The sequence below is a fragment of the Apilactobacillus ozensis DSM 23829 = JCM 17196 genome (assembly GCF_001435995.1).
Classification (GTDB): domain Bacteria; phylum Bacillota; class Bacilli; order Lactobacillales; family Lactobacillaceae; genus Apilactobacillus; species Apilactobacillus ozensis.
This window is the reverse complement of the sequence record NZ_AYYQ01000031.1, coordinates 57,672-115,342: the sequence shown is the minus strand read 5'-3', so window position 1 is coordinate 115,342 and position 57,671 is coordinate 57,672. Positions and strand designations below refer to the sequence as shown.

Genomic DNA, 57,671 nt, shown 5'->3' with positions numbered 1-57,671 from the left:
GAAGGTAAATATGACGTAGAAACTGAGGGGACTGCTCCAGGTAAACATACGCATATTATTTTTCATTTAAACGACGATAGAGAATTGAGATATAATGATAGTCGAAAATTTGGCCGTATGTATTTAATTCACAATGGAGAAGAACATACATTGTCAGGATTAGGAACACTCGGGCCAGAACCGACTGAACAAGATTTAACCTTTGAATATCTTAAAAAGATAATGAATAAATCTAGAGGCAAGATTAAGCCGTTCTTATTAAATCAAAGCCACTTAGCTGGGTTAGGTAATATTTATGTTGATGAAGTACTTTGGATGAGCAAAATACATCCAGAAACAACTACTTCACTAATTAGTGATGATGAAATAAAATCGCTGAGAAATAATATTATTGAAGAAATGAAAAATGCAATCAAAGGACATGGAACCACGGTCCATTCTTATTCCAATGCTTATGGAGAAGCTGGTCAATTTCAAGATAAGCTCAAGGTTTATGGAAGAAAAGGGCAACCATGTTTTAGATGTGGCAGTAAAATTGAAAAAACTGTAGTTGCACAACGTGGAACTCATTTTTGCCCGAAATGTCAAATTAAGGTAATAAAATAATGACTAAGATTATAGGAATAACAGGTGGTATTGCTACTGGTAAATCTACTGTTTCTAGCTATCTAGCAGAATTAGGCTATCAAATTATTGATGCTGATAAAATTACACATACAGTTCAATCAAAAGGTAGTAAGGGGCTGCAAGCCATTATTGATTTCTTTGGAAATGACTATCTATTATCTAATGGTGAATTAAATCGTAAAAAGCTTTCCCGAACAGTGTTTAGCAATAAAAATAAATTGAAACGATTGACCAGAATAGTTGATCCTTTTATAAGAAAACAAATTAGTGAAGAAATTAGGAGAGCTGAAAGTCAAGAAATAAATCTTTTATTTCTGGATGCACCTACATTATTTGAAAATGGGTATCAGTTATTTTGTGATAAGATAATTACAGTTTATTGTTCACCAGAAGAACAGCTAAAGCGTTTAACAAATAGAAATAAGATATCAATTAGCGTAGCCATTAAAATTATTAAAAATCAGTGGCCAATTGAATATAAAGAAAGTCTATCTGATTTTTCCATTAATACTGATGGCTTAATATCAGATACTAGATCTAAATTTTTAAATATTTTAAATAAATTATAAAAATATTGAGGTGAAATAAATGCAATGTCCTCATTGTCATAAAAAATCTTCAAAAGTTATTGATAGTAGGCCAACTGAAAATGGTAGAGTGATTAGAAGAAGAAGAGAGTGCGAAAGTTGTGGTTATCGATACACCACTTTTGAAAAGATTGAAGAAACTCCGCTACTAGTTATCAAAAGTAATGGCAATCGTGAAGAGTTTAATCGTGAAAAAATTCTTCGCGGAATTATTAGATCGGCAGAAAAAAGACCTGTTCCGATGAGTGAAATGACCAACATTGTAGACCATGTAGAGAATAAAATTCGTTCGACTGGCGATAATGAAGTTTCAAGCCAAATCATTGGAAGTTATGTTATGAACGAATTAGCTGATATTGACGAAATTTCATACATTAGATTTGCTAGTGTTTATCGTCAATTTAAAGACATGACAGTCTTTTATAATGAACTTAAAGGTGTTATGGAAAAAGACAAGAAGAAACGTGATAAATAATGGTTGACGGTGAATGGAGAAAGATAAGTCCCAACGCTAGTTTTATTGTTACTGCTACTGACTATATTTCAGACTTACAACGAAAGACCTTAGACTTGTTATATCAACCAATAATTGGTCAGACCGCTTATGCTTTGGTTAATATACTTTGGCGAATGGAATCTGATAATGAAAAATTTCAAATTAAAAACAATTTTGAATTATTGTCTTTATTGAATATTGATTTATCAGAATTCTATGATGCCAGAGTAAAATTAGAAGGTGCAGGTTTATTAAAAACATACGTTCAAGCAACTGATTCTTTGAATAACATATATGTTTATAAATTATTTAGTCCATTAGATGTTAAGGAATTCTTCAAAGATGATTTATTAAGCATTACGCTGCTTCAAATGATTGGTGAGAAACAATACTATGATTTAGGCACTAAGTTGATTAAAAAGGTTTATAGCAGTAATGATTTAAAAGACATTTCTAAAAACTTTTTAGACGTTTTTGTCGTTAAAAAAGATGACCTTGCTAATACTCCTGATGTTACTAAAAAAATAAGATCTAGTCTTTCAGATGATAATAATACTAAACACAAGATAGTGAATGATGTAAAAGACTTTGACTTTAATTTATTATTAGATATCTTAAGCCAATCTTATGTAAATCTCGATAGTGTGAAAAAAAGTCATGATTTAATTTTGTCAGAACATTTATTATATGGAATTGATGAAATTAGCACTTCTAAATTCGTCGAAAAAGCAACTAATATCAATACTAACAATCTTGATGTGAATAAATTTAAACTGTTAGTTTCGAGGCAATTTGACAACGTTAAACTTAATAAAGTGCCTAAAAAGGCTTCAAAAGACGAGACAGTTAAACTAAGTTCAGTCGAAAGAGGCTTAGTTAAGTCAGCCGATTTTTATGCACCGATTGACTTTTTGTATCAGTTGAAAAAACTAAATAAAGGCTATGTTTCTTCAAACGAAGAAAGAATTTTGCGTGAATTAGTTCATCGGATGATTTTACCTAAAGAAGTTATCAATATGATTACTTATCATATTTTAATAGACCAAGGTAATGCTAGCTTAAATAAAAATTTAGTTGATACAATTGCTAACGATTGGGCCAAAAATAATATCAGTAGTGCTGCTGGTGCAATTGAATATATCCGAAATCGTAAATCAACTCAAACAAAATCTTATAAGAAATCTTTTAGTACTCATAAAAATAGCAATATAAAGCAAATTAAAGAGTCGTTGCCAGAATGGGCTAGGGATGATTATAATCCGCGTAAAAATAATAAGCCGATTGATAAAAATAAAAAGCGTCAACTAGAGTTAGAATTGGAAGAATTAGATAATAATAAATGATTGGTGGTGTTAATTTGGAAAGTGTTAGTCAAAGTATGAAAAATATGATGGGCAAGCTAAATGCTTCGGATCGTTATCGAAAACTTGTACATCATGCTTTAGATGATAGTGATGTTCAATCTTTTTTAGAACAAAATAAACAATCATTAGACAAAGATGCCATCGTTAAATCACTATCAAATCTTTATGAGTTCGTTACTGAAAAAAGTAAAATAAAAAATGGTCAAAATAGTACCATTCCAGGATATGAACCAAAACTTGTGTTAAATAATCATTTAATAGATGTATCTTATCGTCCAACTAAAGAAACCATTAATTCTAGAAAGCAAAAACAATTACAAAATCGAATTAAAATGTTAATGATGCCTAAAGATGTTAAACATGCTAGTTTGCATGATTTTGATATGGATGAAAATTCTTCTAGACTTAATGTTTTGGAACAAGCACTTAACTTTGTCAAAAATTATCATAAAACTAATCAATGGATACCGGGTCTATATTTGTATGGTAGTTTTGGAATTGGAAAAACTTATTTATTGGGTGCAATTGCTAATAAGTTGGCCGAAAACGGAGTGGATGTTACTATGTTGCATTTCCCTAGTTTTGCAGTTGAAATGAAGAATTCTATTGGCAATAATAATGTAGCTGATAAAGTTGACGCAATTAAGAAATCTTCAATTCTAATGCTTGATGACATTGGTGCTGATTCAATGTCTTCTTGGGTGAGAGATGACATTTTAGGAGTCATATTGGAATGGCGGATGCAAAATCATTTACCAACTTTTTTTAGTTCTAATTTTTCAATGGAAAAATTAGAAAAAGAACATTTAAGTGTTAACAATCGTGGTGATGATGAACCTTTGAAGGCTAAAAGAATTATGCAAAGAATTCGTTTTCTATCTAAAGAATGCTTGATGACAGGTGATAATAGAAGACCACAATAAATTTTTTATTAAGCCTTGACATTTTATTAAAAAATGATGATAATGTTAGTTAAAGAAGACATGACTTAATCTTCACAATTAAAGGGAGAGAAAACACTAACTGTAAGTTTTCTTAATTGTTGATTTTAAGCTACCACTTCTCAAAAAAATTATATATGCCTTAATTGGCTTTACATGAGGCTTACATTTATTGTGTAAGTAAATATGGGTGGAACCACGTTAATAACGTCCCTAGTACTTTAATAGTGCTAGGGCTTTTTTTATTTAATTTAGGAGGTATTTTATATGTCTAAACTTTCTTTTGAATTTCCAGATGGTAGTGTAAAAGAATTTGAACAAGGTGTAACGGTTGAAGATGTTGCTAAAAGCATAGCTGTTAGTTTGGCTAAAAAAGCTGTTGCGGGAAAAATTGATGGTCAAATGTATGGTATCAATGAACCATTAGCTAACGGTGGTAAAATTGAAATTATCACAAAAGATTCTGATGATGGTCTAAAAGTATTGAGACAAACTGCTTCACAATTATTGAAAGCTGCTTTGGCAGATCAATTTGTAGGTATTGAATTTGGTGAAAGTACTTCTGATGAAGATGGATTCTTTGTTGATACTGATAAAAAAGATACTCAAGTAAGTGCTGATGAATTAAAACCCTTAGAAGATAAAATGCGTAAAATGGTTAAAAATAATGTTTCTATTGAACGCAAAGTTTTAAGCAAAGAAGATGCTTTAAAACAAGTTGATGGGGATCCTTACCAAGCTAAGTTAGTTAATAAATTAGCTAATGGTGATGAAGTCGTTTTCTATCAAATTGGTGATTACTTAAGTTTAGGTGAAGGAGTTGTTCTTCCATCTGCTAAAGATGTTAAAGAATTTAAGCTATTATCTGTTGCTGGAGCTTACTGGGAAGGTAAATCTTCTAATCCTATGCTTCAAAGAATTTTTGCTACAGCCTTTTATAAAAAAGCTGATTTAGAAGCTGATTTAAAACGTCGTCAAGAAGCTAAAGAAAGAGACCATCGAGTAATCGGTAACAAATTAGACTTATTCTTTGTTGATCCTAAAGTAGGTGCTGGTTTAGCGTACTGGATGCCTAATGGTGCTACAGTTAGAAGAGTTATTGAAAGATATATTGTTGACAAGGAATTAGCTAATGGTTACCAACACGTAATTACACCAGTTCTAATGAATTTAGATGCATATAAAACATCTGGTCATTGGGCACATTACCGTGAAGACATGTTTCCTCCAATGGACATGGGTGATGGTGAACAATTAGAACTTCGTCCAATGAATTGTCCTAGTCACATTCAAATTTTTAAACATCATATTCGTTCATATCGTGAATTACCTATGCGAATAGCTGAATTAGGTATGATGCATAGATATGAAAAATCAGGAGCCCTTTCCGGTTTACAAAGAGTTCGTGAAATGACTCTAAATGATGGACATACTTTCTTAGCAATTGAACAAATTAAAGAAGAATTTAAACGAATTCTTCATCTTATGGTTGAAGTTTACAAAGACTTTGATATTGAAAACTACCACTTTAGATTAAGTTATCGTGATCCTAAAAATACTGAAAAGTACTTTGATGATGATGAAATGTGGAATAAATCACAATCCATGCTAAAAGGTGCCATGGATGAATTAGGTTTAGACTATGTAGAAGCTGAAGGAGAAGCAGCCTTTTATGGTCCTAAGTTAGATGTTCAAACATACACTGCTATGGGAAATGAAGAAACATTGTCTACTATTCAATTAGACTTCATGCTACCAGAAAGGTTTGACCTTCATTATGTTGGTGAAGACGGTAAAGAACATCGTCCAGTTATGGTTCACCGTGGATTAGTTTCTACAATGGAAAGATTTGTTGCTTACCTAATCGAAGTTTACAAGGGTGCTTTTCCAACTTGGTTAGCTCCACACCAAGTTAAAGTTATTCCTGTAAGTATGGATAAACATGGTGAATATGCTAAAAAAGTTAATAATAAGTTAACTGCTTTAGGTATTAGATCTAGCGTAGATAGCCGAAATGAAAAAATGGGTTACTTAATTAGAGATGCTCAAACTAATAAAGTTCCTTACACTTTAGTTGTAGGTGATGATGAAGCATCATCAGATAAAGTATCTGTACGTCGTTACGGTGAAGATAACAGTACAGAATTGTCTATTAATGATTTTGTTAAGAACATTCAAGAAGATATTAGTAACTATTCAAGAAAAAATAAATAATTTATTGACAATCATCCATTGAATTGTTATCATATAGTTAACATAAAAGCAGAAGCATCCCGCTTCTCGCCTAAGTGATTAAGATTGCTAGGCTAATTTTCGGATGAAAACCACTTTTTGTGGGATTGAGAGCGGGTATATTTATATATCCGCTCTTTTTCTGCTTTTAATTACTTGGAGGTGAATTGCCATAGCAAACGATATGATGGTCAATGATGGAATTAGAGCTAGAGAGGTTCGTTTAATCGGTGCAAACGGTGATCAATTAGGAGTTAAGTCAAAATCTGAGGCTTTAAAAATGGCTGAAGATGCAAGCTTAGATCTTGTAGTGGTAGCTCCTAAGGCAAAACCACCCGTAGCTAAGATATTAGACTATGGGAAATACCGTTTTGAACAACAAAAGAAAGCTCGTATGTCTAGAAAGAAGCAAAAAGTTGTTAGTGTGAAAGAAATTAGATTAAGCCCTACAATTGATACCAATGACTTTAACACTAAGCTTAAAAACGCTAAGAAGTTTTTGAGCAAAGGTGAAAAAGTTAGAGTATCTATTCGCTTCAAAGGACGTGCCATCACACATAAAGAAATTGGTCGTGATGTTTTAAACAAAATGGCAGATTCTACATCAGATGTTGCTAATGTTACCCAACGAGCAAAAATGGACGGTAGAAGTATGTTCTTGATGCTCGCACCTAATTCAAGCGATAAAAAATAATTTTTTTACTATAAAAAGGGAGGATATTTTCTAATGCCTAAGATTAAAACAAACCGTGCTATAGCAAAACGTTTCAAAAAAACTGCTAAAGGTGGTTTAAAGAGCGCAAACGCTTTTACTAGTCACCGTTTTCATGGTAAAACCAAGAAACAACGTCGTCAATTACGTGGTACAAGCATGACTGGTGCTACTATGACTAAAAAATACACACATTTATTACACAAATAATATTTTTTAATATCGGGAGGAATTTAATATGCCACGAGTAAAAGGTGGAACAGTCACTCACGCACGTCGTAAACGTGTTTTAAAACAAGCTAAGGGTTACCGTGAAGGTAAACACAGTCTTTTCAAAACTGCTAAAGACCAAGTAATGAAATCACGCGAATATGCTTTCCGTGACCGTCGTGCAAACAAGAGCAACTTCAGAAGATTATGGATTGCTCGTATTAACGCAGCTGCACGTATGAATGGTTTAAGCTACAGCAAATTAATGCACGGTTTAAAACTTGCTAACATTGAAGTTAACCGTAAAATGTTAGCTGATTTAGCAGTTAACGATGAAAAAGCATTTGCTTCATTAGCTGAAGAAGCTAAAAAAGCTGTAAAATAATTTTTTGAACTTTCACCACTTAGTTTAAGTAGGTGGGAGTTTTTTTATTAATATATGCCGATTTATTTCGGCTGTACATAATATTTTATAATAAGGAGAAATTAAAATGTTATCTAAATTTAAACCAACTTGGATGATTCCAACTATATATCAAATATCACCTTCAAGGTTGAACAAAATGGGGATTAAAGCGGTATTTACGGATTTAGATAATACTTTAATTCCTTGGAATAATACTTATGGAACTAATCAGTTGAAATCTTGGATTAGTGAACTGGATAGATATGAAATTAAATTAGTTATTATATCTAATAATAGCTATAAAAGAGTAGGTAAAGCGGTTCAAAACTTTAGAGTTGATTACATTGCTAGAGCTTATAAACCACTTCCAACAGGACTTAATAAAGCTCTAAAAAAATATAATTTGAATAGTAGACAAGTTATAATGATTGGAGATCAACTTTTAACTGATGTCGTTGCTTCTAATAATGCTGGAGTTAGAAGTGTACTTGTTAAACCGGTGTTGCCTAGTGATGCTTGGAACACTAAATTGAATCGTTTTATTGAGAAAAAAATATGGAAAAAATTATTTGATAAGTATAATAATTTGACATGGCAGGAGGATATTGATGAGCGAAACTAACCAAATGGAAGATAAACTACAATGTATAGGTTGCGGTGCTTTTATTCAAACTAACAATCCAGATGAATTAGGCTATACGCCTACTTCTGCTTTAAACAAAGCACAAGAATTAGATAATGACATTTATTGTCAAAGATGTTTTAGATTGAGACATTATAATGAGATAGCTCCAGTTAGTCTAACTGACGATGATTTCTTGAAAATTTTAAATAAGATTAGAGATTCTGATGCTTTAATCGTTTATGTCGTGGATATATTTGACTTTAATGGTAGTGTCATTCCAGGATTACACCGTTTTGTTGGTGATAATGAAGTTTTATTAGTAGGTAATAAAGAAGACTTATTACCACAATCACTTAATCGTAGAAAGTTAAAAGATTGGTTACGCCAAAGAGCTAACGAACAAGGAATTAGGCCGATTGATGTTGCTTTAGTCTCAGCCAAAACTAATCAATCAGTAGATGATTTATTAGTTAAGGTTGATAAATATCGTCAGGGTAAAGATGTTTATGTAGTTGGTGTTACCAATGTTGGTAAATCTACATTGATTAACCAAATCATTCGTCAAAATACTGGAATTCAAGAACTTATAACTACTTCTAAATTTCCAGGAACAACATTAGATCAAATTAATATTAATTTGGATGATGGTAGTAAAATAGTTGATACACCAGGGATTATTCATAAAGAACAAATGGCTCATTATTTAAAAGGTAAGGACTTGAAAATAGTCGAGCCACAAAAGCAAATTAAGCCTAAGGTATATCAATTAAATCCAGAACAAACTTTGTTTTTTGCCGGTGTTGGTAGATTTGATTATGTTCAAGGAGACAAAAAATATGGATTTACAGTCTATGTTGAAAATAACTTGCTAATTCATCGTACTAAATTAATTAATGCTGATGAATTCTATGACAAACACTTTGGTGAATTACTAACACCACCGGATGAATCATATGCTAATGATTTTCCTAAATTAGTTAGATATGAATTTAAAACTACTGAAAAAAGTGATTTAGTTATTGAAGGGTTAGGTTGGATAACAGTACCTGAAAATGTCGTAGTTGCTGGGTGGGCTCCTAAAGGAGTTTCAGTTTTAATTAGAAAATCAATGATTTAACACAAAGGAGAATTTATGAAACTTAGAGGTAAACAAAAAAGATATTTAAGATCACAAGCTAATCGCATGAAACCAGTATCTTCAATTGGGAAAAATGGTTTAACTAACATTTGGTTAGAACAAATTTTGGATGTGTTGCAAAAAAGAGAATTAGTGAAAATCAATATTCAACAAAACGCTGACGTGGATACCGATGATGTAAAAAATTTCTTGGAATCTAACAGTGATATTAATGTTGTACAAACGATTGGTAAAACATTATTATTGTTCCTACCTTCTAATAATGAAGAAAATCAAATCGTTTCGGTAGAAGTAAAAAATATTTAAGGTGATATATTGACTGCTTTAAGTTCTAACAGTAAACATAAAATTGGTATATTTGGCGGTACTTTTAATCCAATTCATAATGAACACTTATTTATAGCTGACCAAGTATGTGAGTATTTAGGCTTAGAAAAAGTTTATCTCATGCCTGATTATATCCCACCACATATTGATGAAAAACATGCAATCGATGCTGATTTAAGAGTAGATATGATTAAGTTAGCTATACAAGGTAACAATAATCTGGATATAGAGTTGTCTGAGATTAACAGAAAAGGTAAGAGCTATACTTATGAAACTATGCTTGAATTGTGTCGAAAGTATCCTAATAATGAGTATTATTTTATTATTGGTGGAGATATGGTTGATTATCTACCTAAGTGGCATCGAATTGATGATTTACTAAATTTGGTAAATTTTGTTGGAGTACGAAGAGCTAATTATGTTCCAAAGACTGATTATCCAGTTACTTGGGTTGATGTTCCAGAAATTGATATCTCATCAACTATGATTAGGAATAAACTGAGTCGTAATCAATCCGTTAGATACTTGGTTCCAGAAAATGTTAATGTTTATATAAAGGAGCATTCAATTTATCGATAATAAATTAGTTTATAAAAAGAATATCGTTCCATTGAGTCGTGAAGAATTAGTTAGTCGTCTAAAAAAGGCTTTAAATCAGTCCAGATTTGAACACGTTTTAAGAGTTGAAAAAATGGCTATCAAGTTGGCTAAGCTAAATGATGTTGACGTTGAATTAGCTAGCATTGGTGGCCTAGTACACGATTATGCAAAGCAACGACCTGATGAAGACTTTATTAATGCTATCCATAAATATCATTTAGACGATAATTTGTTGAATTATGGCAATGCTATTTGGCACGGCGAAGTAGGATATTTATTTGTTCAACATGAATTAGGAATTCAAAATATAGATATTTTAAACGCTGTTAAACATCACACTGTGGGTGCTAAATATATGTCCAAATTAGAACAAATTGTTTACATGGCTGATTATATAGAAATGGGAAGGGATTTTCCTGGAGTCGATGATGCTAGAAAAATAACTTTCAATAATTTAGGCCTAGGGGTAGCTTATCAAACTAAGCATACTTTGGATTATTTGATTTCAAATAATAAAAGTGTGTATCCAAAAACAATTGACACTTACAATGAGTGGGTAGTTAACTCTAAAGTAAAATAACAAAGGAGATTTTAATTTGAATAGTAAAGATATTTTAAAAGAAGTGGTTTTAGCCGCTGATAAAAAAAGAGCAAATGACATCGTTGCACTTAATGTTAAAGAAGTAAGCTTGATGGCTGATTATTTTGTAATAATGGATGCAGCATCTAATCGTCAAGTTAAATCTATTGCAGATGAAATTGTAGATGCCGTAGAAGAAAAAAATATTTACATTAAACAGGTTGAAGGTAAAAGTACTGCTAAATGGATTTTAATTGATTTAGGAGAAGTTATTGTACACGTATTTCAATCTGATGAAAGAGCATTCTATAATTTAGAAAAGTTATGGTCTGACGCAGATTCAGTTGATTTAAGTGATTGGATAGAAGAATAGATGATTTATACTAGTTTCGCGCAACTTTATGATGAACTTTTTGATTCTGATATGTATGATAACTGGTTTGAATTTGTTGCAAAACATGTAGATAAAGATTCTAACATTCTTAATGTCGCTTGTGGAAATGGTCGACTAGACTGTTTACTCTTAGAAAATGGTTATAATGTGACAGGATTAGATTTATCTAGTGACATGTTATCAATAGCTAGTAAGCATGCTAATGAATCTAATCTATCATTACCTTTGATTGAGGGAAATATGTTAGATTTATCTGGTGTTGACGACTATGAAGTCATAACCTGTTTTGATGATTCGTTATGTTATTTGGATTCGGAAAAGTCGTTAGAGCTAGCCTTTAAAAATGTTTATAATCACTTAACTTCGGGTGGAAAATATTTATTTGATGTAATAACACCTTATAAAACAGACGTTTACTATCCTGGCTATATGTATAACTATCATGATGAAACTAGGGCTTTTATGTGGTCTAGCTACATTGGCGAATATGAGCATTCGGTAGAACATGACTTGGCATTCTTCTTTTTTAATGATGAGATTGATGCTTATGATTCATTTAACGAAATTCACTGTGAAAGAACGTATGATTTAAGTGTGTATGTTGACTTGCTTAAAAAGGTGGGCTTTAAAAACGTTGAAGTATCAGCAGAATTTGGTAAAAAAGATATAGATATTAAAACTGATCGATGGTTTTTTGTTTGCGATAAGGTGATTTAATAAAATGTTAAAAGCTGTTGGAATAATATCTGAATATAATCCTTTTCATAATGGTCATTTATATCAGTTAAGACAAGCAAAAAAGATAACTAATGCTGATTTAACTGTAGTTGTTATGAGTGGTAACTGGGTACAAAGAGGCGAACCAGCCATATTTGATAAATGGTCACGTACTAGAATGGCTATCAAAAGTGGCGTCGATTTAGTTGTTGAACTTCCATTTCAATGTGCAGTACAGCCAGCAGATTTATTTGCTAAATATGCAGTTAACATTTTAGGACACTTAAAATGTGATTATTTAAGCTTTGGGTGTGAAAATTATCATATCAATTTTAAAGAATTAGGTAATTTTAAGATACAAGATTCTATAAAAAATAATTTAAAATCTAGTATGCCATACGCATCAGCTATTCGAGAATATGTTTTTGAAAAAACCGGTCAATCTATTTCTAGCCCCAATGATATTTTGGGGATGAATTATTCAGTAGCTAATAAATCGTTAGAACATCCAATGCAAATTTTTCCAGTTAAACGCTTAGGAGCTGAGCATGACGACTTAAAGCTTAATATTCATAAAAACATTTCTAGCGCTTCGGCTATTCGTTCGTCAATCTTTCATAAAAAGAAAAACTTTAATGACTATCTACCTAGTTATTATAATGATTTTAATTTTGATGATTTTATTAACTGGGATGACTTATTTCCATACTTGAAGTATCGAATAATTACTTCTTCATTAAGTGACTTGAAACAAGTATACCAAGTTAATGAAGGCTTAGAATTTAAATTAAAAAAGGAAATTACTAGTTCTAATACTTTTGAAGAATTTATGTCAAAAATAAAGTCGAAAAGATATACCTATGCCAGATTAAGACGACTATGTTGTTATATCCTAGTAAATTATAAAGATGATGCTATTTTTGATTATGTTAGAATATTAGGATTTAATCAGACAGGTAGAACATATTTAAAGCAAATCAAAAAATCTGTTGATGTACCAATAATATCTAGAGCTAATAAAAAAAATTTAAATGATGAATTAAAATACGAATATAAAGCTGGTTTTATGATTAGTTTGATTACTCATGAAAATGAAGATTTATATCGTTTTCCGTTGATTTATAAGTGATTTTGCTATCAAGGGAAACACCTTGACAAGCATATTTGTAATATGTATAATAAACATCGTTGCATTAGGGGGACTATACATGAAATGGTCATTGAATGAACTATCTAAATATCAAGATACTCCACTTTCTGTTGATGAAAAACTTGACTTAGAGCAAGATTTATTAGCAAGATATCCTAAATATATTTTATCTGTTAATCCAGTCGATGTTAGTGCTAACGTATTTTATGATGATGGTAATGTGATTGTTAACGCCAAAGTTACTGGCAAGATGGTTGTGCCATCTTCTAGATCTTTAGATCCAGTTGATGTAGACTTGAATTTCAATATTGATGAAGTTTATGTGAAAGATCAATATAATCTTAAAAAGTATGAAGAACTTGGCGATGTAGCTTTTTTAATTGAAAATCAAAAAATTGATTTTGATAAATCAGTTGCTGACAATATTATTTTGCAAATCCCAATGCATATTCTGTCTCCTCAAGAAGAGGAGGGCAAAGAAATGCCCGAAGGAAAGTTTTGGAAAGTTATTTCCGAACAAGAATATAGTAATCCTAAGGCAGAAAATAAAACAGTTGATCCACGTCTTGCCAAATTAAAAGATTACTTTAAGTAATTTTTTGGTAAGACTATAAAATTTTTCACTAGTGGATATTTTTTAATAAAAGGAGGTTTTTATATTGGCTGTACCAGCAAGAAAGACTTCAAAAGCTAAGAAAAATATGCGTCGTGGTCATATTAAATTAGCTAACCCAGGTTTAAGTGCTTGCCCAAACTGTGGTGAGTTACGTAAATCACACGTAGTTTGTCCAAACTGTGGCTTCTACAACGGTAAACAAGTTATTAAAGTTAATAACTAATAAAAGCTAAATAAAAAATCTCAGAACACCATGGGTTCTGAGATTTTTTATTTAGCTTTTATTTTTACTTAGTAAAATCTACAACTACACGACCAACAATCTTATTTTGTTTCATTTCATCAATAACATCATTGATTTCGTCTAATTTACAAGTTCTTACAATTGGTTTAACTTTACCTTCAGCACCGAATTGGAATGTTTCAGCTAGGTCTTGTCTAGTACCTACTAGTGATCCAGCAACTTGAATTCCATCAAGTACAGTTTTATCGATATTTAGTGCCATATCACCCTTAGGAAGGGCTACTGCTACTAATTTACCATCTGGGCGAAGTGCGTTTACTGATGTAGTAAATGCATCTTTGTTTACAGCAGTAACGATTGAACTATGAACACCGCCAACTTTTTCTTGAATTTGTTCAGCAACGTCGGAATCATGACGATCGATTAATAATTCGGCACCATTTTTCTTAGCAGCTTCCAATTTTTGTTCATTACCATCTACTGCTACAACATGTGCTCCAAAAACATTATGAGCTAATTGTACAGCGACGTTACCTAAACCACCAGCACCAACAATTTCAATCCATTGTCCTGGTCGAGCATCTCCAACTTTAAGAGCCTTATAAGTTGTAACTCCAGCACAAGTTAATGATGTTGCTTCAACTGGGTCTAGTCCTTCTGGAACTTTTACAGCATAGTTAGCATCAACGATTACTTGTTCTGCCATAGCACCATCTACTGTAAAACCGGCATTTTGTACATTTCTACATAAAGTTTCACGACCAGTTAAACAGTATTCACAATGTCCACATCCCTTGAAGAACCAAGCGATAGAAACTCTGTCGCCAACTCTTAAGTTAGAAACTCCATCAGCAACTTTAGATACGCGTCCAACACCTTCGTGTCCAATGATTCTTCCAGGAACTTTACCAAAATCTCCTGATGCTACATGTAAATCTGTGTGACAAAGTCCACAATATTCAACATCAACAAGAGCTTCACCATATTTTAAAGGTCTTAAATCAACATCTTTAATGTCTACATAACCATCGGAATTATCTCTTACTACAGCAGCTTTCATACTAACAACTTCTTTCTATTAATTTATAATTTCATTATATTAGATGTTATAAGTAAAATCAAGTGAAAAGATTCACAAAAAATTAAATATGTAACCGGCATAGCTACTATTAATGCTATTTTTATGCTAAAATGTAAAATGATTTGTTAATTTGAAAAAAGAATAATATATAGAGGTGTATTTACCTAATGAGTCGTATTTTAATTATTGAAGATGAAAAAAGTTTAGCTCGTTTTGTTGAACTTGAATTAGAACATGAAGGCTATGAAGTTAAAGTTAGTCTTGATGGTCGCGATGGCTTAGATGAAGCCATGAAAAATGACTATGATGTCATTTTATTAGATTTAATGCTACCAAAATTAAATGGTATGGAAGTTGCTAGAAGACTTAGAGAAAAGAAAGCAACACCAATTATCATGATGACAGCCAGAGATTCTGTTATAGATAGAGTTTCAGGATTTGATCATGGTGCTGATGATTATATCGTTAAACCATTTGCCATTGAAGAACTATTAGCAAGAGTTAGAGCTTTATTGCGTCGTATTGAAATAGAAGGAGACGAAAAGAAAGAAAGCCAAAAAGTAGTTCATTTTAAAGATATAACAGTTGAAAAAGAAAGTCGTATTGTCAGACGTGGCGATGATATTATAAATCTTACTAAGCGTGAATATGAATTGTTATTAACTTTAATGGAAAACGTTAATGTGGTTTTAGGAAGAGACGTATTGTTGACCAAAGTTTGGGGATATAATTCTGAAGCTGAAACCAACGTTGTTGATGTGTACGTTAGATACTTAAGAAATAAGATTGATCGACCAGATCAAAAGAGCTACATTCAAACAGTTCGTGGTACAGGTTACGTGATGCGTTCATGAACTCACTAAATACTAAAAATCTTAGTAATAATATTCAAAATACTAAATTAGTTTCTTCTAAGAGAAGACTATCGCTAAAATGGAAATGGTCAGCAGGAACATCACTGATTGTTTTTGTGATGTTATCAATTTTTTCTTTTTTAATATATAACCGTTTTTCTGATGTTTTAATACATCAAGAAAGGGTTCATATCAGCGAAACTATGGGAACTATTTCCGACAAGTTAAGTGATTTTAGTCGTCCTTTGGTTGGATACAAAGTTGATGATGTTTTGACGCCAAAAACTAACGACAATAATAAAATTAAAACTAAGTCTAACGATAGTAATGTGTCTAGTGCATATTCTAATTCCGTATTTGCTAGTTTGGCCAAAAACAATAATATAATTAGCGTTTTTGATAAAGATAATAACCCGGTTTTTTATTCTAGTTATGTTCCTAAATCTTACTCTACAATCGGTAAGGTAAATAAAGAAAACATATTCATGGATAAATTTGATAATAACAACTCACTTATAGGTGAGACACCTATTTTTTCTAAGGTTAATGGTAGAAGAATTGGTACGATTAGAGTTGTAAATAAATTGGGTGATTATCATTATTACACTAAAAAATTGCTGTTCATTTTATTATTTATTTTAGTTTTAGGCGTTTTCATGTCAGCATTGCTTTCTTACTTGTTAGCCGCTTATATGCTTAGACCAATCAGCGTAATTTCTAAAACTATAAATAGAATAAATGATTCTCCTGAAAATGAAGTCAGGGTACCTAAAATGCATAGTAATGATGAGTTAACTGACTTAGCTTCATTATTCAATGATATGTTGGATACTATGCAAAGATACATTGAGCAGCAGCAACAATTCGTTGAAGATGTTTCTCATGAGCTTAGAACTCCTGTTGCAGTTATTCAAGGTCACTTAAACATGCTTTCAAGGTGGGGAAAAGATGATCCACAAATTTTGAAAGAGTCCATTGATGCATCAGTTTCAGAAATTAATCGTATGAAGAGTTTAGTTCAAGAAATGCTTGATTTATCTCGAGCAGAGCAAGTAGAAATAAATTACAATGATAAAATTACTGATGCTCAAGATTTAGTTTTTCAAGAATATAATGATTTTAAAATGATACATCCAGATTTTATGTTTACATTAGATAATGACATAAAAAAAGAGACATTTGTGCAAATTTATCGTAATCATCTGGAACAAGTCTTAATAATATTGTTAGATAATGCGGTTAAGTATTCGACCAAACGAAAAGAAGTTCATATATCCATTTCAAGAAGCACTAAAAATGTTGATATTGCAATCCAAGATTTTGGTGAGGGAATATCTCCAAAAAACATGCATAAAGTCTTTAATAGATTTTATAGAGTAGACAAGGCACGTAGTCGAAATCAAGGTGGAAATGGACTAGGGTTATCTATTGCTAAACGACTTATTGAAGCTTATAATGGCCACTTATCAGTGGAAAGTTCCGTAGGTCATGGATCAATTTTTAGGATTACTTTACCAATTTTGTCTAATGAAGATAGGGAAAAAATACAAAACAAAAAGGGGCTGTGACATAAGTCTCTAAAAAATAGGATTTACGTTTGGAACTTAACGTAAATCCTATTTTTGTATATAAATTTATAAAATTAATGACTTTCGTCATTAGTTTTCTTATATTTAATGCCATTACAGTAAAACCAATTTCTTTTTTTACCTTTTCGATTCCCCTAACAGAGAATCGATTGAAACGTAAAGAAGCCTTTAGTTTACCAAAAACTGATTCTACATCTATTTTTCTTCGTGCATAGATATCACTTGTTTTTGGTGTCAAAAGCAATTCTTTTTGTTTATTTTTAAAATATTCCCATGCATAATTAATTCTAATTCTTCTGGTATTACCAGATTTGGCTAATGCATTAGAATCTATATTTTGATTAATATCATATTTTTAAGCTTTATATTCTTTAAAATCACGAGTAAATTGATGCTTATCAGTTCTTTTACGATAACCATTAAAATTGAATCGAACACCATTAGGATCAATGAAATAATCATCTTTTGCATTATAATACCAATTCATGACCTTATGGTCATCACTTTTCCATTTACGACTTTGTTCTTTTAACATTGATCCATAGGGAATTAAAGGAATATGATTAGTTAGTTTTTCTTCTATAAAACGATAATTACTTTCAGATCAATAACCAGCATCGGCAACAATATATTTACCTAAACTATTATTCTTAATTTGTTTATTTAAGAACGGAATTAAGGTTCGAGTATCGTTAGGATTTTGATAAATATCAAAATTATTTATGAATTGTCCACTAGTAGCAATTTGTAAATTATAGGCAGGTTTCAATTGTCCGTTCAACATGTGATTTTCTTTAATACGCATGAAGGTAGCATCATGATCAGTTTTAGAATAACTATTACGATTAGCAAAAATTTTCTTCTGCCAATTCGCTAATTTGGCGACTACTAAAAATTCCTTTGGAATAGGCAAACAAGGTTAACTTTAATAGTGACCGTAGGTCATATTTTCGTGGCCTACCAAATATGCATTTTTCTTATAAACCAATCATTTCAACAATTTTATTGATAATGTTTACTGGATGATTATTTTTAGGTTGCCAATCTTTAATATTTAAAGTATAATGAGCACTCATTATTTTTAAGTTTCCTTTCAAGGAGATTTATTTAAACGATATCAGTTGGTGCGATATCGTTTTTTATTATACATAAATAACGCTCGTTGGAAAAATCAAATTCCAACGAGCGTTATTTTTTTAGAGACTTATGTCACAGCCCCTTTTGTTTATTTCTTATTTTGCTTACCAGAATTTCTTTTACGATTTTGATTAATGTCAGTTTTGTTTATTTCTTTAGGAGTTTCTTTTATTTCTTCTTTTACCTCTGTTACAACTTTTGTAGGATTTTTCTTAGCCTGTTCGATTACTTCTCTTCTTATTTTTGGTCTGTACATGTTTATTATTAAAGTTTGAATACAAATAAAAATTCCACCTATGAAGAAGTAGATTCCTAAACCGGCAGGAGATTGCAGTGTAGCTATCAATATAACGATAGGATTTAATAAAATCATAAATTTCATTTGTTTCTTTTGTTCCTCAGGTACGCCCAAGGTCATTAAATAACCTTGAAGTAAATAAGTTATTACTGATAGAATAACCAAAACAAAATTTTTATCACCTAATCTAATACCCATAAAAACAGTATGTGAAACTTCAGGTGAAAAACGAATTGCATTATATAACGCGATAAACACCGGAGTTTGAATAAGTAATGGTAAACACCCAATGCCACCCATCATGTTTACATCATTATCTCGATACAATGCCATCATTTCTTGTTGAATTTGCATTTTTTCTTCTTGTGTTTTGGCACTTTGTTGTCTTTTTTGAATGTTCTTCATCTGAGGACGAATTAAATTCATTTTTTCTTGCATTTTTGTAGATTTAGTCATTTGATTGATCATAACTGGTAATAAAATCATTCTTACAATTACTGTTAATACAATTAATGCCCAACCATAACCACCTACGAATTTAGCGATGAAGTCTAAAATATGTTCAGCTGGTAGTGCTAAATAATTATAAACAAAGCCTTCTTTGGGAGTACCGTCATTATTTACTCTTACACAACCTGATAATGTTATTGTCATAACAGCAATAGCCATTAGTAAGTACAATTTCTTTATTCTTTTCATTAAGATAAAACCCTTCCTAAAAATAATATACTTTATAATAATAACAGAAAATGTATAAATTTTTTAGTTTGCTTTTATATTATAATTTTGAAATCTGAATATTTATTGTTGTTTTGGTAATTACTTTCAATGCTAATATCGTCTACTTTGGAAAATGGAGTTGGATTATTCTTAATTAATGTTATAAATTTTTCAATTTTATTGGAATTTCCGGCAGCTACAATTTTAACGTTTCCATTTTTAAGATTTTGCACAGTTCCGACTATATTAAGCTCGTTAGCTATACGTTTTACTGTTACTCGATAGCCAACTCCTTGAACAATACCTTTAACTATTACGTTTATAGATTTATTTGACATGATTTTCCTCCTGAAAATTAAAAAGATTATGATAGAATATGAAATATGAAATTAGTTAAGCTAAAATAGGAGATAAAACCCATATGGAAAAAATCGTGTCACCTAAAAATGAACGAATTAAATCTTGGTCTAAATTAAAAACTAAAAAAAACAGAGATAAAATGAATCTTTATATTTTAGAAAATTGGCATTTAATCAAGGAAGCAATTAATTATAAGCAAAATGTAAAAACAATATTATTCACTGAAAAGCAATATGATTTGCATTTCAAAGAAATAAATAATATTGAAAAATATGAAATCATTATTATTTCTGATGAAGTATCGCTAAAATTAGGTTCTACTACTACTCCACAGGGAGCTTTTGCTATCGTACAATTACCCCACATTGATAATGATTTTACCAAAGATACAGTTAGTGGGAAATGGTTGTTACTTGATAATGTTCAGGACCCAGGAAATATTGGAACAATGATACGTACCGCTGATGCAGCTGGTATGGAGGGAGTAGTTTTTGGAGAGGGAACCTCTGACATTTTTAATGCTAAAGTATTAAGATCTATGCAGGGAAGCAACTTTCACGTTAAAATTATGAAATATGATTTAAATGATTGGGTAGATAGCTGTATTAACTTTGGAATTCCAGTTTATGGTAGCGAATTAAATCCACAAGCTATAGATTATAATACTGTAAAACCAATTAATGACTTTTCTTTGATAATGGGAAATGAGGGTAATGGTATGCAACAATCATTACTTGAGAAAACAACTGACAATTTATATATTCCAATTAAAGGACATGCTGAATCCTTAAATGTAGCAATAGCTGCTGGTATTTTAATGTTTAGTTTATGTAAGTAGAATTACTTGCATATTGCGGACTTTTGTTTATTATATAACTAATTAATTTATATATTTACTTTTAGAAGGGAAAATCTCTTTTATGAAAAAAGATGTTTGGGAGTTAGATGAACACTATATGTCTTTGGTTAAAGATATATTAGAAGATGAACGTTTTAAAAAACTAGATAACTATATTCAACACCATAACTCTACAAGAATGATACATTGTATAAGCGTTTCATATGCAAGTTATCAAATAGCCGAGAAGTTGCATCTAGATACCCGATCTATTGCCAGAGCTGGCCTATTACATGATTTATTTTATTACGACTGGCGTGAAACCAAGTTCAATCTAGGGTCACATGCTTTTATGCATCCTAGAATTGCATTGAGAAATGCTGAAAAGATTACCAGTTTAAACGAAAAGGAAAAAGATATTATCTTAAAACATATGTGGGGATTTACTTTAGCGCGTCCCAAGTATGCTGAAAGTTACATTGTTTCTTTTGTGGATGACTATGAAGCAGTAGGTGAATATTTTAAGTCTTTACTTAAAAAAACACTAGTGAAAAAGATATTAAGGAGGTAGCTTATTAATTGATATCTGAAGATTGTAAAGTTTGCCCTAAATTTGAACAAACTTTTTCTATTCTTGGTAAAAAATGGAATGGATTAATTATAGAATCGTTGCTAAACGATAGTCCACAACGTTTTAAAACCTTGTCTAAAGCTGTTGAAAAATGTAGTGACCGTATGTTAGCTGAACGTTTAAAAGAACTTGAGGGTAAACATATTGTAAAGAGAAGGGCTTTTGAAAATTCAAATTTAATTGAATATTCTTTAACTAAAAAAGGTGAAGAATTAAAACCAATTATGGATGAGGTTCATAATTGGTCAAATAAATGGTGTCATAAGTAATAATGGCCTTGACCAATTTATTAAAATATTTTATTATCAAATTAAGAGTTTTGACGAAAAATTAGTAAGCTATACTTTACAGAAAGTTCATATTGGGATGAGAATGAACATTGATATAGCTGAATTCATTTTCCGAGCTAATGTTGGGAGTCAATTTTGGCAAAAAACATTTCGGTTCGTCCACCGTTATAGGACTTTAAGTTGTATACGATTGTTGTATAAACTAGGGTGGTACCGCGATGCTTCGTCCCTTTTTGGGGCGGAGCTTTTTTATTTAACAAGGAGGAAAAAATAATGTCTTTACAAGATGAACTACAATCAGTTCTTAAAGAAGGTCTCGAAAAGATTAATCATTCTACTGACCTTAAAGAAATAACTAACGATATAAAAGTTAATTTGTTAGGTAAAAAGGGTGAAATTACTAAAGTTTTAAGAGGAATCAAAGACCTGCCTAATGAAGAAAAACCACTAGTTGGTCAATACGCCAATAAGGTTCGTGATGAAATTCAGACTGCACTGGCAAATAAGCAAGAAATTTTAGAAAATGAAGCCTTAAATGCAAAATTAAGTGCTGAAAAAATAGATGTTACGTTGCCGGGTTCTACTACCAGAGTGGGGCATCCACATGTTATACAATCAATTATTGATCAGATTTGCGATATGTTCATGGGAATGGGCTATGAAGTATTAAGTGGTCCAGAAGTAGAGGAAGATAAATACAATTTTGAAATGATGAACCTTCCTAAAGACCATCCAGCACGTGATATGCAAGATACATTTTATATTACAAAAGAAATTTTAATGCGTACTCAAACCTCTCCAATGCAAGCTAGAACTCTAGAAAAACATGATTTTTCTAAAGGACCTTTGAAGATGATTTCACCAGGTGTAGTTTATCGACGTGATACTGATGACCCTACTCATTCACATCAATTCCACCAGGTTGAAGGTATTGTGATAGATGAAAATATTACTATGGGAGATTTAAAGGGAACACTAGAATTTCTAACTCATCAACTATTTGGTGATAAATTTGACGTTAGATTAAGACCAAGCTATTTCCCATTTACTGAACCATCAGTAGAAGCTGACATTACTTGCTTTAAGTGTAATGGTAAGGGTTGTGACGTATGTAAGAATACCGGATGGATTGAAGTTTTAGGTGCCGGAATGGTTCATCCTAACGTTTTAGAGATGGCTGGAGTTGACTCGCAAAAATATGGTGGATTTGCTTTTGGTTTAGGACCAGACCGTTTTGCCATGCTTAAATATGGGGTTGATGATATTCGTGATTTTTATTTAAACGATGTACGATTCTTATCACAATTTAACTAAGGAGAGATATTAAATGAAAGTTTCTTACAAATGGCTAAAAGATTATATTAATTTAGACGTATCAGCCGATGAATTAGCCGAAAAAATTGAACGTTCTTCAGTGGAGGTTGATTCAGTTGTTAAACCTAGTGCTGGTCTTAAAAAGATAGTAGTTGGTCAAATTTTGTCATTGGAAGACCATCCTGATTCTGATCATCTTCATATTTGTCAAGTTGATGTTGGTGAAGATGAACCTTTACAAATTGTTTGTGGTGCACCTAACGTAGCTGTAAATAAGAAAGTAATTGTAGCACTGCCAGGTTCTAGAATTGCTGACAATGTTAAAATTAAAAAATCAAAGATGCGTGGCGTACCTTCTTTTGGAATGCTTTGCGCACTTGATGAAATTGGCTTTCCAAAAGATGTTGTTCCTAAAGAATGGTCTGAAGGAATTTATTTCTTACCTGAAAATGCTGAAATTGGTTCAGATGTTTATGATTACATTGGAATGAATGATGAATTAATTGACTTAGACGTAACTCCTAACCGTGGTGATATGTTGAGTATGTATGGGACCTTACGCGATTTATCAGCTATCTATAACAAACCAGTTAATTTAGACTATAAAAAGTTAAATGATTTTTCTAATGATAAATCAGCTGATCAAATTTCTAACCGTGTAGATTTAGAAGATGTAAGTAGTTATAAAAATAGAGTAATTAATAATGTAGAAGTTAAAGCGAGTCCTTTATGGTTACAAATTAGATTATGGAATGCTGGCATTAAGCCAATCAACAATATTGTTGATATTACTAACTATATGATGATTAAGTTTGGTCAACCTATGCATGCATATGACTTAGACAAAGTTAGTGGTAAACAATTTATTGTTAGAAATGCAAAAGTAGGCGAAAAGATAACCACTTTAGACGAAGATGAAGTTAACTTAGATGAAAATGATTTAGTTGTGGCTGACAGTAAAGCACCCATTGCAATGGGTGGGGTGATTGGTGGATTAAACACTTCGATTACTAATGACACTAAAAATATTGTCTTAGAATGTGCCGTTTTTGATTCAATCAAAGTACGTAAAATGGCGCGTAAGCATGTTATTCATACAGAAGCTTCACAACGCTTCGAACGTGGAGTAGATATAAATAATTTAACTAATGTTTTAGAAGAAGCTAGCTGGATGATTAATGATTTAGCTATTGGGGATGTTTGTGAAGACATTGTAACTGCTGTTGATAAACCTAAAGAGAATATAAATGTTAGAATTTCACTAGACAGAATTAATCACGTATTGGGAACTAAATTAACTGTTGACCAAGTTAAAGACATTTTTGAAAGATTAGCATTTAAAGTAGACGTTAAAAATAATGATTTTGACGTAGAAGTACCTACTCGTAGAGGTGATATTCATATAGATTCTGACTTAATTGAAGAAGTTGCTCGTATATATGGATATGACAATTTACCAAGTACCTTACCTGAAGGAAAAACTACCATTGGAATGTTAAGTCCTAAGCAACAATTGATTAGAAATAGTAGAAATAAATTACAAGCTTTAGGCTTAACACACGCGATTTCATACTCATTAACTACTCCCGAAAAAGCTAATATGTTTTTAATGCAAGATACTTATGAAACTGATTTGAGTTTTCCAATGAGTACCGACCATTTCACATTAAGAATGAACTTAGTAACTGGTTTGTTAGACGATATTGCTTACAATCAAGCTCGCAATGTTAAAGATGTTGCGTTATATGAACAAGGTCGAGTATTTTATAAGGATAATGAAGATCAAGTTCGTCCAAATGAAATTGAACATATCTCAGCTGCAATTTCCGGTGCACTAGTAAACAAAAAATGGAATAATAATCCTAAAAATGTTGATTTCTATGACATCAAGGGTATTTTAGAAAACTATTTAAGCAGTTTGCAATTAAACGGAAATATTGAATATATTGCCACTAATAAATATCCAGAAATGCATCCAGGTAGAACAGCTGATATTATGGTTCATGGACATTACATTGGATTCATTGGACAAGTTCATCCTAAAATTGCTAAGAAATTTAACATTAAAGAAACTTATGTATTTGACTTAAACCTTCAAACAATTATTGATTTGCCTAAGCAAGAACAACAATATGATTTAGTGTCTAAGTATCCTTCTATTTCTAGAGATATTGCCATGTTAGTTAATACTGAAATTACTAACAAACAAATTATGGACGTTATTTTAAAACGTGGTGGAGCTTATTTAACCAATGTAAGTTTATTTGATGTTTATAATGGTAAAAATGTACCTGAAGGCAAGAAATCTATGGCATATAGCTTGACATATCAAAATAAAAAAGATACTTTAACTGATGACGAAGTTAATAAAGCATTTGATAAAGTTGAAAGAAACTTAGTTAAAGAATTTGATGTTGAAATTAGATAGGATTAAACGGAGGAAGTTATTTTGAATACTGATTCAAATCATTCCCAAAAAAATAATAACAATATTGGTAGAAAAATATTTCTGTCAATAGTTGGTATCTTGCTGGTTTTGGGCTTGTGTATTTTTTTGGTTTTTCATAATTATTTAAAAACTTCATTGAAGCCTCTTAATTCTAATGATAAATCTTTCAAACAAATTAAAATTCCAATGGGTGCATCTGATAAGAAAATAGGTTCAATTTTGCAAGACAATGGAATTGTAAAAAGTGGAATGGTTTTCGACTATTATGTTAACTCACATAATTTATCTAAATTTGGTGCGGGATATTATCGTTTATCGCCATCGATGAGCTTAAAAAAAATAGCCGATAGTTTGCAAAAAGGTGGCTCCGCACAACCACTAGAAGGTACTTATGGTCGAGTTCTTGTTCGTGAAGGAGCTTCAATTGATCAAATTGCTTCAGCAGTTGACAAGGGTAGTAAGTATTCAGCAAAAGATTTTATTAATCTTATGAAAGATAAAAAATTTATTGATTACTTAGTAGATAAGTATCCTAAGTTGCTTAAGTCAATTAACAGAGGTAAGGATGTTAAATATCCTTTAGAAGGGTTCTTATATCCAGCTACTTATAATTCGTCCAATGATATTTCGTTAAAAAGTATTGTTGAACAAATGGTTTCCAAAACTAATTATGAGATGAGCCCATACTATAAGAAAATAAGTGATAGTAAGTTGAACGTTAGAAAAGTTTTAACGATTGCTTCTATAGTTGAGAAAGAGGATTTCTCTTATAGTAACAAGCGTAAAATAGCTGGTGTCTTATTTAATAAAATTAGAATGAATATGCCTTTAAGAAGCAGTACATCTATTTTTTATATATTAAACAAGAATCATCTAAAATTAACTAATAAAGATTTAAAAGTTAAATCTCCTTATAATTTATATAAGCACACAGGGTTTGGACCTGGTCCATTTAATAATCCAAGCATTGAATCTATCAAAGCGGTTATAAATCCTGACTATCAAGACAAAATGTACTTATATTATGTTGCTAATTCTAGTAATGGCAAGGTATACTATTATGAAGAATTAAATAATTAATTATTGAAAAAATTTTTGTTATAAGATAAAGTTACTACAGAGAGGGTAAATTAGTTATGTTGAACAAGAAAAAGCGTCCAGTAGTTATTGGAGTTACAGGTGGTTCTGGTAGTGGGAAAACTACAGTTAGTAGAGCTATTTTTAATCAATTGTTAGGTCATTCCTTAATGATTTTACAACAAGATTCTTACTACAAAGACCAATCAAATAAGACGATGGAAGAACGAGCTGAAACTAATTACGATCATCCATTGGCATTTGACTCAGATTTATTGTTAGAACATTTAAATAAATTACTTAACTATGAATCAATTGAAAAACCAGTATACGATTATAAAAAGTTAAATCGTAGTAAAGAAACTGTTCTACAAGAACCTAGAGATGTTATCATTGTTGAAGGTATTTTAATTCTTGATGATCAAAGATTGCGTGATTTAATGGATATTAAAGTATTTGTGGATACAGATGATGACATTAGAATTTTGAGAAGAATTCAACGTGATACTAAAGAAAGAGGCAAGACGCTAGATTCCGTTATTCAACAATATTTGGAAACCGTAAGACCTATGTATCATCAATTTATTGAACCAACTAAACGTTATGCTGATATAATCGTTCCCGAAGGTGGTAAAAATCAGGTTGCTATTGATTTATTAACTACGAAAATTCAATCCATTTTATTAAAACATGGTAATAATCGAATTGCTAATAACATTGATACAACAATTTAATAATAGAAATTTGAGGTGTTTTGTATATGGCTGATGAAAAAACATATCCAATGACAATGGATGGTAAAATTAAGCTAGAACATGAACTAGAGGACTTGCGTTTGAATCAACGTCCTAAAATAATTGAAAGAATTAAGATTGCTAGAAGTTATGGTGATTTATCAGAAAATTCTGAATATGAATCTGCTAAAAATGAACAAAGTATGCTAGAAAGTAGAATTGCTACAATTGAACACATGCTTCAATATGCAGAAGTTGTTGATAATGCTAACGTAGAAAGCGATGTAGTTAGTGTTGGTAAAAAAGTTACATTTAAAGAATTACCAGATGAAGAACCTGAAGAATACCAAATCGTAGGTGCTGCTGAAGCTGACCCAATGTCTGGTAAAATTTCAAATGATTCGCCAATTGCAAAAGGACTTTTAGGTCACAAATTGAACGAAGAAGTAACAATTGAAATCCCAGCTGGTAATATGAAGGTTAAAATTATAGAAATTAAATAATAAAAAAGCGATTGAATTATTTCAATCGCTTTTTTATTATGCAATAGTATATCAGTGTAATTATTAAACTAATCATACTAATTATTAAACTTAGTAGAAGTTTATTATTTTGATAGCTAAAATCGATAGTATGTTTACCCTTAGCAACTTTAGCAGCAATAAAATTATCATTCCACTTTATAGTTTTAACCGATTGACCATCTACTTTTAAGCACCAGTTTTTATCGTATGGAATAGTTGTGGCTAACAAGTTATTATTTTTAACTTTAATGTTAGCTTTTATTTGGTCATCGTTAATTATTAAATTATGAGCTTCATTGGATTTAATAGTAGACATGACTTTTTTAAACTTGTTGATATTGACACTGTATAAATTAAAATCTTGTAAAAATAAATTGTTTGATTTTTTAATGTCTATATCTATATAGCCTTTGTGGGTATTTGGAACACTAACAACTAAATTATTTTGAAGGTTATTTGGAATAATAACATTTTGGTTATTAATTTTAACTTCACAACTTTTTTGGTTCATATTTTGGCTGAAATTTAAATAATTAATGCTATTTTTAGGTAAGGTATAATATAACCTTAAATTACCATTCTTCAATAAGTTTTTCTTGGTTAGTATTGCATTACTAATGTCATTGTCAGTGTTTTTAATATTGTTAAATTTCACTTTGCTAAACGGAATCTTTTTGAATATATTAATATTATTTCCATAAATACTATTTAGCATCTGATTTTGGTATAAAATAGGATTGTTATTTTGATTTTTATTGGAAATGATTTGTTTGTTAGCGTTAAAAATTAGTGAAACAGCATATGGATTGTACAAATTTTGTAGTTTATATAAAAACTCTGACTTGTATAAGCCCAAATCATATCTCTTAGAAATCTTTTGAGCCATTTTTAAATTATTATAAGGATTATCAATAATATATCGATAGCCTAAAATTGCGTCGGTAACAACTGTTCCATTTGAATATTCCACTGAACCAGAGGTGTTAGGAATACCAATGTTATTTGCAAATTGTTGTTCTGATGGTGACATCATCGAATTAAAAGTTGATCCTCCATAGTAGTTTAATTCTAGTGGATCATCCTTAGTTCTGAAAAATGTTTTTGCTATACGATAGAATCCTTTATTGTAATTTTTTATTTCGCTTACGTTTTCATTAACCGTTTTGTTATATTGAGTGTAGTCTGTATTCGAAACATATGATATGGAATTTAATGAATTAAAAACATTTGCAGAAATATCGGAAAGCGTTATTAATATAAATAACATTTTGAAAAGATTACTATTTTTATTTAATTTGATTAGTATTATTATTGTAATTCCCACTAGTAACAATGAAATAGTATATTTTTCTAAAGATAGATATTTAAATTTTTTAATATTCACTCCGATATATACTAAAACCACTAAAATAATAATCGAAATTTTATAAAATAACTTAACAGGCAAGTTACTAGGAGTTTTCGACCAGCTGATTAACGCGATGTATATCATCCAAAAACAAAATATAAAAGAGAAACGATATGGATACCAAATTGGAAATTGCATAGCGTGCCAAACTAAATCTAGGGGCTCAAAACACATTGATAATATCAATATTAAAGTCAAAGTTAATGTTAGTACCTTATTTTTCAAGTTAATATTTTTACTGAAAAAGTATGCAATGAACATGATACAAACAACGCATCCTACAAAAATATTGGGGGTGCCACTTGGCATTTGGCTGAAATCAAAAGTACCATTAAAAAGTTTTCCAAGCATATCGAATGGAAAATACTCAAATTTCCATTTAATATTATTTATGGTATAGCTACCTTTACTGCTAGCTATCTCAAAAATAGTGGGTATTAAAATCCAAGCGGACAGCATGCCTGAAACTATAGAACTAATTATAAAATTGGCTACTGTTTTTAATTTATTTTGGATATTTCCTAGTTTTATAGCAAAATAATATATAAAATATAGTAATGAAAAAATACAAATCATATACCCAATATAGTAGTTAATTATAATCATTAATGACAATGCGATGATGTAAGTTTTACAATTATTTTTTTCTACTATTTTATTCACACCTAAGATAATTATAGGTAAAAATATCATTCCGTCTAACCACATGATATTCAATTGGTTAGCTATCATCCATCCATTTAAAGCGTACACGGAAGAAAATATTGGAACATAAGCATTGCTTAAGATGATGTTTTTATCTTTTTTAATTAAATATGCAAAGCTAGCGCCAGATAATCCATACTTTAGTAACGTAATTATTAAAATGGCGATGTTAAGATTGCTTGCTTTAAAGAAAAGTAAAACAATATTTAGTGGACTCATTAAATAATAAGACCACGTACCAAGCATCGAGTTTCCATATCCATTTGAAAAAGAGTAAATCATTTGATGCCAATTACCTAAATTTTCACGATAATATTTAAAAAAATCCACGTATTGTTGACCTAAATCGACTGTTAATAAACTGCTATTTCCGAATGGAAACATATTGCGGTATGCAAAGTAAGATGTCATAATTAATATTGGTATTAAGAAACTTAATAAAATTGGTGCTGCTTTTTTTAAGCTTCTTTGCGAAAATTTAAACACAATTTCACCTCATAAACTGTTTTTATATGCTATATTTTTATTGTACAATTTGATGTCTATTACATACAATATAAATATTGAATATAAGATACTAAGGAGACTCATTGATTTGAATAATTTTTTAAAAAAAGTTTTTAATAGCGATGGTGGTAGTAACAAATCGCGTATTCCTTTTAGATTAAATTTTATATTTATAATAGTGGGAATTTTATTTGCAGTTTTGGTTGCACAGCTAGCTATTTTACAAATTATAAACGGTAATAAATATAAAGCGGAAGTCAATCGTTCTGATAATGCTACTAAGCTAGGAAATGTGCAGAGAGGGATGATTTATGACTCAGCTGGAAGGGTTTTGGTAGGTAATAAAGCGCATCAAGCCATTCAGTATACTAAAGCTTTAAATGTTACTAGTTCTGAACTATATAATATAGCCAATAATTTAAGTAAATATTTAAGCTTGAACGATATTGTGCTAACTCCTAATCAAAAAGCTGAATACTATTTAGCTAATCCAGAAAACTTAAAAAATGTTGCTAGCAAATTAACCTTTGCTAAAGATACAACTCCGGATGAACAATATCAAAAAGAATTAGAATACGTTAAAAATGACAAAAACATTGTTTTCAATAAACGCGCTAAGAATGCAGCTGCAATTTTTCAAAAAATGAGTGGGGCCTATCAGTTATCAACTACTTACATTAAAAGCACTGGTGTAACTAGCAAAGAATTGGCTGAAGTGGGTGAACATTTATCTGAAATGCCAGGAGTTCAAGTAGGTGATAGTTGGACTAGAGATTATCCTAATGGATCTTCTATTCAAAGTATCATAGGAACAGTTTCATCAGAAAAAGCAGGATTGCCTTCTGATAAAATTAATTCCTTACTTGCTCAGGGATATTCTCGAAATGATAGTGTTGGACAAAGTTACCTAGAAGCTAAGTATGAACCAGTTTTAAGAGGTTCTAAGTCTCAAACTCAGGTAAAAATAAGTAGTGAAAATTCATCTATGTCTAATATGATTAAAAAATATGGCGGGCAAAAAGGTGATAACCTACAATTAACAGTCAATAGTCAGTTCCAAAAGAAACTTCAAGAATTAGTTACTAATGCGGATCGAGGTGCTGGATATTCAACTGGAGCATATGCTGTAGTTATGAATCCTAACACTGGAGCAATTGTGGGCTTAGCTGGTGTAGATAGAAACCCTTCTACCGGAAAAGAGACGCCTAATGCATTAGGAACTATCAACAGTGGAATTGTTATGGGATCTGTTGTTAAGGGTGCTATGGTCTCAGGAGCTTTAATGGATAAAGTAATTACACCAACTAACTCAGTTTTAGTTGATAGACCTATTTTTAATAAATCTTCTTGGTTTAACCACAGTGGATCTAATAATGTTGCTGTCGATGCTTCTACAGCCTTAGAAATATCTTCTAACTCTTATATGATGCAACTTGCTATGAAAGAAGGAGGATACAAGCCTGGTGGACCTTTAACTAGTATGAATCCAGATGTGTTTAATACTATGCGCGGTTACTTTAATCAATTTGGTTTAGGAGTTAAAACTGGTATTGATTTGCCTGGTGAAACCACTGGTTTTAAAGGCCCTAGCGGTATTAATCATTTAGGTAAGGCTCTAGATATGTCTTATGGGAACTACGATTCTTATACCATGATTCAAGTTGCTCAATACATGTCTACTATTGCTAATGGTGGATATCGAGTTCAACCACATATAGTTCAAAATATTCGTGGAACTAATAAAGATGGTAAAATGGGACCAGTAAAATATTCAGTTACTCCTAACGTGTTAAATAAGATTGACATCAAGCCTTCAGAATTAGCTGTAGTTAAAAAAGGTTTATATAATGTTGTTCATGGTACTAACCAATTTAGAACTGGTATGCAATTGAATGAAATTAAACCTGAAATTTCAGCTAAAACTGGTACTGCACAAAGTTTTTATAATGGTAAAGAAACTGTTAACTTAACTTTAGCTTCATATGCGCCTTCAGATGATCCGCAAGTAGTTGTAGCAGTTGCCATTCCTAATCTACCAGTTGATGCCGAAAGCAATAATATAACATTAGCTAAACAGATTTATCAGGCATATTGGAAATATGTTCAATCCAGTGATGATTTTAAATAAGGGTGTTAAGTAAATTTCCTTAACAATGTTTATAATAATACTGGTAAAATTGGTTAAAAAATGATAACATATTAAAAGTTGACAGTTGTTTATATCTATTAAATTAAAAAACGTAATTTGGAGGTGCAGAACATATGCGAGTACACATTACTTTAGAATGTACTGAATGTCATGAACGTAATTACTTATCTACTAAGAGTCGTCGTAATAACCCCGACCGTTTAGAATTAAATAAGTACTGCCCACGTGAAAGAAAAGTTACATTGCATCGTGAAACAAAATAAGGTTTTGGGTTTTTACCCAAACCCTTTTTTATTACTCAAAAGTTGGTGAATTCTTATGAATAAGCAAGAATTTAGAAATGAAATAATAAAAAAACTTAATAGTGCTAATATTTTTAAACAAAATTATTCATCTTTATATACCAAACTATTTGAGTTAGACGAATTTAAAAATGCTTCTACAATTGCTGTTACGTTAAATTCAAAAATAGAAATTGATACGTTTCCAATTATCGAAAAATGTTGGAAATCAGGTAAGCAAGTTGTAGTTCCCAAGACACTTTCAAATCATAAAATGCAATTTTATTTATATAATGAAAATACTAAGTTGATTAAAAGTAAATTTGGTATATTAGAGCCAGTTACAGCTCCAATTATCTATAAACAAAACATAGATTTAATCGTAGTTCCTGGACTTTGCTTTGATAAATTAAGTAATAACCGCTTAGGCTTTGGTGGTGGTTATTATGATCGTTATTTGGCTGACTATGAAGGCTTCACAGTTGCACTTGCTACAAGCTATCAATTAGTAGAGACACCTAAATGGGTAGTGAATCAATTTGATATAAAAATTAATAAAATTATTTATTAAAAAGATTGGAGATATTTTGAAAAAATATATAAATAATATTAAAAATAGACCTTTTATTAGCGAAGGGCTATTAGGTATTATGATTATCGTTTATTTGTACATGTTATTTTCTGGAAATAACAATCCTTATGGAATGATTAATTATGGTGCCAATGTACATGCTTTAGTTGCTGACGGTGAATATTGGCGATTCTTAACGGCTATATTTTTGCACTGGGATTTTATGCATATTTTATTTAATGGAATTACTCTTTATTTTATTGGGGTTCAGCTAGAAAGTTTTTTTGGCCACACAAGATTTTTACTTATATTTTTATTATCCGGAATAATGGGTAACATGGTAAGTTTTGCCTTTAGTAATAATTCTATTAGTGCTGGTGCAAGTACTTCACTATTTGGACTTTTCGGTGTTTATTTAATGTTAGGCGAAAATTTTCATAATAATATTTTTATAAGAAGTTTGGCTAAAAGTTTTTCCTTTTTAATTATTTTAAATATAGGAATTGATTTGATGATGCCTAATGTTGATATGTATGGACATATTGGCGGACTCATCGGTGGTTTTTTATATGCTTATGTTTTTAGCTTGCCTAATAATCCAAATATTAGTAAAATGAAGAGAGTTGTTGCATTTATTATGGTTTTAATAATTAGTGTATCAATGCTTAAAATAGGTTTTTCATCAAGTTATTAAAATTATTTAGTGCATTTTTCTTTAGGATGTGGGACAATGAAAACGTTGTATGATGTTCAACAGTTATTGAAAAAATTTGGAACATATGTTTATGTTGGTAAAAGACTATGGGATATTGAAGTCATGGCTTTAGAAATAGACCATTTACATGATGCTGATCTTATTTCTAAAAAGCAATTTATTCAATCGAAGTTAGTGCTTAATCATGAACATAAAATTGAAGAGAATAAGGCTAAGAATAAAAGTCACTTAGGAGGAATTTAATCATGGTAAAGAAGTTAATTGGAATTGATTTAGGAGGAACCACCACCAAACTTGCATTTTTAACTGAAAAGGGTGAAGTCTTAGAAAAGTGGGCTATACCAACAGATGTAAGCGGTAACGGTGGAAATATTGTTCCTAATATCATTAAATCAATCAACAAAAATATGGAAAATTCTAACCATGTTATCGATGATTTTATTGGTATTGGAATGGGTACTCCTGGTTCCGTTAACAGAGATGCTGGTACTGTTATTGGTGCTTATAATCTAAACTGGAAAACTACTCAACACATCAAAGACCAAATCGAAAAAGCTTTGGGAATTCCTTTCTTTATCGATAATGATGCTAACGTAGCTTCATTAGGTGAATACTGGAAAGGTGCTGGAAGCAAGGATTCTGACGTTGTTTTCGTAACTCTAGGAACTGGTGTTGGTGGTGGTGTCATTACCGACGGACAGTTAGTACATGGAATTAATGGTGGTGCCGGTGAAATTGGTCATATAACAGTTGAACCAGGTGGATTCATGTGTACATGTGGTAAGAGAGGTTGTCTAGAACAATATGCATCTGCTACTGGAGTTGTTAATGTAGCTAAACACCTATCATCAGAATTTACTGGTAAATCTAGATTAAAAGAAATTATTGATTCTGGCGAAGAAATTACTTCTAAGATTGTATTTTATCTTGCTGATAACGGCGATATTTTTGCAAACCAAGTTGTAGACCGTGTTTGTTACTTCTTAGGATTAGCATTATCTAATGTAGGTAATACATTAAACCCTGGTAACATTATTATTGGTGGTGGGGTTTCAAATGCTGGAAACACACTATTACAACCAACTACAAAATATTTCCAAGAAAACGCTTTTAGACCAGTTAGAGACTCAACTAAGATTCGTTTAGCTCAATTAGGTAATGATGCTGGTGTAATGGGAGCCGGAGCTTTAGTACTACAAAGCAAAAAATAATTTCTGATTAAAAAAGAAGGAGAAATGATTTAAATGTTTCTGATTATTTTAATTTTGATTATCATTATCCTTTGGATTTGTTGGACTATTTTTAATCGAATGCGAGTAAAGCAATTTGCTAAGTTTATTACCGAAGAAGAATTTAAAAATGGTAGTCGAAGAGCTCAAATTATAGATTTGAGAGAGAAAAAGGATTTTAATGCAGGCCACATTCTAGGTGCAAGGAATCTGCCATATTCTACAATGAAAACTTTTTACTCTAACATCAGAAAAGATTTGCCAGTTTATTTATATGATCAAGGTAGTAATATTAGTATTAGAACAGCCATTTTTCTACATAAAAATGGATTTGATAATATCAGTATTCTTAAAAATGGTTACAGAAACTGGAATGGTAAAACTAAAAAAAGTGCTACTTATTAGTAGCACTTTTTTTAGTTTTATTGTAGATGAGAAGATCTTTGTTTACGTAGGGCACGTTTTCTATTTTCTTCTATTTTTTCTTCTTGATTTTCAATTGGTTCTACGACTGTTTTTTTGAAAGAAAATAAAGCACCTACGGTTGCACCTGCAGTTGCTAGAGCACCGATTAAAAATCCTTTTCCAAACTTCTTCATAAGAAAACCTCCTAAATATCATTTACTATTACATTATGCTTTATTTATAATAAATTATCCAGTCTGATGTTTAATAATTAAGCTGATATTTATATGCTAAACTATAACTATAAACAAACTAGGTAGGGAATATATATGAAAAAATTATTATTGATTGTTGGTCCTACAGCGGTTGGAAAAACTGAGTTATCTATTAAGTTAGCTAAGAAATTTAATGGTGAGATTATATCTGGGGACTCAATGCAAATTTATAAAGGCTTAGATGTTGGAACGGCTAAAATATCAAAAAGTGAAATGCAAGGTGTAAAGCATCACCTGATTGATATTAAAAATATTAATGAAAGATATACTGTTTCAGATTTTGTTAGTGATGCTAAGAAATGTATTGACGATATTACCAAAAGACATAAATTACCAATTATTGTCGGTGGCACTGGCTTCTACTTACAATCATTACTAAGCGATTTTCATTTTGGTGGAGATGAATACAATAACGACAATTTGAGAAATGATTATCATCATTATGCATTGGAATATGGTCAACATGAACTTTGGAAAAAATTGTATAACTTAGATCCAGCTTCAGCTAAAAAAATTCCCGAGCAAAATGAACGTAGGGTGATAAGGGCGCTAGAAGTTTTTGACAAAACTGGTAAAAAATTTTCAGAGCAAAATGACGATTATAACAAAAATGAGTATGATTATTTTTCTATATGTTTAAACACTGAAAGAAATTTACTGTACAATCGTATAAATCGGCGAGTATTACTTATGATTAAAAATAATTTAGAAGAAGAAGCTCGTTGGTTATATGAACAGGGAGGCAACAATATTCCTGCTGGTAAGGGAATCGGTTATCGAGAATTTTATCCTTATTTTGATAATGATGTTACTCTAGACGAAGTTATAGAAAATATTCAAAAAGATTCTAGACACTATGCAAAACGCCAACTAACTTGGTTTAGAAATAAGATGGATGTCACATGGTATGACATTATTAAGAACCATAATAATATATATAACATTGAGAACGATGTTAATAAGTGGATTAATTATAAAAAATGATTTCTTATGTTATAAAAAGTTACATGAACTTGTTGACTTTGAAATAAAAAATGTTATTATTAGACATATTGAAGGGGCTATTAATTATGAAAGAAAAGGATTTAAGGCGCTCATTATCTGTTTTGCCAATTGGTACAGTTATGAAGCTAACTGATTTAACCGCTAGGCAAATCAGATATTATGAGGAACAAAAACTTGTAATACCTAAACGTAATGAGGGTAATCGTCGAATGTACTCTTTAAATAATATTGATGAACTTTTGGAAATAAAAGATTATTTATCAGATGGTTTGAATATTTCTGATATTAAAAAGATTTATGACGAAAGAGCTTCAAAAAAAGTTGAAGAGCAGGCAAGATTATCCAAGAGTTTGTCAGATCAAGAAGCAAGAATGTTATTGTCCGACGAAATAATAAAAGTTAGTGGTTTAGATCCGGATGATTCTTCTAATAGTAGTACCTTTTAATATCACACGTTAGTTCTATCCAAACTAATAAAAAACATTTAGGGGCGAATTTGATGGCTACAAAACATGATTATTCAAAAGAAGATATTCGAAAAATGGTTAAAGAAGAAAACGTTCGTTTTCTTCGACTAATGTTCACTGACGTTTTAGGAACTTTAAAGAACGTAGAAGTTCCAATTAGTCAGTTAGATGATTTACTAGATGATAAGCTAATGTTTGATGGTTCTTCAATTGAAGGATTCGTTAGAATTGAAGAAAGTGACATGTACTTACGCCCAGACTTATCAACATGGATGATATTCCCTTGGAGTTCAGAAAGAGGAAAAATTGCTCGAGTAATTTGTGGTGTTTACAAGACTGATGGAACTCCTTTTGAAGGAGACCCTAGAAATAACTTAATTCGAGTTCTAGACGACATGAAAAAAGCTGGTTTCACTTCATTTAACATTGGACCAGAACCAGAATTTTTCTTATTCAAAATGGACGAAAATGGTAAACCAACTTTGAATTTGAATGATCAAGGTAGCTACTTTGATATGGCACCACTTGACTTGGGTGGAAACTGTCGTCGTGATATCGTACTAACACTTGAAGAAATGGGATTTGACGTTGAAGCTGCTCATCACGAAGTAGCTCCAGGTCAACATGAAATTGACTTTAAATATGCAGATGCTTTGAATGCAGCTGACAATATTCAAACTTTTAAATTAGTTGTTAAAACAATTGCTAGAAAACATGGTCTATATGCAACCTTTATGCCTAAACCACTAAGTGGAATTAACGGTTCAGGAATGCACTTAAACATGTCATTATTCCATGAAAATGGTGATGCTTTCTACGATGAAAATGGTGAATTACAATTATCAGAAGTGGCTTACAACTTTATGGGTGGTTTAATTAAACATGCTAGAAGCTATACAGCTATTTGTGATCCATTGGTAAACTCATATAAGCGATTAGTTCCTGGATACGAAGCACCAGTATACGTTGCATGGTCTGGATCGAACCGTTCACCATTAATTCGAGTACCAAATGCTAGAGGATTGGCAACTAGATTGGAATTAAGAAGTGTTGATCCTACTGCTAACCCATATTTGGCTATTGCTGCGGTTCTAGAATCAGGTATGGATGGTCTTAGAAATAAAATTAAGGCTCCTAAGAGTATTGATAGAAACATCTATCGTATGAATGCTGAAGAACGTAAAGAAAATGATATTGTAAACTTACCAGATAATTTGCATAATGCGGTTAAAGATTTAGCTGCAGATAAGGTTCTTGAAGATGCACTTGGTACAAAATTATTTAATAGTTTCATTACTGCTAAAAATATTGAGTATAACTCATACAGAACTCAAGTTTCTGAATGGGAAACTAACCAATACATGGACAAATATTAATTTTGATTAGAAAAGACGTTATTAAACGTCTTTTTTTTATTTGCATTTTTCTATATTCGTGTTATTATTATTCATAACATAAGAAGCAACCTTTAATGTTGACCAGAGAGTCGCAAAGGCCTTAATAATTTCTTTGTAATATAAATCGAATATAACATTTAAATTAATAAGACTAAAAGACTATAAAAAGACTCTCTGGATGATAAATCTAGAGAGTCTTTTTATCTCTAACTTGAAAATGAAATGTAATTAATAATGGATACTCCAGTGAGGGTAATTTAATTAAGCAAAGCCCTCCGTGTATTCATTTACATTGAGGGCTTTTTTGTATATTAGGAGGATTCTACATGTCTATTTTGTCTGATAATTTTGTAAATTTAAGTGATTTTTATGAAAAGCAAATACTTGATTTAATTAAATTAAGTGAAAAATTCAAACAAGGCTATCAAGTTTATCTAAAAGAACCAGTTTATGTTGCTAACTTATTTTTTGAAAACAGCACTAGAACCCATACATCATTTTACATGGCTGAAAGTAGATTAGGCTTGAAAATAGTTGATATTAACACTTCTACTAGTTCAGTAAAAAAGGGTGAGTCATTATCTGACACAGTTAAAACGCTTCAAGCTTTAGGAACTTCAATTGAAGTTATTCGTCATAAGACTACAGGATGGTATTCATCGATTATTAAAGATAGTAATGTAAAAACTTCTATTGTAAATGCTGGTGATGGTGCAGGCCAACATCCTTCACAAAGTCTATTAGATTTAATGACAATTTATGAGGAATTTGGAACGTTTAAAGGATTGAACGTAGGCATTATTGGCGATTTATCACATTCCAGAGTTGCTAAATCAGATGCACAAATCTTGCATAAGTTAGGAGCTAATTTATATTTTAGTGGGCCAAGAGAATGGTATGATTCAGAATTTGATCTTTACGGAAAATACGATAGTTTTGACAATATTATCGACAAGTTAGACATTACAATGTTACTTCGTGTACAACTGGAAAGACTTAATGAAGATTCAGTTAATCAGTTTAAAGCCAATGAATATCACGAAAGATTTGGCTTGAATACTAATCGAATGAATAGGATGAAACCAAGTTCAATTATTATGCATCCGGCGCCGGTCAACCGTGGTGTTGAAATTGATTCATCATTAGTTGAATGTAGCCAATCGCGAATTTTTAAACAAATGGAAAATGGTGTTTTTGCTAGAATGGCAATTTTAGCTAACATTTTAAAAAACAAAAAATTACTATTTGAGGAGATTACTTATGAATAAAATTTTACTGAAAAATGTCAAATTAAACCGAGAAATAGTAAACATTTCTATTGAAAACGATACGATTAAGTCAATTGTAAGTAATCATTCTGAGATAGTTAATTTAGATGAATATGAAGTATTTGATGCAAAGGGAAATACCATTTTACCTGGGTTAGTTGATGTTCATGTTCATTTTAGAGATCCAGGGCTCACGTATAAAGAAACGATTGAAACGGGTAGCAAAGCGGCTGCACATGGTGGGTTTACAACCGTATTTGCAATGCCCAATGTAAAACCGGTTGTTGATAACCCGCAAGCTTTAAAAAATATGTTATTAAAAAATAAAACAGATAGTTGTATTGAAACTTATCAATACGCCTCGATTTCTAGTAACTTAGATCAACCAGATAACACAGATATAAATACGATGGCTCAGTTAGGTGCCATAGCTTTTACTAACGATGGTCATGGCGTGCAAAATACTGGTGTTATGTATAAGGCAATGTTAGCTGCTAAGCAAAACAATAAAGCTATCGTAGCACACGTGGAAGATGATTCATTAATTAATCATGGAGTAATAAATTCCGGTAAAGCTGCCCAAAAATTAGGTTTACCTGGTATGAATGGTTTAAGTGAATCTTCGCAACTAGCTAGGGATTTGGTTTTAGCCTACAAAACTGGCGTTCATTACCATGTTGCACACATTTCTACAGCAGAATCAGTGCAACTAGTAAGAATGGCTAAGGAGTTGGGAGTCAAAGTAACTGCTGAAGTTTCACCACATCATTTGCTATTAGACGATTCAATGATTAGTATGGATAATCCTATGATGAAAATGAACCCACCATTGAGAAGTCCTAAAGATCGTCAGGCCTTGATTGCTGGATTACTAGACGGAACCATTGACATGGTTGCTACTGACCATGCTCCACATAGTAAGGAAGAAAAGTCTGGCAGTATGCTAACGGCATCATTTGGAATTGTTGGCTTAGAAACAGCTTTTAGCTTGATGTATACCAAGTTTGTTAAAAATGGTTTAGTTGATTTAAAGACCTTATTAAAATGGATGTCATTCAATCCACTACGAACTTTCAATTTAAAACCAAATGAAATCAAAGTTGGTGCGAAAGCTAATTTAACGATTATGGATTTAAATGCTAAATACCAAATTGATTCACAAGAATTCTTATCCAAAGGGAAAAATTCACCATTTATTTGTGAAAAGGTATTTGGGAGAACTTTATTAACATTATCTAATGGCAAAGTTGCTTATCGTATTTAGGGAGGGCTTATTATGAAAAAATACTTAGTTTTAGAAGACGGACATGTATTTATTGGTGAAAGTTTTGGTTCACATAGAGATGTATATGCTGAAATAGTATTTAATACTGGGATGACTGGCTATCAAGAAACCATTACTGATAACAGTTATAAAGGTCAAATTGTAACATTTACTTATCCAATAATTGGAAACTACGGTATTAATTTAGAGGACTCAGAAAACGATAAACCAGCTGCGGAAGCCATTATTGTACACGAACTTGCTCGTCGAATTGGCAATAAGCGTGCTGATATGACTTTACAAGAATATGCTGTAAAAAATGATTTACCAGGAATTAGCGGAATTGATACAAGAGAACTAACTGAAATTATCCGTAATAAAGGTTCCATGAAAGCCGTTATCTTATCTGAATTTGACTGGAAAAAGGTAAATGCATTATTTAATAACGAAGAACTGGACAATACCTATCAGAACAAAAATATTCATGGAGAATCAATGGATAACAATGATGGTAGAACAGTTGCGGTAATTAATTTTGGAATTAAAGATTCAATTATAGCAGCTCTACAAAAGCGCAACATTCACGTTGTTATGTTTCCATACCATGCTAGCTATGAAGAAATTTCGGCAATTAATCCCTCTGGAATACTATTATCAAATGGCCCGGGTAACCCTGAAAATTACGCCGTAGCTATTCCAACGATTCAAAAATTAGAAGCAAAGTATCCATTGATGGGAATTTGCTTGGGTCATCAGCTTTTTGCCTTAGCTAATGGCGCTAAAACATACAAAATGAAATATGGTCATCGTGGTTTTAACCATGCAGTTAACGACTTTGAAACCAATAAATCTAATTTTACTTCACAAAATCATGGTTACGCAGTTGATGCAATTTCAATCACTCAAACTAATCTTCAAATAACACAAAAAGAAATTAATGATGGAACTGTGGAAGGGTTGAAATTAGTTAACAGACCGGCTTTTTCAGTTCAATACCATCCAGATGCATGTCCAGGGCCTCACGATGCTGAATATATGTTTGATAGATTCATTAATATGATGATTAAAAATGAAAGGAGCTTACAAAATGCCTAAACGCAAAGATTTAAATAAAATATTAGTGATTGGCTCCGGACCAATTATTATCGGTCAAGCTGCTGAATTTGATTATTCTGGTTCGCAAGCCTGTTTATCTTTAAAGGAAGAAGGATATGAAGTAGTTTTAATTAATTCGAATCCTGCTACTATCATGACCGATGATGAAATTGCAGATGAGGTATATATTGAACCCATTACAGTTGAATTTGTTAAGAAAGTAATTGAAAAAGAAAGACCGGACGCTATTCTACCTACACTTGGTGGTCAAACTGGTTTAAATATGGCGAAGCAGTTGTCAGATGACGGGATTTTGGAAAAATACAATTTAGAACTGTTAGGAACTAATCTAGACACGATTGAAAAAGCTGAAGACCGTGATAAATTCAAAAAATTAATGAACGAGTTAGGCGAGCCAGTTCCTGAATCCGATATAGCTAATACCTTGTCAGATGCTAAAAAAATTGCTAAGCAAATTGGTTATCCTTTAGTTATTAGACCAGCTTATACCTTGGGTGGTACTGGTGGCGGATTTGTATATAATGACCATGAATTAGAAGAAATTGTGACTAACGGTCTAGATCTTTCACCAGTTAATCAAGTGTTAGTTGAAAAATCCATTGCTGGATACAAGGAAATTGAGTTCGAAGTAATGCGTGACCATTATGATAATGCTTTAATTGTTGCTTCTATGGAAAATGTTGATCCAGTGGGTGTACATACAGGGGATTCGATTGTTACAGCTCCGGTTCAAACACTTTCTGACCGTGAATACCAAATGATGCGTGATTCGGCGTTAAAGATTATAAGAGCTTTGAAAATTGAAGGTGGATGTAATGTCCAAATGGCTCTAGATCCAGAAAGTTTAAAATATTATATTATCGAAGTTAATCCACGAGTATCTCGTTCTTCGGCACTAGCATCTAAAGCCACTGGTTATCCAATTGCTAAAATGGCATCTAAAATAGCAGTAGGACTATCTTTAAGTGAAATTAAAAATCCAATTACGCAAACAACATTTGCTAACTTTGAACCAACTATGGACTACGTTGTAACTAAGATACCACGATGGCCATTTGATAAATTTCCGACCGCTGATAACGCTTTAGGTACACAAATGAAAGCGACTGGAGAAGTTATGGCAATTGGACGTAATTTTGAAGAATCCATTCAAAAAGCTATGAGATCTTTAGAAATTGGTATTAACGGAATTGAAGATATTGAATACAGTGCATATGACGACCAAGCACTACTTGATGGGCTTACACCAGCTACTGATGATCGGATGTTTATGATTTTTGAACTAATCCGCAGGGGACACAGTATTGATGAAATTGCTGAAAAAACTAAAATCAATGTTTTCTTCTTAGATAAAATGTTGCACATTGTTGAAATATCTGAGCAACTGTCTTCAAATCCGATGAATTTAGATTTATTATCGGTTGCCAAGAAGAATGGTTTTACGGATGAAAGCATTGCTTATTATTGGCACGCACAAGCTTCTGATATTAGAAAATTAAGATTAGAAAATGGACTTAAGCCAGTTTATAAAATGGTAGATACTGCTGCTGCCGAATTTGAATCTAAAACTCCTTATTATTACTCTACTTACGACCATAAAAATGAATCTAAAGTTTCAGACAAGAAATCAGTTTTAGTAATTGGTTCTGGACCAATTAGAATTGGTCAAGGAGTGGAATTTGATTATGCTACTGTTCACAGTGTTCAAGCCATTCAAAAGATGGGTTATGAATCCATTATTGTAAATTCTAATCCAGAAACTGTATCGACTGATTTTTCAATTTCGGACAAACTTTACTTTGAACCACTCAGTTTGGAAGATATTTTGAATATTATTGACCTCGAAAAGCCAATTGGTGTAGTTGTACAGTTTGGTGGACAAACATCCATTAACTTAGCTAAAAAATTATCAGATTACGGAATAAAAGTTTTAGGAACAGATGTAACTGATATTAATCGCTCTGAAGATCGAGATTTATTTAATCAAGTTATAAAAAAATTACAACTAGCTCAACCATTGGGTAGTACCGCTACTAACACTAAAGATGCGCTAATCATTGCTAATAAAATAGGCTATCCAGTGTTAATTCGACCATCTTATGTTTTAGGTGGTAGAGGGATGGAAATTGTAAGGTCAGACGATGAACTAAAGGAGTACATGGATAAGGCCGTTGAAGTTTCAAATGACCATCCTGTATTAATTGATTCTTACTTAGAAGGTTCCGAAGCAGAAGTAGATGTGGTTTCAGATGGTGATACAGTTATCATTCCGGGAATATTAGAACATGTTGAAAGAGCAGGGGTACATTCCGGAGATTCAATGGCAATTTATCCACCACAGTCAATGAGTGATAATGTAAAAAAGCAGATTGTAAGTGCAGCAATTAAGTTAACTAAAGAATTGAATGTAATAGGATTAATGAATATTCAGTTTGTTATTAAAAATGATATTGCTTATGTAATTGAAGTTAATCCTCGAGCATCCAGAACGGTTCCTTTTATGTCTAAAGTTACAAAAACACCATTATCTCAACTTGCTACAATGCTAATGTTAGGTGATAAATTAAAGGATTTAGGATACCAAGAAGGTTTACTACCAACTGACGACATGATACATGTAAAAGCACCTGTGTTTAGTTTTAATAAAATTCACAACATGAACACATTGCTAGGACCAGAAATGAAATCTACTGGTGAAGTAATGGGAACAGGTCATAACTTAAAACAAGCATTGTATAAAGCATTCGTCGCATCTGGTTTAGACGCATTGAATCATGGAAATGTTATTTTATCTGTTGATAAAAACGATACTGAAGAGACTTTGAAATTAGCTCGTAAGTTAAGCCAAATTGGATTTAACATTGTTGCTGATGATAACAATTATAATTTGTTAAAATCTAATACTAAAGACATTAATGTAGAATTAATAAATAAAGATAACTTATTAGCCGATTCACTTGAATACTTAAGACATAAGAACATTAAAATGGTCATCGACACATGCAATAATTTAGATTTAGATTCTAAAGAAAATAAGTTAATTAGAGAAGCAGGTGTTGAAGATAATATAAATATGTTTACTTCCTTAGATACAATCAATGCTTACTTAGATGTAATTGACGAGCATGACGAACTAGATGTTAAAAAAGTTTAATACGTTAACAAAGACACTTTTAGGAGGAATTACTTAATATGACTGGAAAATTATCTGCTAACATAGCTGGCGTGGACTTCAATGGAGTTTTGATTAATGCTTCAGGTGTACATTGTCAAACTGAAAAAGAATTAGATGAGCTGTTAAACGACGATGCAGTTGCAGCACCTGTTACCAAGAGTGCTACATTAAATTCTAGGGATGGTAATCCTAAACCATCTTATTTTGAATTTGAAAATGGTTCCATAAATTCAATGGGGTTACCTAATAATGGCTTTGAATACTATCTAAAATATGTTGAAACGCATAAAAATAATAAGCCAATAATTTTATCAATTGCGAGTTTATCTAAATCGGAATGTGTAAAATTACTTAAAAAAGTCCAAGATTCTAATTTTAATGGAATCACGGAATTAAATCTATCTTGTCCAAACGTTATTGGAAAACCACAAGTTGCTTATGACTTTGCAGCTACTGATGAAATCTTAAATGAAGTATTTAGCTTTTTTAAGAAACCCTTAGGCATTAAATTGCCTCCTTATTTTGACTTGACACATTTTGATCAAATTGCACAAGTATTGAACAAATATCCTTTATCACATGTTAACTCGGTAAACTCAATTGGCAATGGACTTTTAGTTGACATAGATACTGAGGCTCCAGTTATTAAACCTAAAGGTGGATTTGGCGGTTTAGGTGGTCATAATATTTTGCCTACAGCATTAGCTAACGTTAGAGCATTTAGACTTCGTTTGAATGATAGTATTAAAATTATTGGAACTGGTGGTGTCAAAACCCCAGAAGATGTTTTTGCTCACATTCTTTGTGGAGCAGACTTGGTTTCAATTGGAACTGAACTTAATAAACGTGGAATAGGTATTTTTAGAGAACTTAATAATGGTCTTCTTGATATTATGAAAAACAAGGGATACAGTAGTGTGGAAGATTTTAGAAGTGCTTTGAAAGAATCCTGAAATTAATAAAGGCTGAATGTAGCCTTTTTTTTATTTTGTTAAAAATGATAAAATTAGTTTTGTAATTTTTATAATTTTGGAGTTGATAATATGAATGTTAATTTTGAAAAACTATTAAAAAAAGGAATAGCTGATTTTAGAATAATGGAGCAGAAACAAGAAATTCTATTAAATCCTAAAAATAAAGTAGATAAGTCATTAATAAATCTGGACATCCATTTAGCTAATTTGATTGATGATTCAAAAAGATGTTCTTTAAAAATTGTTAAAAACATAGATAAAGATGATTATAAGAAAAAGCTGAACTATGAATTTTTAAAATGTTTAAATGCTTATTTCTTACTGGCTAATTTAAAAAATTGGAACGATGTTATTATTTCAGGTAATGAATATTTAGTTAAAGTTAAACAACTTAATGCAGATCAAGAAATAAGTAAGACTTATTTGATTTTAAAAAAGACACTTTACAATGCATTTTTTAATCATTCAAAAGATGATTTTAATCGTTCATGGAAAGTATTCTTAAAATTATGTTTTGTTGATCTAAATTTAACTTTAGATTAATTAATTTAATTTTTTTAATTTAAGGTGTTGACACTTTTTTATAGTTTATGTATAATTATTTTCTGTTGAGTGATATTCGATATGTCGCAGTAGCTCAGCTGGATAGAGCAACGGTCTTCTAAACCGTAGGTCAAGAGTTCGAATCTCTTCTGCGACATAATATTAAAAGAAGACAGTGCGTAAGCATCTGTCTTTTTTTAATATTAATGTTGACTATTTAATTGTAATTTTGTACAATTAATTTGTTGTATTTGTGGGCTTCCACAGCTACAACCGCACAGAATAAGTATTAAGTTTCTATAGTGAACGCTTAATTTTGGCGAGTCTAAGCAAATATTTAAGGAGGTGCACATAATTATGTACGCAATTATCGTTACTGGTGGAAAGCAATATAAAGTTGCTGAAGGTGATTCAATCTACGTTGAAAAGTTAAACGCAAATGAAGGTGACAAGGTTAAATTTGACCAAGTTGTATTCGTTGGTGGTGACTCAGCTAAGGTTGGTACTCCTTTAGTAGACGGTGCTTCTGTTGAAGGTACTGTAGACAAACACGGACGTGGCAAGAAGATTACTATTCTTAGATACAAACCTAAGAAGGGTGCTCGTTCAAAGAAGGGTCACAGACAACCTTATACTAAAGTTACAATCAATTCTATTAATGCATAATTTTTTAAGAGGTATCGCGGATGATTAGAGTCAAAATATTCCATAACAATGACAATAATATTGTTAAAATTGAAATGCGAGGCCATGCTGATGCTGGAGAATATGGTAGTGATATAGTATGTTCTGCGGTTTCTGCGCTTTCTATTTCGATAGTTAATGGATTAGAGTCTGTTGTTGGCATTCATCCTAAAGTTACTAGTGATAATTTAAATGGTGGTTTAATGATTGTAGATATCCCTGCAGTTAGTAACCATGATCAAAAAATTATGGCTAACGCTTTATTGGATACTTTTGAAAATGGATTAAGAGATATATCACATAACTATTCTGATTATGTGAAACTACAATAAAAGAATATAAGTTGTATGGAGGTGTAATCGTTATGTTAAATATGAATTTACAATTCTTCTCTCACCATAAAGGGGGAGGTTCAACTGCTAACGGTCGTGACTCTGCTGGTCGTCGTTTAGGTACTAAGGCTGCAGATGGTTCAACTGTTACAAGTGGATCAATTATTTACCGTCAACGTGGTACACATATTTACCCAGGTAAAAATGTTAAACGTGCAAGTGATGATACTTTATTTGCTTTAGTAGATGGTGTTGTACGTTTTGAACGTATGGGACGTAGCAAACGTCAAGTTTCTGTTTACCCAGAATCTGAAGCCGTTGCTAAATAAAATAATACAATATCTAAAAAAGCCTGTTAAACAGGCTTTTTTAATTATAAAGTCATTTTAACTACATATTACGCGACAAATATAATATTTATTGCTATGGTGTATGTTAGAGGCCTTTTATAGGGGGATAAAAATATGTCAACAATTTCAACTGCAAACTTTAAAAATGGATTAACCATTGAAGTAGATAATGCTATTTGGAGAATCGTTAGTTTTCAACACGTTAAACCAGGTAAGGGTGGAGCTTTCGTACGTACAAAGCTAAAGAACTTAAGAACTGGTGCTGTGCAAGACAAAACATTCCGTTCAGGTGCTAAGATGGAACAAGCACAAATTGACACTAGAAGTATGCAATACTTATATGAAGATGGCTCTGGTTACGTATTTATGGATATGGATAACTACGAACAAATCTCTGTACCTGGTGAAAAAATTAAAGATGCTTTAAATTACTTACAAGAAAATATGGATGTAAGTATTGTTCAATATGAAAATGAAGTTATTGGAATTGAAGTTCCTAACACAGTAACATTGGAAGTATCTGATACTGAACCAAGTATCAAAGGAAATACTGCTTCTGGTGGTAGTAAACCAGCAACTATGGATACAGGATTAGTTGTCCAAGTACCATTCTTTGTAAACAAAGGTGATAAACTGGTAATTAATACTACAGATGGAACTTACATTTCAAGAGCTTAAATAATTTTATTATTTGAATAATATTTGATTGGAGGTCTTATTTTGGCAGAAGAATCAAACATTGACTTGAAGAACACTGAATCATCAGAACTTGGTGAAATCAAAATTGCTCCTCGAGTATTAGAAATTGTATCTAGTATTGCTTCAGTTCAGGTAAAAGGTGTAAATCGTATGTGTGGTTCATTTTCTAATAGTATGAATGAACTTTTTGGACACAAAGAGTTTAATAAAGGTGTCAAGCTAGATTTTAATGATGATCAGCTAAATGTTGACGTTTATGTTTACTTGGAATATGGAGTTTCAGTACCACAAGTGGCTTTAGAAATTCAAAAACAAGTTAAGCAACAACTTTTATTTATGACTGAGCTTAAAGTAAATGAGGTAAATGTTCACGTAGAAGGAATTGTTCCTCAAAAAGATAGTGTTAAAATTGATCCTGATCAATTATTCTCAGATAATGAAAACAGCAAAGGTGATAACAGTGAATCTAACTAGACACAAAATACGAGAACTTGCGTTTCAAACTCTTTTTGCGATCGAAGCTAATAGTGCTACTGATAAAGAAATGTTTTTTTACGCCTTAACTAAAATGAATGAGGATGAAGAAATTCCTCAATATTTTAACGTTATTGTGGATGGTGTTTTAGAGCATAAAAGTGAATTAGATTCGCTAATTAGTAAACATCTAAGTTCAGGTTGGTCTATTCAACGTATTGCTAAAACGGATTTGATTGTTCTTAGAATAGCTTTCTTTGAAGCAAAATATGTTGAAAACGTTCCAGCTAATGTTGCAATTAATGAGGCTTTGGAAATAACCAAAAAATATAGTGATGACCGTTCTAGAAAGTTTGTTAACGGTGTACTAGCTAATATTGTCTCTAATGTTTAACTTAAAATAAACTTCTGATTTTTAATTGGAAGTTTATTTTTTATTTTGCAGATTGTACACATTTAAATTTTATATGCTAAAATAAGGTTAAAATTCGTAAGGGTGGTATTTATTAATGGCAAACATAATCGATGGTAGAAAATTAGCTAAAAAAATTAACAACGAAACCGCAGAACAAGTAACTGAACTTAAATCTAAGAACATTTGTCCTTGCTTAGCAGTTATCTTGGTTGGTGATGATCAAGCTAGTCACCGATATGTAAGAAGCAAACATCGTAAAGCTGAACAATTGGGAATTAAATCAATTGTTAAAGAAATGCCTGAAAATACCACACAAGCTAGTCTTATGAAAGTTTTAGATGAATATAATCATGATGACAGTATCCATGCTATTTTGATTCAATCACCATTACCTAAGCAGATTGATGAAAAATTTATCATGAAACAAATTAATCCTGAAAAAGATGTTGACGGTTTTCAAACCATTAATGCAGGTAATCTATTTTTAAATGAGCCTACTAATTATCCGGTTGCATGTACTCCAAATGGAATTATACAAATGTTTAAAGAATACAATATTGAGTTAGAAGGCAAAAATGCTGTGGTCATTGGAAGAAGTACAATTGTAGGACGTCCTATGGCAGCATTATTAATTAACGCTGGAGCAGAAGTTACAGTTTTAAATCATTTTGCTGACATATCTGAATATACTAAGAATGCTGACATAGTCGTTTCTGCTACTGGGAAATTGCATACATTAACCGCAGAAGATGTTAAACCTGGTGCTACAATTATTGATGTAGGTCAAAACGTTGATGAGAATGGCAAGCTAGTTGGGGACGTAGATTTTGATGAAATTTCAAAAGTTGCAAACTATATCACCCCAGTTCCTGGTGGAGTAGGTCCAATGACTATTTGCATGCTAATGAAACAAACTGTTCAACTAGCAAAATGGAGTGATAAGCAAAATGGATAATGAGTATTTAACAGTCACAGCTTTAACTCAATATCTAAAGAAAAAATTTGATTATGATCCTTTCTTAGGAAAAGTTTATTTAACGGGTGAAATTTCTAATTATCGTTATCGAGGTAATAGCCACCAATATTTTAGTATTAAGGATGATAACTCTAAAATTAGTGCTATCATGTTTAAATCAGCTTTTGCTAAAGTTAAATTTCAACCTGAAGAAGGTATGAAAGTTCTTGTTACCGGAAGAATATCTTTATATGAGCGTAGTGGTAGCTATCAGATATATGTTAATCATATGGAGCCAGATGGCGTTGGACAATTATATCAAGCCTACGAGCAATTAAAAAATAAGCTTTCTAAGGAAGGCTTATTTAATGCTACTAAAAAACGATTACCAAAGTATCCAAAAAGAATTGCTGTGGTAACATCACCTAGCGGAGCGGTTATTAGAGATATAATAACTACTACTAGACGTAGATATCCAATTGCACAGATTGTTTTATACCCAGCAGTGGTACAAGGACAAGAAGCAGCTAAAAGTATTGCTGATCAAATAGAGCAAGTTAATCATGACGGTAACTTTGACACACTAATTATTGGTCGTGGTGGTGGATCGATTGAAGACTTGTGGCCATTTAATGAGGAAATAGTTGCTAGAGCAATTTATGATAGCCAAATTCCTATTATTTCTTCGGTAGGTCATGAAACTGATACAACGATTGCTGATTTGGTTGCAGATGTACGAGCAGCAACTCCTACAGCGGCTGCTGAATTAGCCGTACCAGTTTTAACGGATGAAATTAATAATATTAACGAATATTATGCTAGAATAGTTAATGCTTTTAATAATAGTATTGCCATTAAACGTCAAGGCTTAAATAAATTAAATCAATCTTACATTTTTAAACAACCAGAAAGACTCTATGAAGCTTATTTGCAGCAACTAGATGGCCTTTCTAATAACTTGAACACTATTATGAAAGATAAAATAAACAATAGTAACAAGTTATTAACTGATTACAGTTATCGTCTAAAAATTAATTCACCAATGCAATCATTGATAGATGCTAGAAAATCAGTTGATGTTAATTTGGAAAATATTATTCGTTCTATGCAAACAATTCTGTCTGATAAGAAGGGTAATATGCAAAAAATGGTTTCATCTTTAGAACACTTAAGTCCTCTAAAAACAATGAGTAGAGGGTATGCCTATGTAACTTCTACTGATAGTCAAAAAGTGATTAAAAAGGTTGATGAAGTTAATAATAATGATGAAATTAAACTTAATTTTATCGATGGTTCTGCATATGCAGAAGTAAAATCTGTTGACAAAAAGGAGCAATAAAATGGCTGAACAAGTTAGTTTTGAACAAAATATGCAAAATTTAGAAAAAATTGTTAATGATTTAGAACGAGGCGATGTACCTTTAGAAGAAGCTTTGGATAAATTTAAAGATGGTGTTGAATTAAGCAAAAAGCTTCAACAAACTTTAAAGAATGCTGAAAATACTTTAGCTAAAGTAGTAAAAGATGACGGAAAAGAACATCCTTTTGAAAATGTAGAAAGTGAAGATTCACAAAATGTTTAATAGTGAAGTGCTCAAAAGTTTTGAGCAAGCTAACATTGGTAAAATAAATAATTTTTTAAATCAAAATATTTCTAAATACGTTAGTCAACAAACATTAAACGATTCAATGAAATATTCTTTGTTAGCGGGCGGTAAAAGACTGCGTCCAATGTTAACTATAGCTACTTTGCAAGCTTTTAAAGTTGAATTAAATCATGACTATTTACAAGTTGCCTGTGCGGTAGAATTATTACACACGTATTCTTTAATTCATGATGATTTGCCAGCCATGGATAACGATGATTTGCGTAGGAATAAACCTACTAACCACAGAATCTTTGGTCCAGGGATGGCCACCTTAGCTGGAGACGGACTCTTAACGCTTGCTTTTCAATGGTTAGCTGATAATGATTTATCTGCTGATAAAAGAATTGCTTTAGTTAATAGTCTTTCCAAAGCAGCTGGCCCATCTGGGATGGTTGCAGGACAAGCTAGTGATATTGAATATGAGCATCAAACCTTAAAATTGTCACAGTTAGAAAATTTACATGCTAATAAAACCGGTGCATTAATTCATTATGCGGTATCGGCTGGTTTAATAATCGCTTCTGATTCAGAAAAATTGAATAATTTGTTATTATCATTTGCTGATGATTTCGGTTTAGCTTTTCAAATTTATGATGATATTTTAGATCGCACAGCTACAGCAAGAGCAATAGGTAAACCAGTAGATCAAGATGCTAATAAAAATACTTATCCTAATCTTTTAGGATTAAAAGAAGCTACTAAAAAATTAAAAGAAACAATATTACATGGTCAAAAGCAGTTAGAAATAGCTAACTCAGAGTATAATTTGGATACTTCTATTCTAGAATCGTTTTTTTCATATTTTAAAATTTAATAATATTAGGGGAACACTAATGAAGAAACAAAGAGTTGATGTTTTACTAGTTCAACAGGGTCTTTTTGATACACGTGAAAAGGCAAAACGAGCAGTTATGGCTGGTGAAATATTAGGTAAAAATGAAGAAAGATTAGATAAACCAGGTGTTAAAATACCTGAAGATACGGAATTACATTTAAAAGGTAAACCAATGCCATACGTAAGCCGAGGCGGATTAAAGTTAGCTAAGGCTTTGAAAGTTTTTGACATTAACGTTAGTAATAAAACCGTTTTAGATATTGGATCTTCTACGGGTGGATTTACTGATGTGATGCTTCAAAATGGTGCTAAATTAAGCTACGCATTAGATGTTGGTAGTAATCAATTGGTTTGGAAATTAAGAAATGATCCACGAGTAGTGGTCATGGAACATAATAATTTTAGATATAGTAAATTGATTGATTTTACTCAAGGCCAACCATTATTTGCGTCAATCGATGTCTCTTTTATTTCTTTACACTTAATCCTTCCACCACTAAAACAAATTATTGCTAATAACGGTGAAGTGGTTGCTTTAATTAAGCCACAATTTGAAGCTGGTAAGGAGAAAGTTGGTAAGCATGGTATTGTAAGAGATCATAAAGTACATAAAGAAGTGCTTGAAGATATTATTAGTTTTGCCCTAGATAATGGTTATAGCGTTGAAGGACTTGATTTCTCTCCTATTAAGGGTGGGGAAGGGAATATAGAATTTTTAGTTCATTTGAGGTCAGTAGATGAACCTGTTAAAAACAAGAGTATTTCGATTGATCAAGTAATACAAAATGCTGATAATTCACTTTAGGGACGGTGCTGTAGACTTTTAAGAGGTGATATCTTTGTTACAGGAACTATCTATTGATAATCTAGCAATTATTGAGCATCTTGATTTGAATTTTTCAGATGGGATGACTGTTTTAACAGGTGAAACCGGTGCGGGTAAGTCTATAATAATTGATGCAGTTAGTTTACTAGCTGGAGGTCGAGGTTCTCAGACGTTTATACGTAACGGAGCTAAAAAACTAAATATTCAGGGATTGTTCTCATTCGATGATAGTAATCCGACTTACACCACACTTGATGATTTAGGTATTAATCATGATGATGGTAGTGTTATTATTCAACGAGAAATTTATCGCAATGGACGTAATGTTTGTCGGGTAAATGGAATTTTAGTTAATACCACTAACTTAAAAGCAATTGGAAATACCATAGTTGATATTCAAGGCCAAAATGAGCATCAAGAATTAATGAATACTGATAAACATGTTCACTTGTTAGATGCTTTTAATAGTTCTAAAATCACACCAGTTTTGAATAAATATCGAACCTATTACTTGAAATATACTAAGTTAAACCATATGGTCCAAAAAAAGCGTGATAATCAATATGAATGGACACAAAGAATTGATATGCTTAAATTTCAAACTGATGAAATCGAAAAAGCTAATTTAACTAATGATAATGAAGAACAGGAATTGTTGAATGAACGTGATTATCTTAGAAATTATCAAAAAATAGTAGATGCTTTGAGTAAAACTTTTAGTATTCTTAATGGTGACGATTCAATTATTCCTATTGATATGATTGGTGAAGCTAAAAATTCCATCAAAGACATCGAAAATTTGGATAGTAGTTTTCAAGATATATCAGACAGCATTAATAATGCTTATTATTCACTGCAAGATGCTTCAAACAGTATATCTAGTCAGTTAGACTTACAAGAATTCGATGAGAATAGACTTAATGAAATTGAACAACGGCTTAACTTGATCAATGTTTTAAAACACAAGTATGGAAACTCTGTAGCTGAAATTATTGATTATTATCATAAATCTAAAAAAGAGTTAGATGAAATGCTTTTAAATCAAGGAGATAGTAATCATCTTGAGGAAGAATTAAATGCAACTAAAGAAAAACTAATGACCGCTAGTGAAGAGTTAAATAGTATTAGGGCAAGTACCGCTGAATCATTAGAAAAAGCTGTACACAGTCAACTTGCTGATTTATACATGTCTAAATCTATATTTAGCGTACATTTTCAAAAATTACCTGAAAATGATTTTAGAAGCTATGGAAATGTTAAAATCGAATTTTATATTCGTACTAATCCAGGAGAAAATCTTCAACCATTAGCTAAAATTGCTTCTGGCGGAGAACTATCAAGAATTATGTTGGCTTTAAAAACTATTTTTGCAGCTAATCAAAACGTCACATCAATCATTTTTGATGAAGTTGATACTGGAGTCTCTGGAAGAGTGGCACAAGCCATTGCTGAAAAAATTAGTCAAATTGCTAGACATGCACAGGTTTTATGTATAACTCATTTGCCACAAGTTGCTTCTATGGCAGACCATCACTACTTTATCAAAAAATCATCAACTGAAAATAGCACTGAAACTAATGTTTTACGATTAAATGATGACGATAGAATCAAGGAATTAGCTAGAATGTTAGCCGGAACTAAAATTACGGAACTTACGATTGACCATGCTAAAGAGTTATTAAAACTAGCTAATCAAGCTAAATCGCATTAAAAAAATTTGATTAATTTAGATAAATATAACATAATTAACACTATTAATAATTTTATGATTTGAAGGGATTTTATAATGGCAAAAAGAGGAATGTTAATTGTACTATCTGGACCTTCTGGAGTTGGTAAAGGGACAGTTAGAAAGGCTTTATTCAATGAACCTGATGTTGATTTCCAATATTCAATTTCCATGACAACTAGAAAGCCTCGCGAAGGCGAAGTGAATGGTAAAGATTACTTCTTTGTTTCTAAAGAAGAATTTGAAGAAAACATCAAAAACGGAGACATGCTAGAATATGCTAAGTATGTTGACAATTATTATGGAACCCCATTAAAATATGTAAATGAAACTTTGGATTCAGGTCGTGATGTTTTCTTAGAAATTGAAGTTAATGGTGCAATGCAAGTTAGAGCTAATTCACCAGAAGCAGTTTTTGTATTTCTAACTCCACCTGACCTCATTTCATTGAAGAATCGTCTTATTGGTAGAGGTACTGATGATATGGATGTTATTAACAAACGTATCAAAAAAGCAGCAGTTGAAATCAAAATGATGCGTAACTATGACTACGCAGTTTTAAACGATAAAGTAGAAAATGCTGTTAAGAGAATTAAGACGATTGTTAATAGTGAAAGATTAAAAGTAAATCGTGTTATGCCCGATTATTTGTCTATGTTAGGAGATGAAGATTAATGTTACTATACCCATCTGTTGATAAGTTATTAGAAAAGGTAAACTCTCGTTATTCATTGATTATGCTTGCTAGTAAGCGTGCTCATGAATTAGATGCAGGAGCTAAACCATTGTTATCTAACTACAAATCACAAAAAACTGTCGGAAAAGCATTTGAAGAAATTGCTGCTGGCGTTGTTAAAATTGAGTCAAAAGATTAATTGTTTGTTTTAAAGTCTTTGCTATTCTGCAAAGACTTTTTTGTTATTATTGAATTATCAACTTCTCAAAGAGGTGGTTTAAATGTTAAAAAACTTGAACGTAGCTTTATACGTATGTGGTAGTATTTCAAATTATAAGTCGTTATCACTACTGCGACTTTTGAAAAAAAATGGTGCTAATGTAAAAGTCATTATGACTAAAAATGCACAAATGTTCGTTTCAGCATTAGCATTTCAAACTTTATCAAAAAATAAAGTCTATACGGAGTTAACTCAAGAATTTACGCCTGAAGAAATAAATCATATTGAAATTGGCCAGTGGGCTGATTTATCAATTATTGCACCAGCTTCAGCTAATTTTATTGCTAAGATGGCTAATGGAATTGCTGATGATGCGGCTTCTAGTACTCTTTTAGCAACCAAAGGTAAAAAGATTATTGTGCCTGCGATGAATGATAATATGTGGTTTAATCCGGCAACTGTTAGAAATATTAAGCAGTTAAAAAAGGATGGAAATATAGTTATTTCTCCG

The 57,671-nt window shown here is 31.5% G+C and carries 67 protein-coding genes, 1 tRNA gene, 1 pseudogene and 3 other annotated features (2 of these 72 cut by a window edge); of the genes and pseudogenes, 61 read left to right on the top strand and 8 right to left on the bottom strand.

Going from position 1 to position 57,671, the window contains the following annotated elements; all coding sequences use genetic code 11:
- From mutM to rpmF, 19 genes are all read left to right on the top strand, one after another.
- Positions 1 to 606 carry the 3' portion of a DNA-formamidopyrimidine glycosylase gene (mutM, locus tag FD06_RS04965; RefSeq protein WP_056966466.1) on the top strand. 228 nt of this gene lie to the left of the window's left edge, so the window shows 606 of its 834 coding nt (coding positions 229-834); the start codon falls outside the window, past its left edge; the stop codon is at positions 604 to 606.
- On the top strand, positions 606 to 1,196 hold the full coding sequence (gene coaE, locus FD06_RS04960; protein WP_054657226.1) for a dephospho-CoA kinase: 591 nt from the start codon (positions 606 to 608) through the stop codon (positions 1,194 to 1,196). Before mutM ends, coaE begins: the two co-directional genes overlap by 1 nt.
- Before the next feature lie 19 nt (positions 1,197 to 1,215).
- Positions 1,216 to 1,689 carry a transcriptional regulator NrdR gene (gene nrdR, locus FD06_RS04955; RefSeq protein WP_056966464.1) on the top strand — a complete coding sequence of 158 codons (474 nt, stop codon included), beginning with the start codon at positions 1,216 to 1,218 and terminating at the stop codon, positions 1,687 to 1,689.
- Positions 1,689 to 3,053: a DnaD domain protein gene (locus tag FD06_RS04950; RefSeq protein WP_056966461.1), complete on the top strand. Its 1,365-nt coding sequence runs from the start codon at positions 1,689 to 1,691 to the stop codon at positions 3,051 to 3,053. The genes nrdR and FD06_RS04950 overlap by 1 nt, the downstream gene beginning before the upstream one ends.
- A 14-nt stretch (positions 3,054 to 3,067) precedes the next feature.
- The gene (gene dnaI / locus FD06_RS04945) at positions 3,068 to 3,997 is read left to right on the top strand and encodes a primosomal protein DnaI (RefSeq protein WP_056966497.1); all 930 of its coding nucleotides are present in this window, start codon (positions 3,068 to 3,070) and stop codon (positions 3,995 to 3,997) included.
- A gap of 285 nt (positions 3,998 to 4,282) precedes the next feature.
- Positions 4,283 to 6,229, top strand: a complete 1,947-nt coding sequence (thrS, locus tag FD06_RS04940; RefSeq protein ID WP_056966459.1) for a threonine--tRNA ligase — start codon at positions 4,283 to 4,285, stop codon at positions 6,227 to 6,229.
- A 40-nt stretch (positions 6,230 to 6,269) separates the two neighbouring features.
- Positions 6,270 to 6,396: a sequence feature (ribosomal protein L20 leader region), on the top strand.
- A gap of 35 nt (positions 6,397 to 6,431) precedes the next feature.
- On the top strand, positions 6,432 to 6,941 hold the full coding sequence (gene infC, locus FD06_RS04935; protein WP_056966457.1) for a translation initiation factor IF-3: 510 nt from the start codon (positions 6,432 to 6,434) through the stop codon (positions 6,939 to 6,941).
- 33 nt (positions 6,942 to 6,974) lie between these two features.
- Positions 6,975 to 7,169: a 50S ribosomal protein L35 gene (rpmI, locus tag FD06_RS04930; RefSeq protein WP_056966456.1), complete on the top strand. Its 195-nt coding sequence runs from the start codon at positions 6,975 to 6,977 to the stop codon at positions 7,167 to 7,169.
- 28 nt (positions 7,170 to 7,197) lie between these two features.
- Entirely contained in the window at positions 7,198 to 7,554 is a 357-nt protein-coding gene (gene rplT, locus FD06_RS04925) for a 50S ribosomal protein L20 (RefSeq protein ID WP_054657215.1), read from the top strand.
- A 106-nt stretch (positions 7,555 to 7,660) separates the two neighbouring features.
- Positions 7,661 to 8,197: a YqeG family HAD IIIA-type phosphatase gene (locus tag FD06_RS04920; RefSeq protein ID WP_056966454.1), complete on the top strand. Its 537-nt coding sequence runs from the start codon at positions 7,661 to 7,663 to the stop codon at positions 8,195 to 8,197.
- Entirely contained in the window at positions 8,184 to 9,317 is a 1,134-nt protein-coding gene (yqeH, locus tag FD06_RS04915) for a ribosome biogenesis GTPase YqeH (RefSeq protein WP_056966451.1), read from the top strand. The genes FD06_RS04920 and yqeH overlap by 14 nt, the downstream gene beginning before the upstream one ends.
- A gap of 15 nt (positions 9,318 to 9,332) precedes the next feature.
- The gene (locus tag FD06_RS04910) at positions 9,333 to 9,644 is read left to right on the top strand and encodes a YhbY family RNA-binding protein (RefSeq protein WP_054657213.1); all 312 of its coding nucleotides are present in this window, start codon (positions 9,333 to 9,335) and stop codon (positions 9,642 to 9,644) included.
- Positions 9,645 to 9,653: 9 nt separating this feature from the next.
- Positions 9,654 to 10,244, top strand: a complete 591-nt coding sequence (locus FD06_RS04905) for a nicotinate-nucleotide adenylyltransferase (protein ID WP_237757234.1) — start codon at positions 9,654 to 9,656, stop codon at positions 10,242 to 10,244.
- Positions 10,237 to 10,845: a bis(5'-nucleosyl)-tetraphosphatase (symmetrical) YqeK gene (gene yqeK / locus FD06_RS04900; protein ID WP_054657209.1), complete on the top strand. Its 609-nt coding sequence runs from the start codon at positions 10,237 to 10,239 to the stop codon at positions 10,843 to 10,845. Before FD06_RS04905 ends, yqeK begins: the two co-directional genes overlap by 8 nt.
- A gap of 16 nt (positions 10,846 to 10,861) precedes the next feature.
- The gene (gene rsfS / locus FD06_RS04895; RefSeq protein ID WP_056966450.1) at positions 10,862 to 11,218 is read left to right on the top strand and encodes a ribosome silencing factor; all 357 of its coding nucleotides are present in this window, start codon (positions 10,862 to 10,864) and stop codon (positions 11,216 to 11,218) included.
- Positions 11,219 to 11,956, top strand: coding sequence for a class I SAM-dependent methyltransferase (locus tag FD06_RS04890; protein ID WP_056966449.1), 738 nt, complete (start codon positions 11,219 to 11,221; stop codon positions 11,954 to 11,956). It begins immediately after the preceding gene.
- A 4-nt stretch (positions 11,957 to 11,960) separates the two neighbouring features.
- Positions 11,961 to 13,085, top strand: coding sequence for a nucleotidyltransferase (locus tag FD06_RS04885; RefSeq protein ID WP_056966446.1), 1,125 nt, complete (start codon positions 11,961 to 11,963; stop codon positions 13,083 to 13,085).
- Positions 13,086 to 13,164: 79 nt separating this feature from the next.
- The gene (locus tag FD06_RS04880; RefSeq protein ID WP_056966443.1) at positions 13,165 to 13,701 is read left to right on the top strand and encodes a DUF177 domain-containing protein; all 537 of its coding nucleotides are present in this window, start codon (positions 13,165 to 13,167) and stop codon (positions 13,699 to 13,701) included.
- A gap of 64 nt (positions 13,702 to 13,765) precedes the next feature.
- A complete protein-coding gene (gene rpmF / locus FD06_RS04875) occupies positions 13,766 to 13,945 on the top strand; it encodes a 50S ribosomal protein L32 (RefSeq protein WP_054657201.1) in 180 nt (59 codons plus the stop codon).
- Between the two features lie 64 nt (positions 13,946 to 14,009).
- Here the strand turns inward: rpmF and adhP are convergent, their stop codons facing one another.
- Positions 14,010 to 15,026, bottom strand: coding sequence for an alcohol dehydrogenase AdhP (gene adhP, locus FD06_RS04870; RefSeq protein WP_054657199.1), 1,017 nt, complete (start codon positions 15,024 to 15,026; stop codon positions 14,010 to 14,012).
- A 188-nt stretch (positions 15,027 to 15,214) separates the two neighbouring features.
- Between adhP and FD06_RS04865 the strand changes: the two genes are divergently transcribed.
- Together FD06_RS04865 and FD06_RS04860 are read left to right on the top strand one after the other, a co-directional pair.
- Positions 15,215 to 15,901 carry a response regulator transcription factor gene (locus tag FD06_RS04865; RefSeq protein ID WP_056966441.1) on the top strand — a complete coding sequence of 229 codons (687 nt, stop codon included), beginning with the start codon at positions 15,215 to 15,217 and terminating at the stop codon, positions 15,899 to 15,901.
- On the top strand, positions 15,898 to 17,469 hold the full coding sequence (locus FD06_RS04860; protein WP_082605300.1) for a HAMP domain-containing histidine kinase: 1,572 nt from the start codon (positions 15,898 to 15,900) through the stop codon (positions 17,467 to 17,469). Before FD06_RS04865 ends, FD06_RS04860 begins: the two co-directional genes overlap by 4 nt.
- Here the strand turns inward: FD06_RS04860 and FD06_RS07815 are convergent.
- The 5 genes and pseudogenes from FD06_RS07815 to FD06_RS04840 form a co-directional block, all read right to left on the bottom strand.
- Positions 17,426 to 17,824: a transposase gene (locus FD06_RS07815; RefSeq protein ID WP_420834751.1), complete on the bottom strand. Its 399-nt coding sequence runs from the start codon at positions 17,822 to 17,824 to the stop codon at positions 17,426 to 17,428. The two genes, FD06_RS04860 and FD06_RS07815, sit on opposite strands and share 44 nt — an antisense overlap.
- A gap of 21 nt (positions 17,825 to 17,845) precedes the next feature.
- Positions 17,846 to 18,025, bottom strand: a complete 180-nt coding sequence (locus FD06_RS07810) for a hypothetical protein (RefSeq protein WP_054657188.1) — start codon at positions 18,023 to 18,025, stop codon at positions 17,846 to 17,848.
- Between the two features lie 129 nt (positions 18,026 to 18,154).
- Positions 18,155 to 18,452 (bottom strand): annotated as a pseudogene (locus tag FD06_RS07805) (IS5/IS1182 family transposase); the annotation flags it as partial.
- Positions 18,453 to 18,715: 263 nt separating this feature from the next.
- On the bottom strand, positions 18,716 to 19,624 hold the full coding sequence (gene yidC, locus FD06_RS04845) for a membrane protein insertase YidC (RefSeq protein WP_056966437.1): 909 nt from the start codon (positions 19,622 to 19,624) through the stop codon (positions 18,716 to 18,718).
- A 74-nt stretch (positions 19,625 to 19,698) separates the two neighbouring features.
- A complete protein-coding gene (locus FD06_RS04840) occupies positions 19,699 to 19,983 on the bottom strand; it encodes an acylphosphatase (protein WP_054657182.1) in 285 nt (94 codons plus the stop codon).
- Positions 19,984 to 20,066: 83 nt separating this feature from the next.
- On the opposite strand from FD06_RS04840, the gene FD06_RS04835 reads away from it, so the two are divergent.
- From FD06_RS04835 to greA, 8 genes are all read left to right on the top strand, one after another.
- Positions 20,067 to 20,843 (top strand): TrmH family RNA methyltransferase, encoded by a 777-nt coding sequence (locus FD06_RS04835; RefSeq protein WP_054657180.1) that lies wholly within the window; start codon positions 20,067 to 20,069, stop codon positions 20,841 to 20,843.
- 82 nt (positions 20,844 to 20,925) lie between these two features.
- A complete protein-coding gene (locus tag FD06_RS04830; RefSeq protein ID WP_056966435.1) occupies positions 20,926 to 21,414 on the top strand; it encodes an HD domain-containing protein in 489 nt (162 codons plus the stop codon).
- 8 nt (positions 21,415 to 21,422) lie between these two features.
- Positions 21,423 to 21,743, top strand: coding sequence for a winged helix-turn-helix transcriptional regulator (locus FD06_RS04825; protein WP_054657178.1), 321 nt, complete (start codon positions 21,423 to 21,425; stop codon positions 21,741 to 21,743).
- 41 nt (positions 21,744 to 21,784) lie between these two features.
- Positions 21,785 to 21,998, top strand: a binding site (T-box leader).
- Between the two features lie 39 nt (positions 21,999 to 22,037).
- Complete coding sequence (gene pheS, locus FD06_RS04815; protein ID WP_054657174.1) at positions 22,038 to 23,078, top strand: phenylalanine--tRNA ligase subunit alpha; 1,041 nt, start codon at positions 22,038 to 22,040, stop codon at positions 23,076 to 23,078.
- Between the two features lie 13 nt (positions 23,079 to 23,091).
- Positions 23,092 to 25,506 carry a phenylalanine--tRNA ligase subunit beta gene (pheT, locus tag FD06_RS04810; RefSeq protein ID WP_056966431.1) on the top strand — a complete coding sequence of 805 codons (2,415 nt, stop codon included), beginning with the start codon at positions 23,092 to 23,094 and terminating at the stop codon, positions 25,504 to 25,506.
- Positions 25,507 to 25,527: 21 nt separating this feature from the next.
- Positions 25,528 to 26,607: an endolytic transglycosylase MltG gene (gene mltG, locus FD06_RS04805; RefSeq protein WP_056966430.1), complete on the top strand. Its 1,080-nt coding sequence runs from the start codon at positions 25,528 to 25,530 to the stop codon at positions 26,605 to 26,607.
- 56 nt (positions 26,608 to 26,663) lie between these two features.
- On the top strand, positions 26,664 to 27,338 hold the full coding sequence (gene udk, locus FD06_RS04800) for a uridine kinase (protein WP_054657172.1): 675 nt from the start codon (positions 26,664 to 26,666) through the stop codon (positions 27,336 to 27,338).
- 26 nt (positions 27,339 to 27,364) lie between these two features.
- Entirely contained in the window at positions 27,365 to 27,841 is a 477-nt protein-coding gene (gene greA, locus FD06_RS04795; protein WP_056966428.1) for a transcription elongation factor GreA, read from the top strand.
- A gap of 16 nt (positions 27,842 to 27,857) precedes the next feature.
- Here the strand turns inward: greA and FD06_RS04790 are convergent, their stop codons facing one another.
- Complete coding sequence (locus tag FD06_RS04790; RefSeq protein ID WP_056966426.1) at positions 27,858 to 30,461, bottom strand: YfhO family protein; 2,604 nt, start codon at positions 30,459 to 30,461, stop codon at positions 27,858 to 27,860.
- Between the two features lie 109 nt (positions 30,462 to 30,570).
- Between FD06_RS04790 and FD06_RS04785 the strand changes: the two genes are divergently transcribed.
- From FD06_RS04785 to FD06_RS04755, 7 genes are all read left to right on the top strand, one after another.
- Positions 30,571 to 32,610 carry a peptidoglycan D,D-transpeptidase FtsI family protein gene (locus FD06_RS04785; protein WP_056966424.1) on the top strand — a complete coding sequence of 680 codons (2,040 nt, stop codon included), beginning with the start codon at positions 30,571 to 30,573 and terminating at the stop codon, positions 32,608 to 32,610.
- Between the two features lie 134 nt (positions 32,611 to 32,744).
- On the top strand, positions 32,745 to 32,894 hold the full coding sequence (rpmG, locus tag FD06_RS04780) for a 50S ribosomal protein L33 (protein ID WP_054657162.1): 150 nt from the start codon (positions 32,745 to 32,747) through the stop codon (positions 32,892 to 32,894).
- A 55-nt stretch (positions 32,895 to 32,949) separates the two neighbouring features.
- Positions 32,950 to 33,483, top strand: coding sequence for a 5-formyltetrahydrofolate cyclo-ligase (locus FD06_RS04775; protein ID WP_054657160.1), 534 nt, complete (start codon positions 32,950 to 32,952; stop codon positions 33,481 to 33,483).
- Positions 33,484 to 33,499: 16 nt separating this feature from the next.
- Positions 33,500 to 34,177, top strand: coding sequence for a rhomboid family intramembrane serine protease (locus FD06_RS04770; RefSeq protein ID WP_237757233.1), 678 nt, complete (start codon positions 33,500 to 33,502; stop codon positions 34,175 to 34,177).
- Between the two features lie 36 nt (positions 34,178 to 34,213).
- A complete protein-coding gene (locus tag FD06_RS04765; RefSeq protein ID WP_056966422.1) occupies positions 34,214 to 34,441 on the top strand; it encodes a YqgQ family protein in 228 nt (75 codons plus the stop codon).
- Between the two features lie 2 nt (positions 34,442 to 34,443).
- The gene (locus FD06_RS04760) at positions 34,444 to 35,409 is read left to right on the top strand and encodes an ROK family glucokinase (RefSeq protein ID WP_056966420.1); all 966 of its coding nucleotides are present in this window, start codon (positions 34,444 to 34,446) and stop codon (positions 35,407 to 35,409) included.
- A gap of 33 nt (positions 35,410 to 35,442) precedes the next feature.
- Positions 35,443 to 35,832, top strand: a complete 390-nt coding sequence (locus tag FD06_RS04755) for a rhodanese-like domain-containing protein (RefSeq protein WP_054657154.1) — start codon at positions 35,443 to 35,445, stop codon at positions 35,830 to 35,832.
- Between the two features lie 17 nt (positions 35,833 to 35,849).
- Here the strand turns inward: FD06_RS04755 and FD06_RS07520 are convergent, their stop codons facing one another.
- Complete coding sequence (locus FD06_RS07520; RefSeq protein WP_082605298.1) at positions 35,850 to 36,026, bottom strand: DUF3042 family protein; 177 nt, start codon at positions 36,024 to 36,026, stop codon at positions 35,850 to 35,852.
- 135 nt (positions 36,027 to 36,161) lie between these two features.
- On the opposite strand from FD06_RS07520, the gene miaA reads away from it, so the two are divergent.
- From miaA to coaBC, 25 genes are all read left to right on the top strand, one after another.
- Positions 36,162 to 37,091, top strand: coding sequence for a tRNA (adenosine(37)-N6)-dimethylallyltransferase MiaA (miaA, locus tag FD06_RS04750; protein ID WP_056966419.1), 930 nt, complete (start codon positions 36,162 to 36,164; stop codon positions 37,089 to 37,091).
- Positions 37,092 to 37,177: 86 nt separating this feature from the next.
- Positions 37,178 to 37,558, top strand: coding sequence for a MerR family transcriptional regulator (locus tag FD06_RS04745; RefSeq protein ID WP_054657152.1), 381 nt, complete (start codon positions 37,178 to 37,180; stop codon positions 37,556 to 37,558).
- Between the two features lie 53 nt (positions 37,559 to 37,611).
- Complete coding sequence (glnA, locus tag FD06_RS04740; RefSeq protein WP_054657150.1) at positions 37,612 to 38,955, top strand: type I glutamate--ammonia ligase; 1,344 nt, start codon at positions 37,612 to 37,614, stop codon at positions 38,953 to 38,955.
- A gap of 347 nt (positions 38,956 to 39,302) precedes the next feature.
- Positions 39,303 to 40,244, top strand: coding sequence for an aspartate carbamoyltransferase catalytic subunit (locus FD06_RS04735; protein ID WP_056966417.1), 942 nt, complete (start codon positions 39,303 to 39,305; stop codon positions 40,242 to 40,244).
- The gene (locus FD06_RS04730) at positions 40,237 to 41,508 is read left to right on the top strand and encodes a dihydroorotase (protein ID WP_056966415.1); all 1,272 of its coding nucleotides are present in this window, start codon (positions 40,237 to 40,239) and stop codon (positions 41,506 to 41,508) included. The genes FD06_RS04735 and FD06_RS04730 overlap by 8 nt, the downstream gene beginning before the upstream one ends.
- A gap of 12 nt (positions 41,509 to 41,520) precedes the next feature.
- On the top strand, positions 41,521 to 42,603 hold the full coding sequence (locus tag FD06_RS04725; protein WP_276520522.1) for a carbamoyl phosphate synthase small subunit: 1,083 nt from the start codon (positions 41,521 to 41,523) through the stop codon (positions 42,601 to 42,603).
- On the top strand, positions 42,596 to 45,778 hold the full coding sequence (gene carB, locus FD06_RS04720; protein WP_056966411.1) for a carbamoyl-phosphate synthase large subunit: 3,183 nt from the start codon (positions 42,596 to 42,598) through the stop codon (positions 45,776 to 45,778). Before FD06_RS04725 ends, carB begins: the two co-directional genes overlap by 8 nt.
- Positions 45,779 to 45,816: 38 nt before the next feature.
- Positions 45,817 to 46,752 (top strand): dihydroorotate oxidase, encoded by a 936-nt coding sequence (locus tag FD06_RS04715; protein ID WP_056966409.1) that lies wholly within the window; start codon positions 45,817 to 45,819, stop codon positions 46,750 to 46,752.
- 90 nt (positions 46,753 to 46,842) lie between these two features.
- A complete protein-coding gene (locus tag FD06_RS04710) occupies positions 46,843 to 47,316 on the top strand; it encodes a hypothetical protein (protein WP_056966407.1) in 474 nt (157 codons plus the stop codon).
- Positions 47,317 to 47,399: 83 nt separating this feature from the next.
- A tRNA-Arg gene (locus tag FD06_RS04705) sits at positions 47,400 to 47,473 on the top strand.
- A gap of 104 nt (positions 47,474 to 47,577) precedes the next feature.
- Positions 47,578 to 47,653, top strand: a sequence feature (ribosomal protein L21 leader region).
- A gap of 20 nt (positions 47,654 to 47,673) precedes the next feature.
- Positions 47,674 to 47,982 (top strand): 50S ribosomal protein L21, encoded by a 309-nt coding sequence (gene rplU / locus FD06_RS04700; RefSeq protein WP_054657144.1) that lies wholly within the window; start codon positions 47,674 to 47,676, stop codon positions 47,980 to 47,982.
- Positions 47,983 to 48,002: 20 nt separating this feature from the next.
- On the top strand, positions 48,003 to 48,332 hold the full coding sequence (locus FD06_RS04695; RefSeq protein WP_056966404.1) for a ribosomal-processing cysteine protease Prp: 330 nt from the start codon (positions 48,003 to 48,005) through the stop codon (positions 48,330 to 48,332).
- Positions 48,333 to 48,364: 32 nt separating this feature from the next.
- On the top strand, positions 48,365 to 48,661 hold the full coding sequence (gene rpmA, locus FD06_RS04690; RefSeq protein ID WP_054657142.1) for a 50S ribosomal protein L27: 297 nt from the start codon (positions 48,365 to 48,367) through the stop codon (positions 48,659 to 48,661).
- A gap of 135 nt (positions 48,662 to 48,796) precedes the next feature.
- Positions 48,797 to 49,360, top strand: a complete 564-nt coding sequence (gene efp, locus FD06_RS04685) for an elongation factor P (RefSeq protein WP_054657140.1) — start codon at positions 48,797 to 48,799, stop codon at positions 49,358 to 49,360.
- A gap of 42 nt (positions 49,361 to 49,402) precedes the next feature.
- Positions 49,403 to 49,855, top strand: a complete 453-nt coding sequence (locus FD06_RS04680) for an Asp23/Gls24 family envelope stress response protein (RefSeq protein ID WP_054657138.1) — start codon at positions 49,403 to 49,405, stop codon at positions 49,853 to 49,855.
- On the top strand, positions 49,842 to 50,249 hold the full coding sequence (gene nusB / locus FD06_RS04675; protein WP_056966402.1) for a transcription antitermination factor NusB: 408 nt from the start codon (positions 49,842 to 49,844) through the stop codon (positions 50,247 to 50,249). Before FD06_RS04680 ends, nusB begins: the two co-directional genes overlap by 14 nt.
- A 115-nt stretch (positions 50,250 to 50,364) precedes the next feature.
- On the top strand, positions 50,365 to 51,225 hold the full coding sequence (locus FD06_RS04670; RefSeq protein WP_054657136.1) for a bifunctional 5,10-methylenetetrahydrofolate dehydrogenase/5,10-methenyltetrahydrofolate cyclohydrolase: 861 nt from the start codon (positions 50,365 to 50,367) through the stop codon (positions 51,223 to 51,225).
- Positions 51,218 to 52,564: an exodeoxyribonuclease VII large subunit gene (gene xseA, locus FD06_RS04665; protein WP_056966401.1), complete on the top strand. Its 1,347-nt coding sequence runs from the start codon at positions 51,218 to 51,220 to the stop codon at positions 52,562 to 52,564. Before FD06_RS04670 ends, xseA begins: the two co-directional genes overlap by 8 nt.
- A gap of 1 nt (position 52,565) precedes the next feature.
- The gene (locus FD06_RS04660) at positions 52,566 to 52,808 is read left to right on the top strand and encodes an exodeoxyribonuclease VII small subunit (protein WP_056966399.1); all 243 of its coding nucleotides are present in this window, start codon (positions 52,566 to 52,568) and stop codon (positions 52,806 to 52,808) included.
- The gene (locus tag FD06_RS04655; protein ID WP_056966397.1) at positions 52,801 to 53,688 is read left to right on the top strand and encodes a polyprenyl synthetase family protein; all 888 of its coding nucleotides are present in this window, start codon (positions 52,801 to 52,803) and stop codon (positions 53,686 to 53,688) included. Before FD06_RS04660 ends, FD06_RS04655 begins: the two co-directional genes overlap by 8 nt.
- Before the next feature lie 19 nt (positions 53,689 to 53,707).
- Positions 53,708 to 54,514: a TlyA family RNA methyltransferase gene (locus FD06_RS04650; RefSeq protein WP_054657134.1), complete on the top strand. Its 807-nt coding sequence runs from the start codon at positions 53,708 to 53,710 to the stop codon at positions 54,512 to 54,514.
- A 34-nt stretch (positions 54,515 to 54,548) separates the two neighbouring features.
- Positions 54,549 to 56,246, top strand: coding sequence for a DNA repair protein RecN (gene recN / locus FD06_RS04645; RefSeq protein ID WP_056966395.1), 1,698 nt, complete (start codon positions 54,549 to 54,551; stop codon positions 56,244 to 56,246).
- Between the two features lie 75 nt (positions 56,247 to 56,321).
- Entirely contained in the window at positions 56,322 to 56,939 is a 618-nt protein-coding gene (gene gmk, locus FD06_RS04640) for a guanylate kinase (RefSeq protein WP_054657132.1), read from the top strand.
- A complete protein-coding gene (rpoZ, locus tag FD06_RS04635) occupies positions 56,939 to 57,139 on the top strand; it encodes a DNA-directed RNA polymerase subunit omega (RefSeq protein ID WP_056966393.1) in 201 nt (66 codons plus the stop codon). The genes gmk and rpoZ overlap by 1 nt, the downstream gene beginning before the upstream one ends.
- A gap of 82 nt (positions 57,140 to 57,221) precedes the next feature.
- Positions 57,222 to 57,671, top strand: the 5' end (the start) of a protein-coding gene (gene coaBC, locus FD06_RS04630; RefSeq protein WP_056966391.1) for a bifunctional phosphopantothenoylcysteine decarboxylase/phosphopantothenate--cysteine ligase CoaBC. It continues 750 nt past the right edge of the window; the window shows 450 of its 1,200 coding nt (coding positions 1-450); the start codon lies at positions 57,222 to 57,224; its stop codon lies beyond the right edge, outside the window.

Coding starts and splice junctions, on each gene's coding strand:
- coaE (WP_054657226.1), top strand. CDS start 606: ATGACTAAGATTATAGGAATAACAGGTGGTATTGCTACTGGTAAATCT.
- nrdR (WP_056966464.1), top strand. CDS start 1,216: ATGCAATGTCCTCATTGTCATAAAAAATCTTCAAAAGTTATTGATAGT.
- FD06_RS04950 (WP_056966461.1), top strand. CDS start 1,689: ATGGTTGACGGTGAATGGAGAAAGATAAGTCCCAACGCTAGTTTTATT.
- thrS (WP_056966459.1), top strand. CDS start 4,283: ATGTCTAAACTTTCTTTTGAATTTCCAGATGGTAGTGTAAAAGAATTT.
- infC (WP_056966457.1), top strand. CDS start 6,432: ATGATGGTCAATGATGGAATTAGAGCTAGAGAGGTTCGTTTAATCGGT.
- rpmI (WP_056966456.1), top strand. CDS start 6,975: ATGCCTAAGATTAAAACAAACCGTGCTATAGCAAAACGTTTCAAAAAA.
- rplT (WP_054657215.1), top strand. CDS start 7,198: ATGCCACGAGTAAAAGGTGGAACAGTCACTCACGCACGTCGTAAACGT.
- FD06_RS04920 (WP_056966454.1), top strand. CDS start 7,661: ATGTTATCTAAATTTAAACCAACTTGGATGATTCCAACTATATATCAA.
- yqeH (WP_056966451.1), top strand. CDS start 8,184: ATGAGCGAAACTAACCAAATGGAAGATAAACTACAATGTATAGGTTGC.
- FD06_RS04910 (WP_054657213.1), top strand. CDS start 9,333: ATGAAACTTAGAGGTAAACAAAAAAGATATTTAAGATCACAAGCTAAT.
- FD06_RS04890 (WP_056966449.1), top strand. CDS start 11,219: ATGATTTATACTAGTTTCGCGCAACTTTATGATGAACTTTTTGATTCT.
- FD06_RS04885 (WP_056966446.1), top strand. CDS start 11,961: ATGTTAAAAGCTGTTGGAATAATATCTGAATATAATCCTTTTCATAAT.
- FD06_RS04880 (WP_056966443.1), top strand. CDS start 13,165: ATGAAATGGTCATTGAATGAACTATCTAAATATCAAGATACTCCACTT.
- adhP (WP_054657199.1), bottom strand. CDS start 15,026: ATGAAAGCTGCTGTAGTAAGAGATAATTCCGATGGTTATGTAGACATT.
- FD06_RS04865 (WP_056966441.1), top strand. CDS start 15,215: ATGAGTCGTATTTTAATTATTGAAGATGAAAAAAGTTTAGCTCGTTTT.
- FD06_RS04860 (WP_082605300.1), top strand. CDS start 15,898: ATGAACTCACTAAATACTAAAAATCTTAGTAATAATATTCAAAATACT.
- FD06_RS07810 (WP_054657188.1), bottom strand. CDS start 18,025: ATGTTAAAAGAACAAAGTCGTAAATGGAAAAGTGATGACCATAAGGTC.
- yidC (WP_056966437.1), bottom strand. CDS start 19,624: ATGAAAAGAATAAAGAAATTGTACTTACTAATGGCTATTGCTGTTATG.
- FD06_RS04840 (WP_054657182.1), bottom strand. CDS start 19,983: ATGTCAAATAAATCTATAAACGTAATAGTTAAAGGTATTGTTCAAGGA.
- FD06_RS04835 (WP_054657180.1), top strand. CDS start 20,067: ATGGAAAAAATCGTGTCACCTAAAAATGAACGAATTAAATCTTGGTCT.
- FD06_RS04830 (WP_056966435.1), top strand. CDS start 20,926: ATGAAAAAAGATGTTTGGGAGTTAGATGAACACTATATGTCTTTGGTT.
- pheS (WP_054657174.1), top strand. CDS start 22,038: ATGTCTTTACAAGATGAACTACAATCAGTTCTTAAAGAAGGTCTCGAA.
- pheT (WP_056966431.1), top strand. CDS start 23,092: ATGAAAGTTTCTTACAAATGGCTAAAAGATTATATTAATTTAGACGTA.
- udk (WP_054657172.1), top strand. CDS start 26,664: ATGTTGAACAAGAAAAAGCGTCCAGTAGTTATTGGAGTTACAGGTGGT.
- greA (WP_056966428.1), top strand. CDS start 27,365: ATGGCTGATGAAAAAACATATCCAATGACAATGGATGGTAAAATTAAG.
- rpmG (WP_054657162.1), top strand. CDS start 32,745: ATGCGAGTACACATTACTTTAGAATGTACTGAATGTCATGAACGTAAT.
- FD06_RS04775 (WP_054657160.1), top strand. CDS start 32,950: ATGAATAAGCAAGAATTTAGAAATGAAATAATAAAAAAACTTAATAGT.
- FD06_RS04765 (WP_056966422.1), top strand. CDS start 34,214: ATGAAAACGTTGTATGATGTTCAACAGTTATTGAAAAAATTTGGAACA.
- FD06_RS04760 (WP_056966420.1), top strand. CDS start 34,444: ATGGTAAAGAAGTTAATTGGAATTGATTTAGGAGGAACCACCACCAAA.
- FD06_RS04755 (WP_054657154.1), top strand. CDS start 35,443: ATGTTTCTGATTATTTTAATTTTGATTATCATTATCCTTTGGATTTGT.
- FD06_RS07520 (WP_082605298.1), bottom strand. CDS start 36,026: ATGAAGAAGTTTGGAAAAGGATTTTTAATCGGTGCTCTAGCAACTGCA.
- miaA (WP_056966419.1), top strand. CDS start 36,162: ATGAAAAAATTATTATTGATTGTTGGTCCTACAGCGGTTGGAAAAACT.
- FD06_RS04745 (WP_054657152.1), top strand. CDS start 37,178: ATGAAAGAAAAGGATTTAAGGCGCTCATTATCTGTTTTGCCAATTGGT.
- glnA (WP_054657150.1), top strand. CDS start 37,612: ATGGCTACAAAACATGATTATTCAAAAGAAGATATTCGAAAAATGGTT.
- FD06_RS04735 (WP_056966417.1), top strand. CDS start 39,303: ATGTCTATTTTGTCTGATAATTTTGTAAATTTAAGTGATTTTTATGAA.
- FD06_RS04730 (WP_056966415.1), top strand. CDS start 40,237: ATGAATAAAATTTTACTGAAAAATGTCAAATTAAACCGAGAAATAGTA.
- FD06_RS04725 (WP_276520522.1), top strand. CDS start 41,521: ATGAAAAAATACTTAGTTTTAGAAGACGGACATGTATTTATTGGTGAA.
- carB (WP_056966411.1), top strand. CDS start 42,596: ATGCCTAAACGCAAAGATTTAAATAAAATATTAGTGATTGGCTCCGGA.
- FD06_RS04715 (WP_056966409.1), top strand. CDS start 45,817: ATGACTGGAAAATTATCTGCTAACATAGCTGGCGTGGACTTCAATGGA.
- FD06_RS04710 (WP_056966407.1), top strand. CDS start 46,843: ATGAATGTTAATTTTGAAAAACTATTAAAAAAAGGAATAGCTGATTTT.
- rplU (WP_054657144.1), top strand. CDS start 47,674: ATGTACGCAATTATCGTTACTGGTGGAAAGCAATATAAAGTTGCTGAA.
- FD06_RS04695 (WP_056966404.1), top strand. CDS start 48,003: ATGATTAGAGTCAAAATATTCCATAACAATGACAATAATATTGTTAAA.
- rpmA (WP_054657142.1), top strand. CDS start 48,365: ATGTTAAATATGAATTTACAATTCTTCTCTCACCATAAAGGGGGAGGT.
- efp (WP_054657140.1), top strand. CDS start 48,797: ATGTCAACAATTTCAACTGCAAACTTTAAAAATGGATTAACCATTGAA.
- FD06_RS04670 (WP_054657136.1), top strand. CDS start 50,365: ATGGCAAACATAATCGATGGTAGAAAATTAGCTAAAAAAATTAACAAC.
- xseA (WP_056966401.1), top strand. CDS start 51,218: ATGGATAATGAGTATTTAACAGTCACAGCTTTAACTCAATATCTAAAG.
- FD06_RS04660 (WP_056966399.1), top strand. CDS start 52,566: ATGGCTGAACAAGTTAGTTTTGAACAAAATATGCAAAATTTAGAAAAA.
- FD06_RS04655 (WP_056966397.1), top strand. CDS start 52,801: ATGTTTAATAGTGAAGTGCTCAAAAGTTTTGAGCAAGCTAACATTGGT.
- FD06_RS04650 (WP_054657134.1), top strand. CDS start 53,708: ATGAAGAAACAAAGAGTTGATGTTTTACTAGTTCAACAGGGTCTTTTT.
- gmk (WP_054657132.1), top strand. CDS start 56,322: ATGGCAAAAAGAGGAATGTTAATTGTACTATCTGGACCTTCTGGAGTT.
- rpoZ (WP_056966393.1), top strand. CDS start 56,939: ATGTTACTATACCCATCTGTTGATAAGTTATTAGAAAAGGTAAACTCT.